Below are 53,446 nucleotides of genomic sequence, written 5' to 3' on the forward strand. Positions count from 1 at the left end.
CGACCAGGCGCTGGCCGAGGAGGTGTTCCTCCGGGCGCGCGGCCGCAGCCTGGGGAACGACCGGTACCGCTGAACCGCACGCCCCCGCACCGCCGCACCGCCCCGTCCCCCTGCTCCACCGTCTTTCGGAGGTACCGCCTTGTCCCGTACCGCATGGGCCGCCGGCCAGGATCGGCACGTCCCCCAGCACGACGAGGAGGAACGGCTGAGGGAACTCGGCTACCAGCCGGTCCTCGCCCGCCGGATGGGAGGCTTCGGGAATTTCGCGATCAGCTTCTCCGTCATATCCGTCCTCTCCGGCTGCATGACGCTGTACGGCTTCGGCCTGGGCACGGGAGGCCCGGCCGTGATGATGTGGGGGTGGGCGGGCGTCGGCCTGTTCGTCCTGTGCGTGGGCCTCGCGCTCGCCGAGGTGACCAGCGCCTATCCCACCTCCGGAGCGCTCTACTACATGGCCGACCGGCTCGGAGGGCGCCGCTGGGGCTGGTACACCGGATGGCTCAACCTGCTCGGCCTGCTCGGCGCGATCGCCGGAATCGACTACGGCGCGGCCCTCTTCACCGGCGCCTTCCTGAACCTCCAGTGGGGCTTCGAGCCCACGGCCGGTTCCACCTTCCTGATCTTCCTGTGCATCCTGCTGCTGCACGCGGTCCTCAACCTCTTCGGCGTCCGGCTCGTCAGCGTCCTCAACTCGATCAGCGTGTGGTGGCACCTGGCAGGTGTCGCCGTGATCGTCGGCGCGCTGGCGATCGTCCCGGACCACCACCAGACCCCGCGATTCGTCTTCACCGAGTTCGTCAACGACACCGGCTGGGCGAACCCGTTCTACGTGGCGGCCGTCGGCCTGCTGCTCGCGCAGTACACCTTCTCCGGCTACGACGCCTCCGCCCACCTCTCGGAGGAGACGTCCAACGCCTCCGTCACCGCCGCCAAGGGCATCGTCCGCGCCATCTGGGTCTCCTGGATCGCCGGCTTCGCCCTGCTCGTCGGACTGACCTTCGCGATCCAGGACTACGCGGCCACCCAGGGCAGCGCGACCGGCGTCCCGCCCGCCCAGATCTTCCTCGACGCGCTCGGCTCCGGCGGCGCCACCGCGCTGCTGCTCGTCGTGATCGTGGCGCAGCTCTTCTGCGGCAACGCCGAGGTCGCCGCCGCCAGCCGCATGGTCTTCGCCTTCAGCCGGGACAACGCGCTGCCCGGCTCCGCGCTGTGGCGGAAGGTCAGCAGCCGTACCCAGACACCCGTCCCGGCCGTCTGGCTGTCGGTCGTCGTGGCCGGTGTACTCGCCGTGCCGTCGCTGTACTCCGCCACCGCCTACGGCGCGGTGACCGCCATCAACGTCATCGGCATCACCCCCGCCTACGCCATCCCGATCTATCTGCGCCTGCGCGCCGGCGACCGCTTCCAGCCCGGTCCGTGGAGCCTGGGCCGCTGGAGCAAGCCCATCGGCTGGACGGCCGTGATCTGGGTGGCTCTCGTCACGGTCCTCTTCTGCCTGCCGCAGAAGTCACCGGTCACCATCGACTCCATGAACTACGCGGTGATCGCGCTGGCCGTGGTGCTGGTCCTCGCCAGTGTCTGGTGGTACGTCGCCCGTCGCTCGTACGGGACTCCTTCGGCGTACGGCAACGCCCGCGAGCAGGCGGAGATCGCCGAGGGCATCGTCTGACCCGCCGCCCGCACCGCGGGCGTGCTCAGCCGGAGAACTCGTAGGTCCAGTCGGCCGAGTGCCCGGCGAAATCGATGTCCGTGATCTCCAGCGCGTGCCCGTGCTGGTCGCTCACCACCCGGTGGACGGCCAGCCGGGCGGCGCCGTCCCGGTCGTAGGGCGCCGGCTGCTGGACCCCGATCGTCTCCCGCCGGGTCAGCCGCAGTCCGGCCTGATGCATCCAGTGGTAGAGCAGCCGCAGGTCGGGTTGCTGCCCGCAGTCGTTGCCCTGCCGGTAACGGCGCAGTTCGGGGATCTCCGCCAGCGCGTGGGCGGAGAACCGGGAGACGGACCGCTGCACCGGAGTCCCGTTCGGCGTCAGGACCCGGTGGTGGTGGACCAGGGTGGGCTCGCCGGGCGCGAGGGCGAGCCGGGCGGCGAGGTCGACGGCCGGCGCCTCCCAGGTGAGCCCCGCGCGGACCAGCGCGCCGCTCGCCTCCGTACCGCCCGGGAAGTACTGCTGACTCGGAGTCAGTACCGGTCCCTGCGGCTCGTGTTCGCCGGAGGCGGCGAAGGTCCCGCGCCGGTCGGTGACGACGAGCCGCTGGTCGCGCAGGAGTTGCAGCGCGCTGCGGACCGTCTGCCGGTTGACGCGGAAGCGGTGCGCCATGGACCGTTCCGACGGAAGCCGGCTGCCCGGGGCGATGCGCCGGTGGGTGAGGTCGTCCGTCAGTGCGGCGGCGACGCGGAGGTAGAGCGGAAGCTCGGTCAGGTCGCGATCGGGCTCAGCCATGATCAACCCTCTCTTCGGTCTCTTCGCTCAGTGTGACCGGATGGCCCGTGTGGGTGATCAATCTCTATCATTGGTCTAAACCTTTATGGAAGAGAGGTCCCGGAGTCTGGCCGAAACGGGGCAGCGCCGCCGCGGCGGGGAGGCGTCGCGGCCCATGAACTCCGGGACCGGCCCGGGCGCCCCGGGGCGGGGGCGCCCGGAGATGGCCGGATTACCGGGTCTCTTCCGCCGGCTCGGGCTTCAGCGGCGGCTCGTGCGGCGTCCTGGGGGCTGGTCCGAACAGCACCGCGCGGGCCACCCTCGGCGCGAAGAGCGAGGTCAGCGGAGCGCTCAGGGTCAGTACGGAACGGAACGCCGCTCCCACGACGGGGTCGCCGGAGTACCGCTCCTGGACGCGCTTGAGGTACCAGCCGGCCGGCTTGTCCGCCATCCTGACCCGCGCCGCGTCCCCCTGAGCCCCCGGCATGTTCTTGTCCGCCCCCGAGGAGATGTCCCACGCCTGCCGCGACGCGTCGAACAGGGCCCGCTGCACGCGGCGGGTGGTCGGGGTGCGCCGCGGGTCGGCCAGCGCCCGGCGCAGCGCGACGGCGCTGATCGCGGCGACCGCCATGCCCTGTCCGTAGATCGGGTTGAAGGCGCAGAGGGCGTCGCCCGTCGCCAGGAAGCCGGCCGGGCGGCGGCCCGGACGGTCGTAGCGGCGGCGGATGTTGGCCGTGTTGCGGAAACCGTGCACGGCCGAGTCGGGCTCGGCCCCGGCGATCCACTCCCGCAGGATGGGGTGCGGGAGCCGGCCGGCGAACTCCTCGAACCCGGCCGCGTCCGTGGGCGGTTCGCAGCCCCTGAGGCCCGACAGGGTCACGAGCACCCGGCCGTCCTCGATGGGCAGCGCCACACCGCCGTACACCTGGCGGGGGTTGGGGACGATGTAGTAGCCGCGCACGTCGGGACCCAGGGTGCCCTTCGTGTCCCTGTAGACCCGGGTGGCGTAGGCGAGGCCGGTGTCCAGGGTCTCCTCGTGCGGCGCCTCGGCGCCGATCGCGGCCAGCCAGTCGGGCGCGCGGGTGCCCCGGCCGGAGGCGTCCACCACCAGATCGGCCTCCAGTGGGCGGGGTTCCTTCGGGGCGTCCGCCCCCCGCTCGCGCAGCAGCACGCCCCGCACGCGGGACGAGTCGCCGAGCAGGCCCACGACCTCCGAGCCCTGGACCGTCCCGATCCGCGGGTCCGCGAGCACCCGCCGGCGCACCAGCGCCTCGAACTGGGGGCGCGAGCCGGTGAAGAAGTGCGAGGTCGCGGGCATCCGGCGGAACCAGCGGCCGTTCTGCCACTGGATGACGTCCCTGGGCACGCCGACCCTGGGCGCGCCCTGCTCGCGCAGTTCGTCGACAAGGCCCGGAAGCAGCTCGTCGAGCGCGCTCTGGCCGCCCTCCAGCAGGACATGGAGGTGGCGGCCCTGGGGGACGCCGGGCCGGGGGTCGGCGCCTTCGGGCAGGCGGTCCCGCTCGACGATCGTCACACGCTCCGCGTGCTCGGCGAGGACCCGGGCCGCGAGCAGCCCCGCGAGGCTTCCCCCGACGACCACCGCGTGCCGTGTCCGCGGCCCCACCCCGTGTCCCGTTCCCAACTGCTCGCCCATGCCCGCCCCTTCACGCTCTTGATCTAGGACTGACCAGTATCCACGGTCGGTGCGGGAACGTCGCGGGCGCCGAGCCGCCGCAAACGCTCCCCGCCGGGACTCGAGGCCGCCCGCCCGACCAGGCCCGGCCCCCGTCTACTCCCCCTGCCCCGGCTCGTCCAGTTCCTTCAGCGCATGGGTCAGCCACTCGATCCAGAAGCGTTCCATGTCGATCCCGCCCCGCAGGACCACGTGCCGCAGCCGGTCCTCCGTGGTGTTCCGCTCCGGGGGGAAGTGCCGTTCCTCGATCGCCAGGTACTCGTCCAGCTGGCGCCGGTGCAGCCCGAGGTGCCGGTTCAGTTCGTCCCGGAGGCCCTGCGTGCCGACCACCGCCGCCGCGCGCATCCGCAGCAACAGGGCGTCCCGCACCGGCTTGGGGTCCTCGCGGGCGGCCACCCACTCGGTCAGCTCGGCGCGCCCGGCCGGCAGGACCTCGTACTCCTTCTTCTGCCCACGGGCCGGCGCCCGGGCGGGCAGGGCACGGATGTGCCCCGCCTGCTCCAGCTTTCCCAGTTCGCGATAGATCTGCTGGTGCGTGGCCGACCAGAAGTAGCCGATCGACCGGTCGAAGCGACGCGTCAGTTCGAGACCCGACGAGGGCTTCTCGAGCAGGGCGGTCAGGATCGCGTGCGGGAGTGACATGACCGCATCCTAGGGACAGCGGGTCACAGCGCCGCCGCCAGCCGGGTGCCCTGGTCGATCGCGCGCTTGGCGTCCAGCTCCGCGGCCACGTCCGCCCCGCCGATGAGGTGGACGGAGAGCCCGGCCGCCGACAGCTCGTCGAACAGCTCGCGGCGGGGCTCCTGGCCGGTGCAGAGCACGACGGTGTCCACCGGCACGGTCTGCCGCTCGCCGTCGACGGTGATGTGCAGGCCCTGGTCGTCGATCCGCTCGTACGACGCGCCCGCGACCATCGTCACGCCCCGGTGCTTCAGCTCGGTGCGGTGGATCCAGCCGGTCGTCTTGCCAAGTCCGGCGCCGACCTTGGAGTTCTTGCGCTGGAGCAGGTGCACCGTGCGCGGCGGCTTCGGACGCTCGGGCGCGCGCAGTCCGCCGCGCGTCGCGTACTCCGTGTCGACGCCCCACAGCCGGAAGTACGTCTCGGGGTCCTGGCTCGCTTCCTCGCCACCGTCGGTGAGGAATTCGGCGACGTCGAAGCCGATGCCGCCGGCGCCGATGATGGCGACGCGCTCGCCGACCGGCGCCCCGTCACGCAGGACGTCCAGATAGCTGACGACGCTCGGGTGGTCGATGCCCTCGATGACGGGGGTGCGCGGGGTGACACCGGTGGCGACGACGACCTCGTCGAAGCCGGCGAGCAGCTCGGCGGTGGCCACCGTGTTCAGCCGGACCTCGACTCCGCGCAGGTCCAGCTGCGTACGGAAGTAGCGCAGGGTCTCGTCGAACTCCTCCTTGCCCGGGACCCGCTTGGCGATGTTCAGCTGCCCGCCGATCTCCGCGGCGGCGTCGAACAGCGTCACGTCGTGGCCGCGCTCGGCCGCCGAGACGGCGCAGGCGAGCCCCGCCGGCCCGGCGCCGACGACGGCGACCCGCTTGGCCAGCCGGGTGGGGGAGAGGACGAGCTCGGTCTCGTGGCAGGCGCGCGGGTTGACCAGGCAGGAGGTGATCTTGCCGCTGAAGGTGTGGTCCAGGCAGGCCTGGTTGCAGCCGATGCAGGTGTTGATGGTGTCGGCGCGGTCCTCCCGCGCCTTGGCGACGAAGTCGGGGTCGGCCAGGAACGGCCGGGCCATCGACACCATGTCCGCGCGGCCCTCGGCGAGCAGCCGCTCGGCGACCTCGGGAGTGTTGATGCGGTTGCTGGTGACCAGCGGCACGGACACGGCGCCCATCAGCTTCTTCGTCACCCAGGTGTACGCGCCGCGCGGCACCGACGTCGCGATGGTCGGGATGCGGGCCTCGTGCCAGCCGATGCCCGTGTTGATGATCGTCGCGCCGGCCGCCTCGATCTCCTTGGCGAGGGCGACGACCTCTTCGAGGGTCGAGCCGCCGGGTACCAGGTCCAGCATCGACAGCCGGTAGATGACGATGAAGTCCTCGCCGACCCGCTCACGGATGCGGCGGACGATCTCCAGCGGGAAGCGGACGCGGTTCTCGTACGAGCCGCCCCAGCGGTCCTCGCGCCGGTTGGTCGCGGCCGCGATGAACTCGTTGATGAGATAGCCCTCGGAGCCCATGACCTCGACGCCGTCGTAGCCGGCGGACTTGGCGAGCTCGGCGCACCGGGCGTAGTCCTCGACCGTCTGCTCGACCTCCTCGTCGGTGAGGGCGTGGGGGACGAAGGGGCTGATGGGCGCCTGGACGGCGCTGGGCGCGACCAGGGTCGGGTGGTACGCGTACCGGCCGAAGTGCAGGATCTGCATCGCGATCCGGCCGCCCTCGGCGTGGACGGCGTCGGTGACGACCCGGTGCTGGGTCGCCTCCTCCTCGGTGGTGAGCTTGGCACCGCCGTCGTAGGGCCGTCCGGCGTCGTTCGGGGCGATGCCACCGGTCACCATGAGACCGACGCCGCCCCGGGCGCGCGCCGCGTAGAAGGCGGCCATCCGCTCGAAGCCGTTCTCGGCCTCCTCGAGACCGATGTGCATGGAGCCCATGAGCACCCGGTTCGGCAGGGTGGTGAACCCGAGGTCGAGCGGGCTCAGCAGGTGCGGGTACGGGGTCATGGGGGCGCCTCCTCGCGCTGGTCGTCACCCTGTTCTAGACGACCGGGAAGCCCTTATGCAACTAGTTGCACAAAAGCGCGAGGCGCATCACACCGCGACGTCACCCCTCCCGCGCCGCCGCAGCCCACCGGCTCAGCTCCTCCGGCGTCCTCGGTCCCGCCTCGTCCGCGCCCAGCAGGCCCTGCGCCCGGAGCACCGCCGCCACCGCCATCCCCCAGGGCCGTCGCAGCCGCGCCGCGTCGAGCAGCGCGTCGTCCGTGAGCAGCTCCTCGACCGGACCGGTGCGCAGCCCGGCGGGGGAGAGCACCGCGGCCTCGTCCGCCCAGCGCAGCGCCAGATCGACGTCGTGCGTCGCCATCACCACGGTCGTCCCGGAGTCGCGCAGCCGCGCGAGCACATCGAGAAGCCGCTCCTGGCCATGCGGATCCAGACCCGCCGTCGGCTCGTCCATGATCAGCACTCGGGGCCGCATGGCGACGGCGCCCGCGATGGCCGCGCGCTTGCGCTGCCCGTACGACAGCAGATGCGTCGGCCGGTCCTCCAGCGCCACGATGTCCAGCGCCTCCAGGGCCTCCCGCACCCGGACCCGTACCTCCTCCTCCGCCAGCCCCAGATTCATCGGGCCGAAGGAGACGTCCTGCCCCACCGAGGCCGCGAACAGCTGGTCGTCGGGGTCCTGGACGACCAGCTGCACGTGCGTACGCAGCCGGGTCAGGCCCTTCCGGTCGTACGACACGTCCTCGCCGCGCAGCCGCAGCCGACCGCTGCCGCACTTCAGCCCTCCGCTCAGCAGCCGCAGCAGCGTGGTCTTGCCGCTGCCGTTGCGGCCGAGCAGCGCCATCGCCCGCCCCTCGGGGACGGCGAAGTCGATGGACGCGAGGACGGGCGGCCCGTCCTCGTAGGCGAAGCCCGCCCGGACCAGTTCCACGACGGGGGCCACGGCGGCCCGTGCGGCGGACTCCGCGCCTCCCGCCGTTGGGGCCGGGCTCATCGACGCGCTCATGGCAGGGACCTTTCGAGTACGAGAGTGAGGGTGACGAGGCCCGCGAGCAGCGCCCCCGTCGCGGCGAGGAAACGACGGGACACGACGGCCCGCGGCACCAGCACCCGCAGCGTCCCGTCGTAGCCGCGTCCGGCCAGACCCGTCTGCAGCCGCTGGGCACGGTCGAAGGCGCGGACGAACGCCGTCGCCCCCAGCCCGGCCAGCGAACGCCAGGTGGCCGACCGGGTGGTCAGGCCCAGCCGAGCCGCCTGCGCCTGCCGGATCCGGGACATCGCGTCCAGCAGGAGGAAACTGATCCGGTACATCACCAAGGCCACGTCCACGACCGGCGCGGGGACACCCGCCCGCACCAGCCGGGGCAGGACATCGGAGACCGGAGTCGTGAAGGCGAACAGCAGCACCCCGAGCGAGGCCGCCGACGTACGCAGCAGCAGTTCCGCCGCGTGCACCGGTCCGCCGGGCGCGACCGTGACGAACCCGCCTTCCCCGCCGACCTGGAACAGCAGCGGTACCGCTCCCGTAACGCAGAATCCCAGGGGGATGCGGAACGCCCGCCACAACTGGCGCGGCGCGACCCCGGCGGGCCCGAGAAGCACGGTGAGCGTGGCGGCGGCGACCAGCACCGCACCCGGCCAGGGCGGCAGGCACACCGCGCACAGCGTCAGCCCGAAGCCCAGAACGGCCTTCTCGCACGGATGACGGCGGCGCCAGCGGCTGCTGTGGGCCGCGGCGTCGATCGGCAGCACCGGCGGTCAGGCGAGCGGATCGCCGGCGGCGGACGCGTCCGCGCGGGCGCTGCCGCTGTCCTCGAGGGCGGGGACGTCGAGGGCCGGGCCGTCGTCTGCCGGTGTCTTCGCCTCGCCGGCCCTGTTGGCGGCCCGGTCGGCCGCGCGCTCCTCGCCCTGCCTGCGCCCCCTGCGGAGTCCGAAGTAGTACGCGAGGACTCCGGCGCCCAGGGCCGCCTGGAGCGAGAACAGTGCCGACTCGATCTCGCCCGACGGGGGCTCGTACAGCGGGCTGAACCAGGGTTCGTAGTCCGGCTCCATCTCGGTGATGGCCGCTTCGGCCTCACCGTCCGCCCCCGTGAACGGCTCCTCCTTGTGGTCGCCCAGGCCCAGGACCAGCGGCAGCACCGCGAGCGCCGCGACGACGACGAGGAGCAGGGCGTTGATCTTCGCGTTACGGGACATCAGAGCGCCGCCTCCGCCTTTTCCTCGTTCTCGCGCCGGGCGCGGCCGCCCTGGAGCAGCACACCGAGCCGGGTCAGTTCACCCTTGCTCGACTGGATGAGCAGCCGCATCACCAGCACGGTGAGCAGCCCCTCGCTGACGGCCAGCGGGATCTGGGTGACGGCGAAGATGCCCCCGAACTTCCCCAGTGCGCCGACGAATCCGCTGCTCGGGTCGGGGAACGCCAGCGCGAGCTGGACACTGGTGACGCAGTACGTCGACAGGTCGGCGACGAACGCGCCGAAGAACACGCTGACCATCAGGGGCACGTCGAACCGCCGCAGGAGCCAGTACACGCCGTACCCCGCCCACGGCCCGACGATCGCCATGGAGAAGGCGTTGGCGCCCAGAGTGGTCAGTCCGCCGTGCGCGAGCAACAGCGCCTGGAAGAGCAGGGTGATCGTGCCCAGGACCGCCACGATCGGGGGCCGGAAAAGCATCGCCCCCAGCCCCGTCCCGGTCGGGTGGGAGCAACTCCCCGTCACCGAGGGAAGCTTGAGCGCGGACAGGACGAACGTGAACGCGCCGGACGCGCCGAGCAGCAGAGTGGACTCCGGATTGGCCTTGACCTCCTTGGTCAGGGCCCGTACGCCGTGAACGACGAAGGGGGCGGAAGCGACGCCCCAGGCGGCCGCGTGCAACGGGGGCAGATACCCCTCGGCTATATGCATGGTTGGGAAGACCCTCTCCAGCACCTCGTGGATGGACAGCGCACCTCGGCCGGTCTCCTGGCTTACGGGTGATGCCGTCCGGGCGCTCCGCCTTCCCGGAGACCGCGGTGTTCCGCGGCGTTCCAGTGGCTTCCCCCGGGGGCGTTCCCCGAGTGGATGGAGCCGGACTTCCCGATCACAGTGGCGAGGGCCGCACCGGTACCGCACCGGTTTCCCGTACACCAAGGCGGTGTGACATTAGTGCTTTGACCAGGTACATCACAACCCGCGCACGGTCGCACCATCCGGCGCGACCCTTCACCGGTGTCACTGTTTGCGGTAGCCGTACGCCTCCGACGCCGCCGCCTCGACCGCGTCCAGGTCCCCGCCCGCCGACGCCGTCACCAGGGCCGCCACCGCGCCTTCGAGGAACGGCGCGTCGACGAGCCGGGTCTGCCCGGGGAGTTCGTCGCCCTCGGCCAGCAGCGCCTTCACGGTCAGGACGGCGCTGCCCAGATCGACCAGGACCGCCACGCCCGCGCCCCGGTCGACCGAGGCGGCGGCGGCCGCGATGAGTTCGGAGCTGGTGCCCAGGCCGCCGTCGGGCGTGCCGCCGGCCGGCGCGATCGGGGCCGTTGCCCCGCCCGCGAGCCCCTGGGCCAGCGAGGCGACCGAGGTGGCGACGGCGGCGCTGTGCGAGACGAGGACGATGCCCACCTGGTCGCTCACGCGGACACCCCCTGGTCCTGCGCGGTGTCGGCGAGCGCCGCGATCAGCAGCGCGGAGGAGGTGGCTCCCGGATCCTGGTGGCCGATGCTGCGCGGACCGAGGTAACTGGCCCTGCCCTTGCGGGCCTGGAGGGGTACGGTCGCCACCGCGCCTTCCCGGGCGGCTTCCCTCGCCGCGGCGAACGACTCGGCGAGCCTCTCCGCGGCCGGTTCCAGGGCGTCCAGCATGGTCTTGTCCCCGACCGCCGCCCCGCCGAGCTGCGCCACGGCAGCGACCCCGGCCCGCAGCGCGTCGGCCAGTTGAGCGCGGGTCACCTCGGGGGCGTCGCCGAGCGCCTTGCCCATGCGTCGCAGCAGCGTCCCGTACAGCGGACCGGACGCGCCGCCGACGGTCGAGATCAGCTGTCGTCCCGCCGCCGTCAGCACGGCTCCGGGCGTGTCGGGGCTCTCCTTCTCCAAGGCGGCGACGACGGCGGTGAATCCGCGCCGGAGGTTGGTCCCGTGGTCGGCGTCGCCGATGGCCGAGTCCAGCTCGGTGAGGCGGTCGGCCTCGCGGTCCACGGCGGCCGCGGCGGTGGAGAGCCAGTGGCGGAAGAAGTCGGCGTCGAGCACGGTCGCCGCGGTCATGTCCCTTCTCACCGGCCCCAGCGCAGGGCGGGGGTCTCCACCGGAGCATCCCAGAGCCGCAGCAGTTGGTCGTCCACCTGGCACAGGGTGACCGAACAGCCGGCCATGTCGAGCGAGGTCACGTAGTTGCCGACGAGGGTGCGGGCCACCGGGACGCCCCGCTCGCGCAGGACGCGCTGCACCTCCGCGTTGAAGCCGTACAGCTCCAGCAGCGGTGTGGCGCCCATGCCGTTGACCAGGGCCAGGACGGGTCCGTCGGGGCGCAGGTCCTCCAGTACGGCGTGGACGGCGAAGTCAGCGATCTCCCGCGAGGTCATCATGGCGCGCCGCTCACGCCCGGGCTCGCCGTGGATGCCGATGCCCAACTCCAGTTCGCCGGGCGGAAGCTCGAAGGTGGGGCCGCCCTTCGCGGGTGTGGTGCAGGCGCTCAGCGCCACTCCGAAGCTCCGCGCACTCTCGTTCACCTGACGGGCGACGCTCTCCACCCGCTCCAGCGGCTGCCCCTCCTCGGCCGCCGCTCCCGCGATCTTCTCCACGAAGAGCGTGGCGCCCGTGCCGCGACGGCCTGCCGTGTAGAGGCTGTCCGTCACCGCGACGTCGTCGTTCACGAGCACCTTGGCGACCTGGACGCCCTCGTCCTCGGCGAGCTCGGCGGCCATCTCGAAGTTGAGGACGTCACCGGTGTAGTTCTTGATGACGAAGAGCACTCCGGCCCCGCTGTCGACGGCCGCGGCCGCGCGCACCATCTGGTCCGGCACGGGGGAGGTGAACACCTCTCCTGGGCAGGCGGCGGCAAGCATGCCGGGCCCGACGAAGCCGCCGTGCAGGGGCTCGTGCCCGGACCCGCCCCCGGACACAAGACCCACCTTTCCGGCGACCGGGGCGTCCCGGCGCAGCACGACCCGGTTCTCCACGTCGACGACGAGCTCGGGATGGGCGGCCGCCATTCCGCGCAGGGCGTCGGCGACGACGGTCTCCGGGACGTTGATCAGCATCCTCACTGGCATCTCCTCGGCCGGCTGGCGTGGTCACGGTTCACGATACGGATCGTGACGGAGGAATGTGAGGATGCCGGCGCCGACGGGGCGGAGGCCGCGCCCGCCGGCAGCCGGCTGGGGGCGGGGCGGCGGGCGGCCGCCGGCGGCGCGGCGCGGCGCGGGGTTGTGCCGATCCTGTTCGGTCCGCCCGCGCGGTGGCGTCGACCCTGCTCGGTCCGCACGCACGGGTGGGTCGGATCCCGCTCCGTCCCGACGTGCGGGTGGCCGGTAGCCGAACGAGAATGGGCCAGATCCCCCGTAGCCCGCCCGGCAGGAGACTTCCATGCTCGAACGCAAGCAGTGCCAGGACCGAGCCGAGATCACCTTCGTCCTCCCCGCCGACACCCCACCCGGGCCCGTCAGCGTGGTGGGCGATTTCAACGACTGGCAGCCTGGCGCCCACCCCTTGCGGACGAACGGCGACGGCACCCGCTCCGTCACCGTCGCACTGCCCGGAAAGGCCACGCACACGTTCCGCTATCTGGCCGCCGGGGACTACTGGTTCAACGACGAGAGCGCGGACGGCCACGACGGCCCCAACAGCCGCCTCGAGACCTGAGACGCCCGCAGGCGACGGCCACGGACGACAGCGCCGGAGGGCCGGGGGCACGTTCCCCGGTCATCCGGCGCGCACGAACGGGCGCACCAGTGGGCGTGGGGGCGGACGAGGGGATGGGGCGGAGCGACGCATGAGCCGGCGGTGGCGGGGGACCCGCACGCCGAGGGAGCGGGACGCATCGCCCACGCCGACCCGAGGAGGCCCCCATGCGCGCTCTGACCTGGCACGGCAAGCGGGACGTACGGGTGGACACGGTGCCCGACCCCGCGTTGCGGGAGCCGGCGGACGTGATCGTCGAGATCACGTCCACCGGGATCTGCGGCTCGGACCTCCATTTGTACGAGGTGCTCGGCCCCTTCATGGACCCGGGGGACATCCTGGGGCACGAGCCCATGGGCGTCGTGGCCGAGACGGGCCCGGCGGTCAGCTCGCTCAAGGCCGGGGACCGTGTCGTCGTGCCGTTCAACATCTCCTGCGGGACCTGCTTCATGTGCGCCCAGGGGCTGCAGTCGCAGTGCGAGACGACGCAGGTCTCCGAGCAGGGTATGGGTGCCTCGCTCTTCGGATACACCAAGCTGTACGGCCAAGTGCCCGGCGGCCAGGCGGAGTATCTGCGGGTTCCCTTCGGTAACACGCTCCCCATCAAGGTGCCGCACGGCCCGTCCGACGACCGGTTCGTCTACCTCTCCGACGTACTCCCCACCGCCTGGCAGGCCGTCGAGTACGCGGCGATTCCGCCCGGCGGCAGCGTGACCGTGCTGGGCCTCGGCCCCATCGGTGAGATGGCGGCCCGGGTGGCCCTGCACCGCGGGGCCTCCCTGGTGGTGGGCGTCGACCTGGTCCCCGCCCGGCTGGCGCGGCCCCGGGAGCGGGGCGTCACCGTGCTGGACCTCGGCGAGTACGGCGACGAACTGGGCGACGCCATCCGTGACATGACCGACGGCCGGGGCACCGACGCCGTCATCGACGCCGTGGGCATGGAGGCGCACGGCGCGCCCCTGGCCAAGGCGGCCCAGTGGGCCACCGGTCTGCTGCCGGACGGCGTCGCCCAGTCCCTGATGGAACGGGCCGGCATCGACCGCCTCCAGGCCCTTTACACCGCGATCGACGTGGTGCGCCGGGGTGGCACGATCTCGCTGGCGGGCGTCTATGGCGGGATGACGGACCCGATGCCCATGCTGACCATGTTCGACAAGCAGATCCAGATGAGGATGGGCCAGGCGAACGTCCGGCGGTGGGTGGACGACATCCTGCCGCTCCTCGTGGACGAGGACCCCCTGGGCGTGGAGGGGTTCGCCACGCACCACATGCCGCTGGAGCAGGGGCCGGAGGCGTACGCGATGTTCCAGTCCAAGGCGGACGGAATGATCAAGACTCTCCTGAAGCCCTGAAGCCCTGAAGCCCTGAAGGCCGGCGCGGGTCTGCGGTCAGACCGTCCCGTCGGCGCCGGTGGGGATCAGCGTGGTGACCAGCCGCTCCATCTGTCCGGAGGGGTCCGGCGTCCCGGTCCAGCGGGTCATCAGGAGGTGATGCGCCGTGCCGACGAGGGCCAGGGCGATGGAGGCGGTGTCCGTGCCCTGAGGCAGGCGTCCGAGGCGCTGTTCGGCGTCCAGATAGGTGGTGATGCCGTTCTGGATGGCGGTGAAGCCCGGAGCGCCCGCCTCCAGGGCCTCGCGGATCCGCCGGGAGGTGTCGGGGCGGGTCAGGGCCAGCCCGGTGACCGTGGGGTCGAGGGAGTTCAGCAGCGAGAGCGCGATCGTCACCAGGTTGGCCGTCACGGTGGATTCCCCGGCCTGAGCGGGAAGCTGGTCGGCCTGCCGGGCGGCGCGGGTGAACCGGTTCAGGACGAGCTCGGCGACGAACTCGTCCAGGCCGTCGAAGTGGGCGTGCAACAGCCCTTTGGCGCAGCCCGCCTCGCCGGTGATCGCCCGGCTGGTCAGGGCCGAGGGCCCTTCCCGGGCGAGGACCCGCTCCGCGGCGTCGAACAGCCGCTCGTGGACGTCCGGGATGGCTACTCCGCGCGGTGACATGGGCCTCTCCTGTACGGAATCGCGGCGCTCCCCACGGGCGGGGATTGCAAGTATGGGCGCGTGCCCATAATGTTTGGGCAGGCGCCCATACTATCGGCCGGGCGCCGCACCGCGTCCAGTTGGGGGTACCGCATGCAACACGTCGTGAACACCGAACAAGCCCAGGCGTGGAACGGCTACGAAGGCACGCACTGGGCGGAGAACCAGGGGCGCTGGGACGCGGTGAACGCGGGTTTCAACGAGCCCCTCCTCGCCGCGGCGGCGATCCGGGAGCGCGACCGGGTCCTGGACATCGGCTGCGGCGCGGGGCGCACGACCCGCCTCGCCGCCGGGGTGGCCGTCCGTGGCCACGCCGTGGGGCTGGACCTCTCGGCGCCGATGCTGGCCCGTGCGCGTGAATCCGCCGCGCGCGAGGGTGTCGGCAACGCGACCTTCGCACAGGGAGACGCCCAGATCCACGCCTTCGAGCCGGACTCCTTCGACGTCGCGATCAGCCGCTTCGGAGTCATGTTCTTCGCGGATCCGATCGCCGCCTTCACCCACGTCGCGCGGGCCCTGCGGCCCGGTGGGCGGGTGGCGTTCGTCGTCGCCGCCGAGGCGGGGGCGAACGAGTGGCTTCAGGCCCTGGCGTCCCTCGGCGACATCCTGCCCATCGGCGACTTCGGTGCTCCGGGAAGCCCCGGCATGTTCTCCCTGGCCGATCCGGACACGGCCCTCGCCGTGCTCTCGGCCGCCGGCCTCGAACACGCCACCGCCGAGCGCGTGGAGGCCGAAGGGATCTGGGGACGGGACGCGGCGGACGCCGCGGACTTCCTCCTGGGTTCCGGCCCGGGGCGCCACCTGGCCGGCCAGGTCGACGAGGAGGCCCGGCGACGGGCACGCCTCACTCTCGTCGACGCCCTGCGCGGCCACGAGGCGGGCGGCGCGCTGCGCCTGCGCAGCGCCGCCTGGCTGCTCAGCGCTCGGCGGCCGGAGTAGCGTTCCCCCGCGCGCGGGGGCCCGAGGGCCTGTCCGGGCGCGCCGTCATGAACGAGAAGGAGTGCCCGGCGGGGTCGGTGAAGACGCGGACGTCCCGCCGCCCGCCGGGGTCCTCGATGTGCACCGGCCGCGCTCCCAGGCTCACGGCCTCACGCTCCGCCTCGTCCAGGTCGCCCGGTTCGACGACGATGCACAGATGCGCCTGCTGGGAGTCCTCGGGCCGCGGCCAACTGGCGGGCGCGTAGCCGTTGTCCCGGCGGATCGCGACATGGACACCGCTCTGGCCGACCACTTCCACCAGATCGGGATCGCTCAACTCCTGGATCTCCGCGCCGAGCAGATCGGCGTAGAACTCGGCCAGAGCCAGCGGTTCGGAGCAGTCCAGGACGAGCACGGCCGTCTTCGTCACAGTCATGCGATGCGGTTACCCGGCCGTGCCCGACTCATACGGCGAGCAGCGCACTTGGCCGCGTCGAAGGCGGCGCGAGGCCTCAGGGCAAGGGCGTGCCGCCGGTGGCGTTGACGATCTCGCCGGTGATGTAACTCGCCTGGGGCGACGCGAGGAAGACATAGGCGGGCGCCATCTCGGCCGGCTGCGCGGGGCGCCCCATCGGCGACTGCTTCCCGAACTCGGCCGTGTCCGGCATCGTCGCCGGGATGAGGGGAGTCCAGACCGGACCGGGCGCGACCGCGTTGACCCGGATGCCGTCGGACGCGACCATCTGGGCCAGCCCCTGGGTGAAGTTGACGATCGCGGCCTTCGTCATGGCGTAGTCGAGCAGATGAGGGCTCGGCTTGTAGGCCTGTACGGAAGCGGAGTTGACGATCGACCCGCCCGCCGGAATGTGCGGCAGGGCCATCTTGGAGAGCCAGAACATGCCGTAGAGGTTCGTGCGCATCACGCGGTCGAACTGGTCGGTGGTGATGTCCGAGATGCCCTCGGGCTGGGCCATCTGGTACGCGGCGTTGTTGACCAGGATGTCGATCTTCCCGAACTCCGCGACCACGCGCTCGATCAGCATCCGGCACTGCTCCTCCTCCCGGATGTCACAGACCACCGCGAGGGCCCTGCGACCCGCCTCCTGGACGAGCCGCGCGGTCTCCAGCGCCTCGCCCTCCTCCGACGGCAGATGGGTGAACACGATGTCCGCCCCCTCCCGCGCGTACGCGAGGGCGACCGCGCGCCCGATACCGGAATCGCCGCCCGTCACCACCGCCTTGAGGCCTCGCAGCTGCCCGCTGCCCCGGTAGGACTCCTCGCCGTGGTCCGGCGGAGGGTCCATGGGGCCCGTCCAGCCCGGGTGCGGCTGTTCCTGCGAAGGGAAATCGGGCTGCGGATACTTGGTCACGGGGTTCTCCGACCCGCGCTCCTCTTGTGCCATGACTCGCTCTCCCGGTCGGTCGGCCCCTGACCGTCGCGCCGGCTCAGCGGCCGAGCGACTTCTTCAGCTCGTCCTTGTTCATCGAGGACCGGCCGTGGATGTTGCGCCGCTGCGCCTCCGCGTAAAGCTGGTCGTACGTAGGCCCCTTGGCGCCGCTGTGCGAGCGCCGGCCACCCCGCTCGGACGACGACATGTCGTCCAGGGAGCTCTTGCTCGCCGTGCGCGACTCACCCGCCCGGGCCCGCTCCTTGTTCACCGTCCGGGCCGCGATCTCCTCCGCCCGCTCCTTGGGCTCGCCCCTGTCCATCGCGCTGTCCTTGATGTGCTCGTACTGCCGTTCCCGCTTGGGACTCGAACCGCGAGGCATGACCGCTCCTTGTCCAAGTGATGTGTGAGGCATGTGGTGTGAGGTCAGTCGGTGGCGCCGGGTTGGGGGAGAGGCGGGAGCGCGCCCCGGCGACCGCACGGCACCATGTGCCCGCTGCGGCCACCGGGACGCGCCTCCCTGGGCCTCGGCCCTACCGGGTGGAGCGCTTGATCTGCTCCGTCGTCTTCTCTCCGACTTCCCGGGTCTTGCCCGAGATCTGCTCACTGCGGCCCTCGGCCTGCGTGCGCTCGTCGTTCATCGCCTTGCCGGCGGTTTCCTTCAGCTTGCCCTTGACCTGCTTGGCCTTCGCCTTCGCCTTGCTCATGCTCGTGTTCTCCTTCGGAAACGGTGGAGCGGACTGACGTCTCCACGGTGCGTCGCTCACTCAGCGCTCGCAACCGGTGACGGAGAGCGGTACCCGTCAGCCCCCGGGATCCGGCCGCGCCGGTCGCCCCGCGCGTGTCTGAAGCGGCCCCGAGGGGGTAACCGCTCTGCACAGGCGCGAGTGGGAGGTGTCGGCAGTGGACGAGGGCCGGCTTTCGCCACGCGAGCGGCAGATACTCGCCGCCATCGAGAACGGCCTGCGCGAGGACGAGGCACTGGACCGCAAACTCCGGTCCATGCGCCGCGTTCCGCACCGCCCCGTCGACCTGGTCCGGGGCGTCCGCCGCCACGCCCTCGCGTTGTGCGTGGCGCTGCTGGCCGTCCTGACGACGATCCTGCTCGTGTCCGCCGTGGCCACGAACTCCCCGGGCTTCATATGGGCGTTCGCGGCCGTCTGGGTGCTGACCCTGACCGGGCTGCTCCGGCTCGTCATCCGCTGGACGCAGCGCTGGTGCCAGGACGCGCGGCGTCCCGAAGGCGACTGACCCCGAGCGCGCGGCCGCGTCGCCCCCTGGGGCGGCGGCCTCTCACCGGTCGCTCCGCGACCCCGGCAGGAACTCCTGCACCTTGGCCTTGATTCCCTGCTTGAGCACATGGGCCCGCTTCCCGCCGTCCTTGCCCAGAGCCGCCACGGTCGCCTCGATCTGCTCCCAGGTCGAGTGCGGCGGAATCGGCGGGACCTCCGGGTCGGTACGGAAGTCCAGTACGGCGGGCTCCTCCGCCGCCAGCGCCGCCCGCCAGGCGTCGGTCACGTCGGCCGGGTCCTCGACCCGGATGCCGGTCAGCCCGAGCGAACGGGCGAAGCCCGCGTACGACAGATCGGGCAGGGACTGCGAGGCCTCGAACGGCGGGGCACCGCCCAGCGCGCGCATCTCCCAGCTCACCTGGTTGAGGTCGTGGTTGTTCCACACCGCGACCACCAGCCGCGGATCACGCCACTCGCCCCAGTACTTCGCCGCCGTGACCAGCTCCGCCAGGCCGTTCATCTGCATCGCGCCGTCGCCCACGAGCGCGATGGCGGGCCGGTCGGGATGGGCGAACTTGGCGCCGATCGCGTACGGGACGGCGCAGCCCATGGTGGCGAGCGTCCCCGAAAGGGACCCCCGCATCGATCCGCGCATGGTCAGGTGCCGCGCGTACCAGTTGGTGACCGAGCCGGAGTCCGCGGTGATCACCGCGTCGTCGGGAAGGAGCCCGTCCAGGGCGTGGGCGACGTACTCGGGGTTCACGGGATCGGCGCTCAGCAGCGCCCGCCGCCTCATCACCGTCCGCCAGCGCTCGACACCCGAGATGATCCTGCGCTGCCAGGACCGGTCGTCCTCGCGCCGCAGCAGGGGCAGTAGCCGGCGCAGGGTCGCGGCCGCGTCACCGACGAGATTCACCTCGTACGGATAGCGCATACCGACCAGTTGGGGGTCGATGTCGATCTGGACCGCCCGCGCCTGGTCGAATTCCGGCAGGAACTGGCTGTAGGGGAAGTTCGAGCCGACCGTCAGCAGCGTGTCGCAGTCACGCATCATCTCGTACGAGGGGCGCGTCCCGAGCAGGCCGATCGAGCCGGTCACATAAGGGAGTTCATCGCTGAGCGCGTCCTTGCCGAGCAGGGCCTTGGCGACACCGGCGCCGAGGACGTCGGCCACCTGCTCCACCTCGGCGCGGGCGCCCGCCGCGCCCTGGCCGATGAGGATCGCCGGCCGCCGTCCCGCGTTGAGCACCTCCGCGGCCCGCTCGATCGCGCTGTCGTCCGGGACCGGAGCCCAGTCGCTGCGGTCGAGGCTGGACGGCACCATCTTGAACGCGTGGCCGGGCGGTTCGTAGTCCAGCTCCTGCACGTCCGCCGGGATGATGACGGCCGTCGGGGCGCGGCGCGCGTAAGCCGTGCGGATGGCCCGGTCCAGCACATTGGGCAGCTGCTCCGGCACGGTGACGGTCTCCAGGAACGCGGACGCCACGTCCTTGAACAGGCTGTGCAGATCGACTTCCTGCTGGTAGGAACCGCCCATCGCGGTGCGGTGGGTCTGGCCCACCAGAGCCACCACCGGGACGTGGTCGAGCTTGGCGTCGTACAGGCCGTTGAGGAGATGGACGGCCCCGGGACCGGATGTCGCGACACAGACCCCGACCCGGCCGGAGAACTTGGCGTATCCGACCGCCTCGAAGGCGGCCATCTCCTCGTGCCGGGCCTGGATGAAACGCGGCTCGTTCCCGGCGCGGCCCCACGCCGACAGCAGACCGTTGACGCCGTCGCCCGGGTAGCCGAAGACATGGCTCACCTCCCAGGCCCGCAAGCGCGCGAGCACATGGTCCGCGACCTTGATCGTCATAGGTTCCGCCTCCGTTTCGGCCGGGTCGTACGCCTCAGTGGCTCGTGGGGCGCCTGCCCGGAGGGAGTCGGATCATGTCGGTTCGTCTGCCGCCCGCCTTCTGCGAGCGGGATGCGGAGGGCCGGTGCTCAACCGGCCGGCCAGGCGCCCCCACCGGCCAGAGCGAGGATGAGGGCGGCGATGTTCCACGCGTCGTCCTCGCCCCGGTGGTGGCGGCCCTCGAGCGGCAGGCCCGCGAGGCGCAGCGCCTGCGCCATCCCGGGGCGCTTGCGCAGCCCGTGGGCTTCGGTGAAGGCGGCCTTGGCGTTGGTGTGCCGTGCGCCGAAGGGGTACGGGGTACCCGTCGCGCGGCACTGGCGGGTGAACTGATGCCGGTCGTAGTCGCCCCAACTGGCCCACGGTCGCGCACCCGCCCGATGGTCGGCGGCCAGGAGCCGGCACGCCTCGGCGAACCCCACCCCGGTGTCCACCTCCGCCTGCGTGAGTCCGGTGAGCTCGGTGCAGAACGCGCTGACCTCCGACCGTGCCGGCCGTACGAGAACACGGTGACGGGCGAGCCGCTCGCCCGCTTCGAGGTCGACGACGGTCAGGCCGATCTCGATGATCTCGCTGACGGCCCCGGCGGGAGGCGCCTTCTCCCAGCAGGTCGCTTCGACGTCGACGACATTGAGCAGACGCTCCCCGGCGCCCCCCGTGTGTCCCGTGTCCCCATGGCTCATGGCGCCGAGAGTAGGGAGCCGGCCCCCGCCGGTCATCCGGTTTTCGGCGGGGTGCTGCGGTCGTCGGGGGAACGCTCCGTCGTCAGGTGAGGTCCAGGACGTCCCTGAGTGCGCTGACCGCGTGCGCGCGATGCTCGTCGAGCCACCGCACCACGGCGTCCGCGTCGCCGTTCCTCAGCGCGTCGATGACCGCACGGTGCTCGGCCACCACGCGGGCACGGTTGGGCTGTTCGGCGTAGTAGAGCGACCGGTAGGCGTCGGTGGAGTCCCACAGCGTGCCGATCAGCCGGACCAGACGGGGCATCCCCGACGCCTCGATCAGCGCGAAGTGGAAGCGCCGGTTGGCTGCCGCCATGTCCCCGACGTCCCCGGCCGCGCCCGCGCGTTCGACCTCCGCCTGCGCCTCCTCCAGGACGGTGATCAGCTCGGGACCTGTCCGGGCAACGGCCTGGCGGACGGCCTCCGTCTCCAGGAGCTCCCGGATGCGGTAGATCTCCTCCAGGTCCGCCAGGGACAGTTCGGTCACGAAGTAGCCCCGGTGGGCCAGGTGGACGACCAGGCCCTCGCCCTCCAGCATCTTGAGGGCCTCGCGCAGCGGCACCCGGCTGACGTCGAGCCGCGCGGCCAGGGCGTCCTGCCTGATCGGCTCGCCCGGACGGAGCTCCCCGCTGGTGATGGCGCGCCGCAGCTCCTCCAGGACGAACTGCTGGGCGGTCGGCGGGCGCCGCTTCTGCTGCACAGCGCTGCTCATCGCGTCATCGCCTCATCGCCCCTGACCTCTCCGTCTCCGTCGGTGGGGTCCATCTTCCTACGGGGCCGACCCGGGGGGTGCCGCCGGGAGGCCGAGTTCGGCCAGGAGGTCCCCGGTGTGTTCGCCGAGCCGTGGGGGAGCGGTGCGGTAGGTGGCCGGAGTGGCGGCGAGGGTGATGGGGTTGGCGACCTGGTCGACGGGCGTGTCGCGGGCCGGGTCGGTGATCCGCACCCGGGAGCCGAGCCCGAGACGCTCGGCGAGACCGAAGGCGGCGGCCAGGTCGTTGATCGGACCGCAGGGCACCCCCGCCGCGGTGAGGTCGTCGAACCAGTGGTCGGCGGTCCGCCCCGCCAGCGGGCCGGCCAGCTCGTCGATCAGCGGGTCCCGGTTGGCGACCCGGGCCGAATTGGTCGCGAAGCGCTCGTCGAGAGCCAGCTCCGGCCGCCCGATCCGCTCGCACAGGACCGCGAACTGCCGGTCGTTGCCCACGGCCAGTACCAGGGGCCGGTCCTCGGCGTCGAAGACCTCGTACGGCGCGATGCTCGGATGCCGGTTGCCCATCGCCCGTGGGACGACCCCGGCGCCCACGTACGCCGACGCCTGGTTGGTGAGCGCCGACAGGAGTGAGGTGAGCAGCGACACCTCGATCCGCTGACCCTCGCCCGTACGGTCGCGGTGGCGCAGCGCGGCGAGCACGCCTAGGCCCGCGTGCAGACCGGTGATGACGTCGACGAGGGCCACCCCCGCCTTGGTCCCCGCGCCGCCGGGCTCCCCGGTCACGCTCATCAGCCCGCCCATCGCCTGGACCAGCAGGTCGTACCCGGGGAGCGCGGCCCCCTCGGCGGCACCGAAACCGGTCACCGAGCAGTAGACGAGCCCGGGGTTGAGCGCCCGCGCCTCCTCGTAGCCGAGGCCGAGCCGGTCCATGGTCCCGGGCCGGAAGTTCTCCACCAGGACGTCGGCCCGGGCCACGATCGCCCGGGCGGCCTCCAGCCCCCCGTCGTCGGTCAGGTCGAGGGCGATGGAGCGCTTGTTGCGGTTGACGCCCAGGAAGTACGTGGACTCGCCGTCGGCGTAGGGCGGACCCCAGGCGCGGGTGTCGTCGCCCGCCCCCGGCCGCTCGATCTTGATGACGTCGGCGCCGAGGTCGGCCAGCAGCATCGTCATGTACGGCCCGGCGAGCACCCGCCCGAAGTCGGCGACGACGATCCCGGAGAGCGCCCCGGCTCCCTGCCGAGCTCCCTGCTGGTCTGGCATCCCGATGTCCTTTCGCGCTCCGGTCCCGGTCCGGGTCCGCTCCGGATCCATGGAACCTACGCACCACGTCGACCGAATTCAATACTGGATCCAAAATCCGATCCAGGGCTAGGGTGCGTGGTCGTGCCGGGTCGTCGTGGAACCCGCACCGCCCAAGCCTGGAGGCAGCCATGAAGTCGTCGCCCGTCCACCCCTTCGACCTGCTCGCGATCGACGGGCTGCTGACCGACGAGGAGCGGGAGATCCGCCGGACCGTGCGGGCCGTGGCGGAGCGCGAACTGCGCCCGCACGTCGCCGGCTGGTTCGAGCGCGGCGCCGTCCCCGCACGCGAACTGGCCCTGCGCCTCGGCGGCATCGGCGTCCTCGGCATGCACCTGGAGGGTTACGGCTGCGCCGGCACCAACGCCGTCTCGTACGGCCTGGCCTGCCTGGAGCTGGAGGCGGTCGACTCCGGACTGCGCAGCCTGGTGTCCGTGCAGGGCTCCCTCGCGATGTACGCCATCCGGGCGTACGGCTCCGAGGACCAGAAGCGGGAGTGGCTGCCCGGCATGGCGGCGGGCGAGAAGATCGGCTGCTTCGGACTCACCGAGCCGGACGCCGGTTCCGACCCCGGCGCGATGCGCACCCGTGCCCGGCGGGAGGGCTCCGACTGGGTGCTGGACGGCACCAAGATGTGGATCACCAACGGCTCGGTGGCGGATGTCGCGGTCGTCTGGGCCCGTACCGACGAGGGAGTGCGCGGCTTCCTGGTTCCGGCCGGAACCCCCGGCTTCAGCGCTCCGGAGATCAAGCAGAAGCTCTCCCTGCGGGCCAGCGTGACCAGTGAACTCGTCCTGGAGGACGTGCGGTTGCCCGCCGACGCGATGCTGCCGGGCGCGCGCGGTCTCTCGGGGCCGCTCGGCTGTCTGAACGAGGCCCGGTTCGGCATCGTCTTCGGCGCCCTGGGAGCCGCCCGCGACTGCCTGGAGACGGCGATCTCGTACGCGGGGGACCGGGTCGTCTTCGCCCGGTCCCTCGCCTCGTACCAACTCACCCAGCAGAAGCTCGCCGACATGTCGCTGGAGCTCGGCAAGGGCATGCTGCTCGCCCTGCACCTCGGGCGCCTCAAGGACGCGGGCCGGCTCACCCCCGAACAGGTCAGCGTCGGCAAGCTCAACAACGTGCGCGAGGCGATCGGGATCGCCCGCCAGTGCCGCACGATCCTCGGCGCCAACGGCGTCACGCTGGAGTACCCGGTGATGCGCCACGCCAACAACCTGGAGTCCGTCCTGACCTACGAGGGCACCAGCGAGGTCCACAGCCTCGTCGTCGGCAAGGCCCTCACGGGCGAGGCCGCGTTCCGCTGAGGGAACCCGCGGCTGGGCGCGACTCACCCGGGGGAGTGAACCGCCACGAGCCTCCGTCGCCGCTCCGGGCGCGGCGCCGCGTCAAGGGAGTCATGGGGAGTCACGGGCCCGCAGGACGTGCCCGCGCCCCGGGGTTAGCGTCGTCATCGAGCTCCGGTGTGCTTCCCCGCACCCCGGGGCCGCCCCCGTCCGAGGCGCCCCAAGGAGTCGCGATGGCCGAGTTCACCGGCGACGACCATCCGCACCCCGACCCTCCGCCCCCCGACGCCGCGCATCCCGACGTCCTGCCCGTCGACGTCCCCCTGCCCGACGCTTCGCAGCCCTGTCGCCCGGCCCCCGCAGGGCCGCTGTACGTACCGGTCCGCGTGGGGCCCGCGGGCTGCGCCGTCCGGCTGTTCCGCACCCCCCTGGGCGAGCGGACGGTCGTCGGCTTCACCACCGAGCGGCTCTTGCTCGCGGTGCTCGGCGAGGAGCAGGCATGGATCCGGCTCTCGGAGCCCGCGCTGCGTTCCCTCGGCCGGCCCCTCGGTATCGACCGGGTGATGGTCGACGCCCACCCCGTCCTGGACGTACCTCCTTCCGGGTGACGCGTACCCCGGCGGCGCGCTGCCTCATGGACCCGGAGGCCAAGAGCCCCCCTCGCCGCCGGAGATACGCCTCCACTTCCGCGGCGGCGATTCCTCACTGCGGCCGCAGCCCCTGTCGCCGGGCCAGCAGGTCAAGTCGGTACCGCACGTTGTGCTTGTAGCTCGGGCAGGGGACCATCCCCTCCGCCCACAGCTTGGGGCAGGAGCCCCCGCACACCGGGAGCATCGGGCAGTCGGCGCACGGGACTTCGCGCTGTTGGATGCGGTCGTGCCAGCCGTCGTAGGGACCCGGGGGCCGTGTGCCGGCAAGGGACGGATCGGTGATGCGGGCCAGTGCCTGTTCCGCTTCGGCCACGGGGACCAACGGCTGCTCGCTGCACGAGAAGATGGCTCCGGTGCTGCTGATGATTTCCGATCTCGCGGAGACCGCGGCGCAGACGACGGGTTTGGAGGCGGCGGGCAGCGTCATGAAGCGCAGCCCCAAGTCCGACATCCTGGTCAGCCAGGCCTCCTCACGCTTGGCGTAGGTCGGTCCGTCCAGCTCGATGGACGAGACGTCGTTGGACCAGGAATGGACCTTCTCCAGAGTGAAGGAGACGCGCGGGTGCGCGAACCCGTGACCGGCCATCCGGTCGAGGTACGCGTCCACGTGGTCCGCGTTGCCGGTGCTGACGTTGGTGCGCAGTTCGAAGGAGAGCCCGTGCAGGTCCTCCGCGGCCAGGGCCCGCGTCACGACATCGGTGATGCGGTGGAAGGAACCGCCGCCGGACTTGAGCGGCCGGGACGCGTCGTGGATCTCGGGCGGACCGTCGAGAGTGATCACGATCTTTCCGATGCGGGCCTCGTGGTGCAGCCTGCGCAGCTTGGCCAGGGTGAGCAGGGATCCATTGGTGATGATCGTCGCGCTGTAGGCCACCCCCGCGCGCTGAGCGGCGTCGACGAACCCGTGGCTGAGGGAGAGGATGACGGCGTATCCCATCAGGGGCTCGCCTCCGAACCACCGCACCGCGACCGCGTCCGTCGCTTCCGCGTCGATGGCTCCTTCCACGCGGGCGGCGATCGCTTGCCGATGTGTCAGGGGCAGGGCCCCCTTGGTGTGGGCCTGACCGCAGTAGCCGCATCCCATGTTGCAGTAGGACGTCGGCATGAGGGTGAAGGACCGGTGGGAATGGTCCGCCGCGGCTCGTCTGGAGCGGTCGAGCAATGTGTCGAGTTCTTCCACGGCGGCGGGGACGACGAGTTCCAGATCGACCAGGCGCTGGAAGAGGCCGGGGTCGCCGTACGGGACGACGCCTGCCCGCAGGCCCTCGGCGACGTCTTCGGGGAGGGCGACGGCACGGGCGCGGCGTGTTCCGTACACCACGCGCAGACGCTCACCCCGCGCGTTGACGTACGACGTGTCGCTGTGGACGCGGTAGCGGCTGGCCCGCCACTCAGTTGTAGGGGATTCGGGAGCCGCAGCAGTCACCGTCGATGTCCTCATCGTTCACGTGGGTGGGGTGGGGCAGGCTGCTCGGGACGAGCAGACGGGAGTCGACGGGCACCGGGTCACCGTCGATGTGGACGACGGCGTCCGAGGTGATCAGGTCGATGTGTACGTCCGCCAGGTAGTCCACCGCCTCGAGCAGTTGTCCGTGCTGGCCGAAGCCGACGTGGACGCCGGGATGCCGTTCGTTGATGTGCGAGTTCATGGAGATGAAGTCGTCGATGCCCGTGTTGGTGCCGAAGCCCAGTTCGCCCACGTGATCGCCGTGCTCCATGCGGACGCAACGGGCGAACAGTTCGGTGACCCTTTCGTCGGCGCACCGATGGGAGACCGCCTTGCTGTCCTTGATCTCCACGGTCAACGGGTGCTCGGCCAGCCGGGCGTCCAGATCGACCGCCTTGTTGACGTTGAAGGCGCCGTCCGCGACCAGTCGGCCGGTGACCGAGGCGGGGTAGGTCGCGACCTCACCGGCGGGCAGCACCACGAAGGACCCCGGCCGCCACACGCCGCGATTGCTGAGCCATCTGTAGCGGTCGTTGTCCAGACGTATCTCCAGTTCCGTGCCCGAGCTGGTGGTGACGGCGAGATGCCGGGCCTCGAGGAACCGGTGCAGGAGTCCGGAGTTGATGGCGCTGAGTTCGGCCGGTGAGGGCCCGAGGGCGAAACGGAAGAAGTCCCAGCTGCCGTTGATGATGCGAATCGGCAGGACGCGGTCTCCGTAGCAGGAGATCTCCCTCCGGATGACGGCGGCGTGCGACATCGTGTCCCGTTCGATCGTGATCAGGACGAGCCGGCGAGGGAGCGCACTCGGCGCGGGCAGTGCGGCTTTGATGCGCCGGTGGAGGTCACCGTCGGAAATGGCAGCCATAGGGACCACGAGGGGATCGAACCCCCGGTCCCGGGCCACCAGGAGGAGCAGTGACGCCTGCTCTCTGCAGTCCGGGGTGTAGAACACGGCGAGCGTGTCGTCGGGATGGAGGGAGGCGTAGTCGTCGAGAAGGGTGTCGACGCCCCGCATGACGCGGTCGTCGATCCGGGATCCGGAAGAGGTCATGGGGATCTCCTGGTACGCACGGACGGAAGGGCGAGGAGGGGTGCCGGAGCAGGCAGCGCTCCGGCACCCGGTGAGTCGGCTACGCGGCCGGAGTCGAGGATGTGGGTCGCGGCGGAGAACCGCCGCGACCCGATCGGGACCTCCGCCCCCCCGTCGGGCCGCACGCGGCACCGAAGACGGAGGTCCCGATCTGCTTACATGCAGCCGGCGTTGAGGATGTTCCAGAGGCCGGGAAGGTCGCCGTCGGCGGACAGCAGGTCGCCTGCGGTGACGATCTCGCTGTCACGGATCATCACGGGCTCCCCCTGGAGAAGCTCCTCCTGGACGGACTGCAGGCGGGCGGACATGGCATTCGACATGGTTGTTCTTCCTTTCGTGGAGGTGGTGAATGCGGTGGAGCTGCTTACGGGGCCGTGCCCGTAAGCGGTGATCCGGCGTCCGTGGACAACGGATCAGATCGTGGGTGCGGACGATCCCGCCCCTGACGAGGGGCGCGGGGAGTCGCACATCGTGGTGGCCGATCGGCGAGGCCACCACCGGGTGGAGATCGGGAGCGCGGCCAGGACGACCAGCGCACCGGCGGCCGCGAAGAGGGCCTGCGGCGGGGCGGCGGTGCCGACGACGCCCGCGGTGCCGAGGGCGGCCACCGTGGCCGTGTTGGCCAGCGCGTTCCAGGCGGCGACCGCGCTGCCCCGACTGCCGCGGGGCACGGAGAGCGCCAGGGCGGTCTGCCGGCCCACGCCGAAGCTGCCGTTGGCGATGCCGTAGAGCGCGGTCAGGGCGAAGAGGAACAGCACGTGGTGGAGGAGCGCGATGCTGACCAGCGCGGACCCGATGACGACAGCGCTCAGAGTGCCGACGGGACCGACCGGGTGCCGCGCCAGGAGGTTCCCCGCCAGCCATGCGCCGATCAGCTGGCCCGCGGCCACCACCACCGTCAGCATGCCGAAGACCGTCCCGCTGGCTCCGTACACATCACGGACGAGGTAGATCTCGGCGACATTGGTGAACTGCAGAGCGAAGGTGATCGCCGAGCCGAGCAGGACCGTGCGCGCGGTGAGGGGCCGCGCCATCAGGGCCCGGAGCCCCGATGCGAGGCCCGGCCCGCTGGAGCGCCGAGGTGAGCCCGCGTCCCCCGTTGACGCCTGCGCCACCGCCGTCGCCGCGCGAGGGAACCGTGCCAGGGCCGCGACCGCGGGCAGCGCGAGATAAGTGGCCGCGTTGACGAGGAGAACTCCGCGCAGTCCCACGCCGTCCAGCAGTGGTCCAGCGGCTGCCGGCCCGATGAGGTATCCGGCGCTGGATCCCATGGAGACCCGTGCCGCGGCCCGGTTGACCTGGCCGGATGCGGTGGCGTCCAGTACCGATCTGGTCAGGGCCGGCCCGGTCAGCGCCATCAGACACGACAGAAGTGCCAGCAGACCGACGAGAACCGGGACGGACTCGGTGCAGGCCATGATCGCGGAGACCATGACCATGGCGGAGCCCGTCAGGGCGACCACGGGCCGGAAGGAGAGCCGGTCCGCAACGCGTCCCGCGGCGCCCGCACAGACGATTCCCGGCACCGCGAGTGCGGCGAACAGGGCGGCCATCCCCGAGCTGCCGACGCCACGTTGATGAAAGTGCAGCATCAGGGCCGTGATGGCCACACCGTCCCCGAGGCAGGAAATCATGAGAGCGGCGGCTGTCGCACTGACCTCACGAGGTACGGGCGGTGGCCCTGCGGGGCGATGGGCCGCCGTCGTCACCTTGATCACTGGAGTGACGGGTGGGACCGGATGAAGCCGGGCTCCGGCGGGGGATCGCCCGGCAGGAGCGCCTGATCGCCCGGCCCGGGCTGCGCTCCGCTGCCGGTTTCCAGCGTCCTCTTGAAGGCGATCAACGCCGCTTCCATGCGGGACGCGAAGGGCACCGCGAGTTCGTCGGGCAGGATGTCGTGGATCCACACGAACCGGCTTCGGCCGTGATCCAGTGGCACGACCTGCATCGACGAGTTGTCGTGCAGTGGCGTCACGGTCCCCCCGACGACCGAGAAGACGAGGCGGCGACCGACGTGGTCGACACCGACGAGTCTCTCGACCGCCTCAGCGCCGTCCTCGAACGTGACGACCCTGGTGTCCGCGGCCTCACACCGGCTCCGCCGGACGAGGCCGGGCGCGAGTCGCTGAGGTCCTGTGGCGAAGTCCTGGACCACGTCCCACACCTCAGCGGCATCGGCTTCCATCATGATTTGTCTGCGTACAGTCGCCATTGGATGTTCCTCCCTTTCACCACGTGCTTCCGGTCCGGGCATGTGAGATCCGGCCTGGCAGGCCGGGACCAGTGGGCCCGAGAGCCGCTCGCTGCGCCTGCGGCGTCGACCGGTGGCAAGAAGGTCGCACGACAGCGGGTGGGGCTGACACCATTTCGCTGTGGCTTAATCGGCACTAGCCTGGCGACGTGATCGAGATTCTGCTGGGCCCGGCGGACCTGGCCGCCACACGCTTCGCCTACTCGCCGATGGAAGAGCTCGTCCACAGCGTGCGAGTCGTCGCCGGACGGCAGGAACAGGCCCTGAACCGGCCGTGGTTGACGCAGATGAAGCCGCGGCTGGCCGGAATGGATCTCGGTCTGCTGATCGCTCTGATGGCCGACGCCCGCTGCATCCCCGACTTCCTCGCGCCTCCCATGGAGCGGATGCGCGGAAACTTCGAGGAGGAACTGCAGGCCATCCGCGGCTCTTCGGACGACGCCGTCCGTGACGCCCTGGACGACCTGCGCGGCGACCGGCCCCTCCCGCGCGAGCTCGTGTCCCTCTACGAGCGTCCCCAGCAGGAACTCGGCACACTGGCCGCCCGTGTCTCGGCCTACTGGAAGGCCGTCATCGAGCCGGTGTGGCCGCGACTCCGTGCGGTGCTCGACGCCGACATCAGCCATCGCATGGACCAGCTCGCCACAGGCGGTTTCGCGAAGGTCTTCGGCGATCTGCACCAGGACGTCGAGTACGCGGGCGATCGCCTGCGCATCGACAAGCCCCACCGCAGCGCGGTCCGCGACGGGGACGGGGGAGGCCTGCTGCTGGTCCCCTGTGTCTTCGCATGGCCCGGCATGGTGGTGCTGTACAACGAGCCGTATCAGCCGGCTCTGACCTATCCCCCGCGCGGCACCGGCCAGGTCTGGGCGAATTCCGAGGACGCCGGCGGTGCGCCCATCGCGGAGCTCGTCGGCCGCAATCGGGCGCTCGTGCTCGCCCATCTCGACATGCCGTTGTCCACGAGCCAGCTCGCCGCCTACCTCGGAATGACGCCGCCGGCGGTGAGCCAGCACCTGGCGATTCTGCGACGGTGCCGTCTGGTGTCCTCGCGAAGGGCCGGAAGGTGGGTGCTGTACCAGCGGACGCCACTCGGAACACATCTGTTGGAGGCAGCGCACGCCGCGTGACGCGGACGAGCTCCGTGGCCGGACAGGCGCCGCGCCGCTCTTCCGGGAGGCGTCCTCCAGCGGGTACGGCGCCCCGGCCGCCCCCTCGGTCGCGGGCGCGCGAGGAGGTGGAGTCCACGGTGACGACCCGGCCCCGCGGACTGCTAGCGGGGAGCGGCGAACTCCGAGCCCCGGACCAGTAGGTGGACGACATCGGCGGCCGCGATCGCCATCGTGGCCAGGAACGGGATCCGCCCTCCGGCGAAAGAGCCCGGCAGTGGGGCGGTCGCGAGGAGCGCGAGCAGGGCCGTCGCCGTCAGAACCGCCCCTCCCTCTACGCCGACCGGGCCCGGCGGGCCGACGGCCAGGGCGATCGAGGAACCGACGACCAGAAGCGCCGCCAGGGCGGCCGAGCGCCGTCGGCCCAGCCGCTGCGGCAGCCCGAGCACGCCCGTCGCGACATCGTCCTCGATGTCGGGAAGGACGTTGGCGAAGTGCGCCCCGGCGCCGAGGAGCGCCGCGGCGGCCGTCAGCCACGGTGGCGCCCACGGCGCGCCCGGCAGGCCGAGGGTGAGGGCCGAGGGAAGCAGTCCGAAGGCCAGGGCGTACGGCAGCCAGGAAGCAGCCGTGCTCTTCAGGCGGAGGTTGTACGACCAGGCAGCCGCCACCCCCAACAGATGTGCGGTGCCCGGGAGCAGTCCATAGGCCAACGACAGCGGCACACAGGCCGCGAGGGCCGCGACGGCGGCGCGGGTCACCGTGCGGGGCTGTACCTCGCCGGTCACCAGCGGCTTGTCGCGGCGCCCGGACGCCAGGTCCCGCCGCAGGTCGACCCGGTCGTTGCACCAGCCGACCGACAACTGCCCGGCGGCCACCGCGCCGGCCGCGAGGGACACCGACGCCAGGTCGAGCCCCATGGCAGCGGCGAGGGCGGTGGTGAGGACGGTGACGGCCGCGGCCGGAAGGGGGTGACAGGCCTTCAGCAGCCCCACCACGCCCCTCGACAGCCTGGCCGGCGCGGCAGGTGCGGCGGGGGTGGCGTTCCGACGGCCGTCGGTCGTGGTGCTCGGCACGGCGCCACGCTATGCCACGCCGCGCCCGGTATGCCCAATTTCATGGGCTTGTGTCAAATATTTTCTATGTTGGGCCCATGACGCGTGTCCTGGCAGTGAGCACGGTGTTCCCACCCCACCGCTACCGGCAACGGGACATCACGGAAGCGCTCGTCCGCTGCCTGCCTCCGGGCACCGACCCGGGCCTGCTGCGCCGGGTCCACGAGTCCGTACGGGTCGACACGCGCCATCTCGCCCAGCCACTCGAGCGCTACGGCGAACCGGGCGGCTTCGGCCGGTCCAACACCACCTTCATCGAGACCGCGCTCGGGCTGGGGGAGCGGGCTGTCGCCCTCGCCGTCGGGGCCTCGGGCCTCGCCGCCGAAGGGATCGACCTCGTCATCTCGACGACGGTGACCGGTCTCGCGACGCCGTCCCTCGAAGCCCGCCTCGCCGACCGGGCCGGACTGCGTCCCGACGTCAAGCGGGTCCCCCTCTTCGGTCTCGGATGCGCGGGCGGCGCGGCCGGGGTGGCCCGCCTCCACGACTACCTCACCGGCCGGCCCGGCCACGCCGCACTCCTCCTGTCCACCGAACTGTGCTCGCTCACCCTGCAGCACGCCGACGTGTCAATGGCGAACCTCGTCGCAGGCGCCCTGTTCGGCGACGGCGCGGCGGCCCTGCTGGCCGTCGGCGATGACCACCCGCTGCACGCCGGCGCGAGCGGCCCCACGGTGGCGGCGGCCCGCAGCCGTCTCTACCCGGGCACCGGGCATCTCCTCGGCTGGGACATCGGCGACTGGGGATTCCGTATGGTCATGGGCCGCGAACTTCCCGAACTGGTCCGGCTCCATGTCGCCGAGGAGATCGAGTCGTTCCTCTCCGACCACGACCTCAAACCGGCCGACGTGACGACCTGGGTCTGCCACCCCGGCGGGCCGAAGATCCTCGACGTACTGGCCGACGCACTGGCCCTGCCCACCGGCGCGTTCCAGGCCAGCCGGCGTTCGCTCGCCGCCGTGGGGAACCTCTCCTCGGCGTCCGTACTGCATATCCTGAGCGACCTCCACACCGCGGGCCCGCCTCCGCCCGGCTCGGTCGGCGTGATGCTCGCCCTGGGCCCGGGCTTCTCCTCCGAACTCGTCCTCCTGCGCTGGTGAGCCACGCTGTGATCACCTACCTGGTCCTGATCCTCCTGGTCGCCCTCGAACGGCTCGCGGAACTGGTCACCGCGCGGCGCAACACGGCCTGGAGCCTGGCGCGCGGCGGCCGGGAGTACGGCCGCGGCCACTACCCGGCGATGGTCGTCCTCCACACCGCGCTGCTGGCCGGCTGCGCGCTCGAACCCTGGGCGGCGGGCCGCCCGTTCATCCCCTGGCTCGGCTGGACCGCGCTCGCCCTGGCCCTGGCCGCCCAAGGGCTGCGCTGGTGGTGCATCGCGACGCTCGGCCCGCGCTGGAACACCCGGGTCGTCGTCGTCCCCGGCCTGCCGCTGGTCACCGCCGGGCCCTACCGGCTGATGCGTCACCCCAACTACGTGGCGGTCGTCGTCGAGGGATTCGCCCTGCCGCTCGTCCACACGGCCTGGCTCACCGCCCTCACCTTCACCGCCCTGAACGCCGCGCTGCTGACCGTGCGCGTCCGCTGCGAGGAGGCCGCCCTCGGCGAGCCCGGCCCGGCCGCCGCCCGTCTCCCCACCGCACCGGGGGTCACGCCGTGATCGACGTGCTCGTCGCCGGCGGCGGTCCCGCCGGTCTCGCCACCGCCATCCACGGCGCCCTCGCCGGACTCGATGTCGTGGTCCTCGAACCGCGCCCCACCCCGATCGACAAGGCGTGCGGCGAGGGCCTGATGCCGGCCGGTGTGCGAGAACTGCGGGAGCTGGGCGTAGCCGTCGACGGGCGGCCGTTCCACGGCATCCGCTATCTCGACGACGCCGGTGGCCACCGCGCCGAAGCGCTCTTCCGCACCGGCTCCGGCCTCGGCGTCCGCCGCACCGCCCTCCACGCGGCGCTGGCCGCGCGCGCCGCCGAACTGGGCGTACGGGTCCTGCCGCGCCGCATCGACCACCTGCGCCAGGACGTCACCCGGGTCACCGCCGCCGGCCTGACCGCCCGGTACCTCGTCGCCGCCGACGGCCTGCACTCACCCGTGCGGCGCCTGCTCGGCCTGTGCGCGCCGCCGAAGCGCCGCACCGCCCGCTACGGCCTGCGGTGCCACTACGACATCGAGCCCTGGAGCGAGCTCGTCGAGGTGTACTGGTCGGCCCGCTCGGAGGCGTACATCACCCCGCTCGCCCCCCGTCGGGTCGGGGTCGCCGTCCTGACCAGCGAACAAGCCCCCTTCGACGAACAGCTGGCCCGCTTTCCCCGCCTGATCGACCGGCTGCCGGCCAGCGCCCGGCGCACACCGGTCCGCGGCGCCGGGCCCCTGCGGCAGCAGGCCCGCACGCGGGTCGTCGGGCGGGTGCTGTTCGTGGGTGACGCGGCCGGATACGTCGACGCCCTGACCGGCGAGGGACTCACGCTCGCCCTGAACGGGGCCAGGGAACTGGTCCGTTGCGTGGGGGCGGGCAGGCCCGACACCTACGAGCAGGCCTGGCGCAAGGTCTCGCGCAGCTACCGTCTGCTGACCGGATCCCTGCTGTGGGCCCGCCACCAGCCGCGCCTCGCGCCGCGCATCGTCCCCCTCGCGGCGCGGCTGCCCGGCACCTTCACCCGGGCGGTGAACCTCCTGGCCTGACGGCACGGCCCGGCGCCCGTACACGCGGGACTCGGCCGGCACGCCGTACACGTGCGCCCCGGCCCGCAGCCGTACACGCGCGGCTCGGCCCGCACGCCGTACACGCCGCGGCCCGGCCTCCGGCGCATCGAACGGCGATTTCTGGAAACCCGCCGTGTATGACGCCCCTTCCCGGCACGTACGCCTCGCACTGGATGGAAACCGCCCGGTCCGCGCCGTGGCCGCCACTCGCCGACGACATCGAGGCCGATGTCGTCGTCATCGGCGCCGGCATCGCCGGGCTGAGTACCGCCTGGGAGCTGTCCCGCAAGGGACACACCGTCGTCGTGCTCGAAGCCGGCCGGGTCGCGGCGGGCGTCTCCGGGTACACCACGGCGAAGGTCAGCGCCTTGCACACCCTCGTCTACGCCCGGCTGCGGCGGACCAGGGGCGCCGAAGGGGCCACCCTGTACGCACGGTCACAGAGCGACGCCGTCGCCCACGTCTCCGACGTCACCCGGGAGCTGGGCATCGACTGCGAACTGGAGCGCCGGCCGGCCTTCACCTACTGCGAGGACCCCGGCGCGGCCGACGGTCTGCGCGCCGAGGCGGACGCCGCCGCGGAGGCCGGGCTCGCCGCCTCCTACGTCACCGAAACGGGCCTGCCCTTCCCGGTCGCCGGGGCGGTGAGGGTGGAGGACCAGGCGCAGTTCCACCCCCGCAAGCACCTGCTCGCCCTCGCCCACGACATCGAGGCGCGGGGCGGCCGGATCCACGAGCAGACGCGCGTCGTCGAACTCGATCACGGTGAGCCCTGCCGGATCGCCACGGCCGCGGGATTCACGGTCACTGCCCGGGACGTCGTCGTGGCCACGCACTACCCCATCTTCGACCGGGCGATGCTCTTCACCAGGCTGTCGCCGAGCCGGGAACTCGTCGTGGCCGGTCCGCTCCCGGCCGAACGCGATCCCGCCGGCATGTACATCACCACGGAGGGCAACAAGCGCTCGGTGCGTACCGCGCCGGACGCGGACGGCGGGCGCCTGCTGATCGTCACGGGTGAGTCGTTCACCCCCGGCACCGGCGACACCGCCGAACGCTACGAGCGGCTCGCGTCCTGGGCCCGGGAACGCTTCCCCGGCGTCGAGCTCACGCGTCGATGGGCGGCCCAGGACAACGGACCCACCGACACCGTGCCGCTGGTGGGCCGGATGCACCCGGGCGCCGACCACCTCTTCGTCGCCACCGGCTTCGGCGGATGGGGCATGAGCGGCGGAGTGATGTCGGGCCGGCTGCTCGCCACGCTCATCGACGGCGGCACCTCCCCCTGGGCGGAGCTCTACGACCCGCGCAGGCTGCGCAGCACCGTCCGCGAGGCGACCGGGTTCCTCAAGCACCAGGCCGTGGTCGGCAAGCACTTCGTGGGCGACCGGCTGCGCACCCCCGGCCCCTCGTCGGCCGAGGAACTGGCACCGGGCGAGGGCGCCGTCGTACAGGTCCGCGGGGAGCGCTGCGCGGTCTACCGCGACGACGACGGCACCCCGCACGCCCTCTCGGCGCGCTGCACCCATCTCGGCTGTCTCGTCGCCTTCAACAACGCGGAGAGGACCTGGGAGTGCCCCTGCCACGGCTCGCGCTTCTCCGTGGACGGCGACGTCCTCCAGGGACCGGCGGTCCGCCCCCTGGACAAGAAGGACCTCTGAGCGCCGCCGTCGGGCCGAAGGGAGCGGATGCCCACGCGGCAGGCATCACATCGGGGGCCGGCGCCGGGCCCCGGCTGTTCTCGTACGGGGAGGCGAAGGCCTGGCACGACCTGACCAGCCAGGACCTGAACGAGGCGCTCCGGGCGTCTCTCGGGCGTGGACATCACGGCCAAGGACTTCCGCACCCGCACACGACCGTGCTCGCCGCGCTCGCGGGCGCCAATCCCACCGACGCGCCACGCGGCGGCGCATCGAGCCCCCGGACGGTGCAGGTCAGCCGCTGTTTCGGCAACACGCCGACGATATGCCGTGCCCCCTCCATGGACCGCGCGTGTTCGAGCTCCTCGAGGAAGGCGTCACGATCGCGCCCGCGCTCGGCCGCCTCGCCGAACACGGGACGTTCGGCCGCCCGGCGACCCAGGGACCCGTGGAAACGGCGGTCCTGGACCCGCTGGACCGCTGCGCGGACCCGTGCCACCCGCCGGCCTCAAAGATCCTCGGGTCCGGATTGCCCGGGACGAGCCGGGGAACCCGCCGGGTGCGGAACCGAGCCTTCGGCCCCCACGGGGCGCGGCTTCTACGAAAGGAGCGGATCATGTCCGAAGCACGCGGCGACGACGTCTACCAGCCCGAGAACTCCGACGTGGACAACCGGCCCACCGACGACCTCGACCTGGAGAACGCCATCGGCGATGCCGAACTGGACGACATGCTGGACCAGGGCTACTCCCCGCCGGAACGGCCCCTCGGCGTCACCAAGTACGGCACCACCGGCCGGGAACAGCGCGAGGGCGAATCCCTCGACCAGAGGCTGGCCCAGGAGACACCCGACACCGGCGCGCCGGAGGGCGACGGCATCGGCGACCTCCCCGACGGCGAGGGAGAGCCCGTGGACGAACAGGCGGGAGCCACCCGTGCGGGCCGACTGACCTCGGTGGACGAGCCGTCCCCGCCCCGGAACATCGACGTGCTGGCCCGCGACGTGGGCATCGACGGAGGGGCGGCGTCCGCCGAGGAGGCCGCGATGCATGTCGACTCCGCCGCCGACCTGCCCGACGAGTCCGACATGGAGCCCGATGTCGAGCCCGACATCGACATGGACGACCTCGGCGGCGGTCCGGCACGCCGCTGACGGATCCGCGACACCGGACGGGGCGCACCCACGGGGGCATGTGTGGGGGCGGACGCCATCGCGCCCGCCCCCACACATGCCCCCGGTCGTCACCGAGCCCGGAAGGGGCCGGTCATCCGGCGCCCGCTCCCTGCTCCGCGTGCACCCGCACACTGCCCAGGCCTGGATCGGCGGCGTCCGGCACGAGCATCCCGGCGGCGACACCACTGCGCAGGTATGCGAGGACCGGCCCGGTCAACCGCTCGCCCGGCAGTACGGCGGGGATGCCGGGCGGGTACGGGGTGAGCATCTCGGCGGCGACGCGGCCGGCCGCCTTGTGCAGCGGCACCTGCTCGGTCGCGCCGAAGTACGCGTCCCGGGGCAGCATCGCCTGTTCCAGCCGGAGTTCCTGGGGCGAGGGCACATGGACCGTGGGCGCCGGACGCAGCTCGGGCGCATGACGGACCAGGGACCCGAGGGCGGTCAGCAGCCGCTCGGCGGTGTCCTCCCCGTCGGCGTACGTGATCTGGGTACTGATCCTGCGGTGGTCGGCGAGGTGCGCGTTGACGCGGTGGTGTTCCCGCAGCCAGTCGGCGGCCGTGTAGCCGCCCACGCCGAGCCCGCGCAGATCGATGACGACGGGCAGGGGGTCCAGGCCGGCCGCGCGGCCGGGGACCAGATACTCGGGGCCGTCCACATGGAGCCCGTCGACGGCGTCGATCCGCTCGCGCACGTGCCGGGCCAGGCCGAGCGCGTTTCCCAGCAGGACTTCGCCGTGCTCGGCCATCTGCCGGCGCCATGCGTCGAGCCCGGCGTAGATGAGGACGGACGGGCTGGTGGTACCGAGCAGGTCCTCACGGGACTTGAGGACGGCGGGGTCGACGAGATCGCCCTGCAGGTGGAAGACCGACCCCTGTTCGAGCCCTCCGCCCATCTTGTGGACCGAGGTGACACAGAGGTCCGCGCCCGCGTCCATGGCCCAGGTGGGCAGGTCCGGGTGGAAGGGCAGATGCGCCCCCCACGCCTCGTCGACGATGAGCGGACGGCCCCTGCGGTGGCAGACCTCGGCCAGACCGGCGATGTCCGCGCAGCTGCCGTACGGCGTCGGGCTGGTGACGAGTGCGCCCTTCGCGTCGGGATGGGCCTCGAACGCCTCCTCGAAGGCCGCCACCGAGGGCGGGTGGGCGAGGTGTCGGTCGGGGTCCCACTGCGGGTCGACCCATACCGGACTCATGCCGGACAGGATCAGCCCGGCGACCACCGACTTGTGGGCGTCCCGCCCGACGAGGAGCTTCTCACCGGGACCGGCGACCGCCAGCATGGAGCTCTTGACGGACAGTGAGCTGCCGCAGGTCGAGAAGAAGGTGTGGTCGGCGCCGACCGCGTCGGCCATGAGTTCCTGGGCGCGTTCCAGGACGCGGCGGGAGGTCCTGCGGTCGTCCAGACCGGCGTTCGCGAGGACGTCGGAGCCGTAGACGCCCGGCCCCAGGACGGCCTCGGCGCGGGGGTCCGCTCCTCTGCCCTGTTTGTGGCCCGGCGGGGTGAACGGGGTCTGGCCCCGCCGGTGATAGGCGTCGAGTGCTTCAAGGACAGGTGCGCGGGAGTGGTCCCTCCCCGTGCCCATGCGGTACCTCCCGGTGGCCGGATGCGCGGGCCGTGTGCGGCATTGCTGGTGGGCCCCGGGATCATCCCGGGGCCCACTGGTGCCTCTGCCCGCCGCCGTCCGGATCATGCGCTCCGCCCGGCCCCGCCCGCCGCGCCGTCACTCCCTGGCGCTCGCCACTCCGAGGGGATGATCTGGCCGCTGGGACTTGGCGGCTTCCATCTGTTCCCCCAGCTCCTTGAGCCGGTTACGGCCCATCGCCTTGCGCACGTCGGGAAACCATTCCTGCTCCTCCTCCTCGACGTGGTGGCGCACGTTCTCGATGAGGACGGTCATCTTGGCGTCGAAGCGTTCGTCGGAGGCGTCCATGTTCGCGAGTTCGGCGCACATCCACACCACGACGTGGTGCTCCTCCACGCTCTCGAGCACATGGTCCTTCATGTCGGAGTCCGCTTCCCGCGCCGCGGGATAGAAGATCTCCTCCTCGATGTACGTGTGGGTGGTGAGCTCTTCGATGATCTTGTCGGCGAGTTTCCGCTTCTCCGCGACCGCGTCGTCGCCTGCCTTCTCGAACTGCTTGAACAGCTTCTCGACCGTCTTGTGATCTTCCTTCAACAGCACGATGCCATCCATACGTCCTCTTTCTCGTGACCCCGGCAACAGTCTTGCGTCGTGCGCCCGCGGACGCACCAAGTGCGCGTCCATCCCGGCCGGTCGGGGCCGGGACGGACGCGGGCTCCTCGTGGCGGCGACTCAGCCGACCCGCCGGCCGGCGAGCGGCGCCGTCCGCTCGCCGCTGCCCTCGCGGACCCCGGTCAGGAACGCGGAGAGCGCCTCGCGGGACGTCCTCTCCGGCTGCCAGCCGAGTTCGCGGTGCGCACGGCCGGCGTCGAGGACCGGCAGTCGCAGCACCGCGTCGAACAGATCCGGCGAGGCCGGCGCCAGCCGCAGGTGCCAGGCCGCCGCCAGCGCGCCGTGCACGGCGCTCCGAGGCACGCGTACGACCCGGGCGTCGAGGAGGTCGGCGAGCTGCTCCGCGTCGATCACCGGGCCGGCGGCGAGGTTGAACGCGCCGCGCACGTCGCCCAGTACGGCCAGCACATAGGCCCGGGCCGCGTCGTCGGTGTGGAGCGCCTGGAAGCGCAGCCCTTCGAGATCGGGTACGACCGGCAGCAGACCCGGCCGCAGCAGGGCGCCGGGGAAGAACCGTCCGGCGAAGATCCGGCGCTGCTCGCTCGCGGACTCCTCCTTGAAGAGGAAGCCGGGCCGCATCCGCACCACCCGGATCCCGGGATGGTCGCGCTCATAGGTGTCCAGCACCCGTTCCAGATAGGCCTTCTCGCGGCAGTACGCCGCAGCCGGCCAGCCGTTGGTCGGCCACGACTCGTCCACGCCCGGCTCCGTCTTGGGCCCGGGGGAGTACGCGCCGACGGACGAGGCGTGCACCAGGGCGGGCACCCCCGCCGTGGCGGCCGCCTCGAAGACCCGCAGCGACCCGAGCACGTTCGTCTCCCAGGTGACGGCGGGGTCGTGGGTCGGCTGGAACCGCCACGCGAGATGCACGACGGCGTCCGCCCCGCTGAAGCACTCCAGCAGGCGGTCCCTTCCGGACTCCGCCGCGAGATCGACCTCCTGCCAGCTCGTCCGGGGCAGCTCGAGATCGGGACGCCTGCGGGCGATGCCCACGATCGAGCCGATCCCCGGTTCCTCGCCGAGCGCCCTGACGACACTCGTGCCGACGTTTCCGGTGGCGCCGGTGACGACCACCCGAAGTTCCTGGTCCGCGGCCATGACGTGCTCCCTGTGGGTGCCGGGCTCGGTCGGGCTGGATTCAGAGTTCGCGCAGGGCGGGCAGCAGGCTCTTCTCGGCCCAGTCGATGAAGGGCTGCTGCTGGTCGCCGCCGATCTGGACGAGGGCGACCTCCGTGAAGCCCGCGTCCACGAAGGGCCGCACGGCGTCGACGAAGGCGTCCACGTCGGAGCCGCAGGGGATGGCCCGCGCCACGTCCTCGGGCCGTACGAACTGCGTGGCTCCGGCGAATCCAGCCGGTCCCGGCAGCTCGGCGTTCACCTTCCAGCCGCCCCCGAACCAGCGGAACTGGTCGTGTGCGCGCGCGACGGCCGCGTCCTTGTCGGTGTCGTAGCAGACGGGCAGCTGCCCCACGCGGGGCTTGCCCGCCCCGCCGTGCCGGTCGAAGGCGTCCAGCAGCTCGCTCTTCGGTTCGGTGGCGATGACCAGGTCGGCCAGCTTGCCGGCGAGCTCGCAGGACCGGTCCCCGGACACCGCGACACCGATCGGCGGCGGCGCGTCGGGGAGGTCCCAGAGTTTCGCGTTCTCGACGTCGAAATAGGTGCCGTGATGGCTCACGTCGCCGCCGTCGAAGAGCGCCCGGATGATCTCGACCGCCTCTTCCAGCATGCCCAGCCGGACATGGGCGGCGGGCCAGCCCGCCCCCACGACGTGCTCGTTGAGGTTCTCGCCGGAGCCGAGGCCGAGTCGGAAGCGTCCCTCGGAGAGGAGCTGCATCGTCGCGGCCTTCTGGGCGACGACCGCGGGGTGGTAGCGCACCGTCGGACAGGTCACGTAGGTCATCAGCGGGATCCGCGAGGTGGCCTGCGCCGCGGCGCCGAGAACGCTCCAGGCGTACGGCGCGTGCCCCTGCGACTCCAGCCACGGAAAGTAGTGGTCGGACGTCACCGAGAAGTCGAAGCCGGCGTCCTCCGCCCGGACCACGTGCTCCACGAGCTCACGGGGGGCTGCCTGCTCGGTCATCATTGTGTATCCGATGTGCGCCATGACCCGCGCGTTGCCGCTGCGGGGGCCGCGAAACATGAGCCATGATCGCCTGCCGCGTTTCCACCCGTTCGGCCGGGGCAGCCGCACCAGTGGCCGGGGCGCTCCGTCGCGCGACGACGTGCGGGGAGCAGGCCCCCGGGGACGACGGGAGGCCACGGTGAGCGACCAGTACAGCGCACGCGACGGCGATCGCGCGCGGGCGGAGCACCAGCGGGAGAAGTCCGAGCATCTGCTGCACCGGGCCCGGCTCTCCACGGATCCGGCGGAGTCAGAACGGCTCCGCGCCCAGGGTGAGAAGCTCAAGGAGCAGAGCGAACGGGACCTGCGGGAGGAACCCGAGACGGAGCGCGGAGACCAGCACGAGGACTACCCCGGGTAGCCGCGTCAGGACGGCACGGTCCACGGTCGGAAGCCGGTTCGTACGATGAACGCGATCAAGGCAACGCCCCTCACGGATCCGGGTGACGCCACCCTCGGCTTCACGCTCATCAGCGTGATCCTGCACGCCGAGGGCCATGCCGACGTCCCCGTCCCGCTGCCCGCCCCCCATACGGCGCCCTTCGACATGAAGGAAGGCGCGGAGATCCGCATCGAACTCAGCTTCCGCCTGCGCAGGGCCGTCGAGGGGCTCAGGTTCGTCGATGTGAGAAAGCGACAGGGTGTGGTGGTCGGGACCTCGGAGACCGTACTGGGGAGCTATCGCCCCGGCGGCCCTTACAGCGTCGTCCTGCCGCCCGAACGGCTGCCGACCGGCCATCTGGCCCGGGACACGTACACCGTGACCGGGACGTTCTTCGACGCGCACGGCACGATCCTGGGCGACGAGACCCACTACTTCAGGATCACCAAGGACTGGTGACGACGATGACCCGCACAGCCGAACGGACGGACAGCCCGCACGGCGGGGAGACCGAGCACGGCGAGGCGTACGACGCCCGACCGTACCTGCCCCCGCGCGGCGGGCTTCCCGCGTACCGCCGCGCGGCCGCCGACTGCCGGGGATGCCCGCTCTTCGAGGAGGCCACCCGGACCGTCTTCGGCGAGGGCGACCCCCGGGCCCGGATCGTCCTGGTCGGCGAGCAGCCGGGCGATCAGGAGGACGTCCAGGGCGAGCCGTTCGTCGGGCCCGCCGGACGGCTGCTGCGCAAGGCGCTGCGCGAGGCGGGCATCGACGAGGAGACGGCGTATCTGACGAACGCGGTGAAGCATTTCAAGTTCACCGTCGCGGAACGGGGCAAGCGCCGCATTCACAAGGCCCCGAGCCTGCGGGAGATGACGGCCTGTCACCCCTGGCTGGAGGCGGAGCTGCGGCTGATCGGCCCCGAACTGGTGGTGGCTCTCGGCGCGACCGCGGGCAAGGCCCTGCTGGGGCCGTCGTTCCAGGTGAGCAAGGAGCGCGGCGCGCTGCTCCCGTCGCCCGACGGGGAGCCGTACCAGCAGGTGCTGGCCACCCTCCACCCCTCCGCGGTCCTGCGCTCCAAGGACCGCGAAGCGGCGTACGCGGGGCTCGTGGCCGATCTCAAGGTGGCCGCCCGGGCCCTGGACGGGGACCGTGGGCAAAGGGCCGCCGACTGATGACCGAACCGAACGGGACCCCGAGGGAGAGCGAGGTGGAGCCATGAGCCGGGCAGCTCTGTTCGATGTCGACGGAACGCTCGCCGACACCAACCATCTGCATGTGATGTGCTGGTGGGAGGCGTTCCGGCAGGCGGGACACCGGGTCGCGACTCATGCCATCCACCGCGCCGTGGGGCGTCCCAGTGAGGATCTGATCGCGCATCTTCTCGGCGACGACCGGGACAAGGACCAGGACGCCGCCCTCAGCGCCGCGCACAAGACCCTCTACGCCCAGTACTTCGAGCGGCTCTGTGCCCTGGACTCCGCCGGAAAGCTGCTGGAGACCCTGGCGGGCAGCGGATGGAAGGTCGTGCTGGTCACCTCGGCCGGCGGCGCCGAACTCGCCGCTCTGCGCAAGGCCATCGACGCGGACGACGCCATCACCGCCACCGGGAGCGCCGACGACGTGGACGAGGGCAAGCCCGCCCCCGAGCCCGTGGAACGGGCCCTCGAACAGGTGGGGGTGGCCGCGGCGGACGCCGTGTTCGTCGGCGACACCGTGTGGGACATGAAAGCGGCGAGCAGGGCCGGAGTCCGCTGCATCGGGCTGCTCTGCGGCGGCATTCCCCGCGCCGACCTGGAGGAGGCCGGCGCGTCGGCCGTGTTCGACGATCCCGCCGATCTGCTGGAGAACCTCGGCAGGAGCGCCTTCGGCGGCGGGTAGGGAAACGGGCCCTGCCCGCCGCCGGGCCATTGGGCCATCCGCCGGTCCTGTCGTGGCAGCCGGGGGAACCCGGGTGTGTCCAGGAATGAAAGGGGTATCGGGGGCGTATGCCCTCATATGTACGCGACAGTACCGCGTCTCTGCTGATCAACGGCTATGCCTGGCTTCCGGACCTGCGCCGCCGCAGCGAAGGCGCCCCCGTACGGACCCGGCTGCTGGGAAAGCCCGTGATCGCGCTCCACGGGCCGGAGGCAGTCGGGTTCTTCTACGACGAACAGCATGTGCGGCGCGCCGGAGCCCTTCCCGGCCCTGTGCTGGACACCCTCTTCGGCAGGGGAGCGGTGCACACCCTCGACGGTGAGGCCCACCGCGTGCGCAAAGCGATGTTCATGTCGCGACTCACCGACGCCGACGGCGTCGCCGCCCTGGTGGAGCGCGTACGGGCTGAATGGAAGCACCACCTGACGGGACGGCAGGGCAGGGAGGTCGTCCTCTTCGACGAGGCGGCGCTCGTCCTGTCCCGGGCGGTCTGCGCCTGGGCGGGCATTCCGCTCTCCGACGCGCGGACGCGGCGCATGGCCGAGGACGCGGTGGCCATGGTCGACGGATTCGCCACCCCCGGTCCCCGCCACCTGCGGGCCCGGCGGGCGCGGACCCGTCAGGAGGAGGCGCTGCGCCGCCTGGTCGAGGACGAGCGCGCGGCCCATGGGGCGACCGGGCCCTCCGGCCCGACGGGTCTGGCCGGCGCGGCGACGGGACACGGTCTGCCGGACGACGAGACCGCTTCGGGGCCGGTGATGGAGGCGGTGACCTGGCACCGCGAGGCGGACGGCGCGCTGCTGGACGGTCATACGGCCGCCGTGGAGCTGCTCAACGTCGTCCGGCCCACCGTCGCCATCGCCTGGTTCGTGGCCTTCGCCGCCCACGCCATGCACCGCTGGCCCGAACACCGCGAACGGCTCCGCGAGGGCGACTCCTCCTACGCGGAGGCGTTCGCGCACGAGGTGCGCCGGTTCTATCCGTTCACCCCGTTCGTCGGCGGCCTCGCCGCCGGTGAACTCGAGTGGGACGGCGAGACCATCCCCGCCGGCGCCGTGGTGCTGCTGGACGTCTACGGCCAGAACCACGACCCGGACCTGTGGCCGGCCCCCTACCGTTTCGATCCGGGGCGCTTCGTCGGCAGCGCGCCTTCCCGCGACGAGCTCATCCCGCAGGGCGGCGGTGACGCCCATACCGGCCACCGCTGCCCCGGGGAGGACATCACCGTGGCCGTGCTCGCCGCGCTGGCGGCGGAACTGGCCCAGCTGGACTTCACCGTTCCGGAGCAGGACCTCCGGATCTCCCTGCGGCGGATTCCGGCCCGCCCGCGCAGCGGCTTCCGGCTGGTGCTCTGACGGTCCCCTCGGCCGCCGCGGCAGGACGGCGGCGACCGGCCGGGGGCTCACTCGCCCCCGGCCGGCCCCTGTCCGTCCATGGGAACCCGGTACACCGCGAAGGCGCGGTCGATCACGGGCTGGGCGACATTGCGGACGCGTACCCCGCCGACGGTCATGCCGTGCTCGGCCCCCATATGGGCATGGCCGTGCACGATCAGATCGGCTCCCGCCGTGTCCACCGCCTCCGCGAGCAGGTAACTGCCGAGGAAGGGATAGATCTCCAGCGGCTCACCGGCGAGCGTGTCCGGCACCGGCGCGAAATGGGTGAGCGCGATCCGCACCGTGCAGCCGTCATCGGCCAGGCCCTCCAGGGCCTTGCGCAGCCCTTCGGCGCAGCGCCGCGAGTAGCGGACGAACGACTTCATCTCCTCTTCGCCGAACTCACCCCCGGAACGCCCGACGAACCCGCCGCCGAACCCCTTGGTGCCGGCGATGCCGACCCGGGCGCCGCCGATGTCGAGCCGTACGCCCTCGCCCTCCAGTACCGTCGTTCCGGCATCGGACAGTACGGCCGTGATAGAGGCCTCCTGGCCGCTGTGGTAGTCGTGGTTGCCCAGCACGGCGACCACCGGCACGGGCAGGTCGGCCACCTCGGCGGCGACGACCCGGGCCTCCTCGACCGTTCCGTGGCGGGTGAGGTCACCGGCGAGCAGCAGGACGTCGGCGCACTCCGCCAGGGTGTCGAACGCGGGCCTGAGCAGGCCTCCGTCGTTCTCACCGAGATGGATGTCCCCGACCGCGGCGACGCGGATCATGCCGCTCCCTCCGGCTGCTCGTGCCCCGGAGGGCTGTAGTGGACCACCAGCAGGTCGGACAGGACGCGCAGGCCGTCGAGCTCGGCCCTCGCGAGCGCCAGGATCTCGTCCCGGCGCTGCGCCGTGGACACCGTGCCGGAGAGCAGCACCGCGTCGCCGTGCACCTCGATCCGGATCCCCATCTCGGCGATGTCGCCACGGGCGAGCTTGTCCTCCAGGTGGGCGATGCGGTACTCCGGGCTTTCCGCTCCGGTCACGGCTTCTCCTCACGGCGTTCGATGACTCCGAGGCGTTCGAGCAGATAGATGAACGCGTCGGGCATGGGCTTGTTCTCGTACGTGTGCCTGAGCGCGTCCCAGTTGATCCGCTCCCGCAGGGTGCGCGCCACCGGGAGCAGGGCGCCGAAGTCGCAGTGGTGTTCGGAGAGGGAGGAGAGCAACCCGCACATGAGGTCGTCGGGTGCCAGAACGGGCATGTGGACCGAGTCGACGGGCAGGGTGTGCGCCCGCCCGAGCATGTCCGAGGTGACGGGCCCCTGCGCGGGCTCGAAGATCAGGTCGATCTCCTCGCCGCCGCACCGGGCCTTGAAGAGCCAGTCCTCAGGCGGCTGGCGGATGTCCAGCCCGGCCTGCTTGAGGACGCCGGCGACCGCCTCGGCGTCCTCACGTCTGATGTAGAAGTCGGTGTCGTGCTGGAGGTGCGCCGGCACTCCGTACGCGTGGGCGGCGACGCTTCCCGCCAGCGCGAACGGGCACTCGGCCTCCTTCAGGAGAGCCGCCACATGCTTCGTCGTCTCGAGGATGGCCTGGGTGTGGTCCACCGGCAGTGGATCGTCCGGCAACGCCACACCGCGCCCGCGATCCCGGGCCACCTCGTCGGTCCGGTTATTCACAGAGCTTCTGGTACCCATTTCACCTGAAATGATCCCAATCTTGCCTGGACGGCCGTCGTCCTGGCTGTGCGTCTTGCCCGTCGCGGCCCTGTCATGCGTGGGTGTGTCGCGTGGTGGGAAGCGGTGGCGGTCCCGGGCGCACGGCCCGGGGAGGGGCCCCATCGGACCGCTCCCCGGCGCACGGTCAGGCCAGCTTCTTCAGGAGCTCCTGGGCGAGCGGCGCCGCGGAGGCGGGGTTCTGGCCGGTGATCAGGTTGCGGTCGACGACCACCTTCGGGGCCCACGGCTCGCCCTCCTGGTAGTCGGCGCCCACCTCCATCAGGCGGTCCTGGAGCAGCCACTTCGCCTTCTCGGCGAGGCCGGCCTGGGTCTCCTCCGCGTTGCTGAAGCCGGTGAGCCGGTACCCCGCGAACGGCGACGTTCCGTCCTCCTCCCGCGCGGCCAGCAGGGCGGCGGGCGCGTGGCAGACCACGCCGAGCGGCTTGCCGGACCGCAGGGCACCGGCGAGCAGGCGCCCCGACTCGGCGTGCACGGCCAGATCCTCCATCGGGCCGTGGCCACCCGGGTAGAAGACGGCGTCGTAGGAGTCGAGGTGGACGTTCTCCAGGACGATCGGCTTGCGGAGCTCGTCGATCGCGGCGAGAGCGGCCCCGATCCGGTCGGCGGTCTCCTGCCCGCCATTGGCCTCGGGCGCCAGGCTCGCCCTGTCCACGGTCGGCACGACACCGCCGGGCGTCGCCACGACGACCTCGTGGCCCGCCGCCTTGAAGACCTCGTACGGCGCGACGACCTCCTCGGCCCAGAAACCGGTGGGGTGCTTCGTACCGTCGGCCAGCGTCCAGTGGTCGGCGCCGGTCACAACGAAAAGGATCCTTGCCATGTCACATCTCTCCGGGGGTGTGGGCGATCGTCAGCTTGGCGATGTCCTCGACCGTAGGCCGGATCAACCAGGAGAATCCAATAGGATCGCCACTATGACCGATAGAGATCCCAATGGGTCGACGGGAATAGGCCGACCGGGTCAGGGCGCCGCGGCCGGCCTGGCGGATCTCCAGCTGCTACGCACCTTCCTCGCCGTCCACCGGTCCGGGTCCTTCACCGCCGGGGCGCGGCTGCTGGGGCTGTCGCAGCCCACCGTCACCACCCAGATCCGCTCCTTGGAGCGGCAGCTCGGGCGCGAGCTGTTCGAACGCCTGCCGCGCGGCGTCGCCCCCTCGCCGTACGCGGACGAACTCGCCTCCAGGGTCGCCGCGCCCCTCGACGCCCTGGCCGCCGTCGTGGGCCCGTCCGGGCCGGGCGAGGACCGTCCGGCCGACCCCGTGCACCTGGCCGGCCCCGCCGAGCTGCTCTGCGTGCGCGCGGTGCCGGCCCTCGCCCCCCTGGTCGCCTCGGGCGTGCGCCTGCGCGTCATCACCGGCCTCACCGATCCGCTCCTCGACGAGCTCCGCGCGGGCCGGCACGACCTGGTCATCGCCACGAACCGGCCGCGCGGCCGGGCCCTGGCCGCCGTCCCGCTGACCGACGAGGAGTTCGTCCTGGTCGCGTCCCCCGCCGTCGCCGAACGGATCGGCGGCCCGGAGCGGGTCGCCGCCGACGGCCCCTCGGCCCTGCACGGCGTCCCTCTCGTCAGTTATGCCGAGGACCTGCCCATCGCCCGGCGCTACTGGCGGCACGTCTTCGGCCGCCGCCTCGGCGGCGAGGCCGCGGTCACCGTCCCGGACCTGCGGGGAGTGCTGTCCCTGGTCGCGGCGGGCAGTGGCTTCACGGTCCTGCCCCGCTATCTGTGCCTCGACGACCTCGCGTCGGGGGCGCTGGTGCTCCTCCACGACCCCGAGGACCCGCCGATCAACACCGGCTACCTCGTCCAGCGCCCCGGGGCGTCGGCCAACCCTCACATCGCTGTCGTACGGGACCGGCTCCTGCGGGCATCACGCAGCTGGTGAACCGCCCCCGCGCACGGGGTGAAGGCTGGGGAGAAGAGGCGTGAATCGGTGCCCTCCGGGCAGACGCCGCACACAGTCAGGAAGACGGAGCGCCCACGAAAGGAGGCGGAGGCGATGACCACGGAGCCGACACCCGAAGGCCCCGGGCCCGTGCCCACCCGGCCGGACCCCGTCCCGCACGAACCGCAGCCCCCGGAGCCCGCCACGGACCCGGCGCCGGCGCCGGACCCCGAGCCCGGGGACAGTCCCGAGCCCGAACCCCCGGACTGACCCGCAATCCGGTCGTCCCCGCACCGCGTCGCGACCGCTTCCCCGTGCGACGCGACCTGCGGTGACGGCTTGACGCCGGCCCCGGCCGGGGCGCGAAAGCGGCCTCGGACCGGGTCCGCTCAGCGAGAGGAAGCCGTCAGCGCCGCGCGGTCGAAGCCCAGCTCCCGCGCGAGTGCGTCGTCCGTCCACTCGAGCATCCTCGCCCGGGCGAGACCGCCGGCGTACGAGGTCATCTGCACGGCCAGTCCGTCGAGCAGGGCGGTGAGCCGCCAGGCCGCCGCGGCCGGATCCTCGCACCGGAACTCACCGGTCGCCGAGCCCTCCGCGATGACATCGGTCAGCGCCGCCTTCCACTGCTGGTCCAGCTCGCGGGTCACCTCCCGCAGCCCCGGCTCCCGCAGCGCCGCCGCCCAGCCCTCGATCCACAGCCGCCAGCCCTTGGCCTGACCGGTGGGGGCGTACCAGCGCACGGCGGCGTGCAGCCGTCGCACCGCGGTGGTGCGGCGGCCGAGCAGTTTCCGCAGATGGGCCAGGTCGCTCTCGGCGGCATGGGCGAAGGCCGCCGCGACGAGCTTCTCCTTGGAGGAGAAGTGGTAGAGCACCAGCGCGTTGCTCACCCCGAGGGCGGCCGCGACATCGGCGATACGTACGGCCGTCACCCCGCGCGCCTCGATCTGTTCGACTGCGGCGCGCAGCATGTCCTCGCGCCGTTCCTCCACGCTCAACCGGACTCTTGCCACGCCGTCACCCTACACAGGGCTTCCAACGGGCGGCCGCCGAACTCTTGACACCGTCTTGTGGCCCGGGCCACAGTCGCACTACTGACTGGCCATTCAGTCAGTTCCAGCGCTGCGTCCGTACGTCCCCGTGTCGTCTCCCCGTGCCGCCGTAGGAGTCCGCCGTGACCCAAGCACCGCCCGATCAGGCCGCCCAGACCGTCCCACGGACCCCCGATCTGTCCGACGGGTGGGGCGAACAGCGCACCCGGCTCCGCAAGGACCTGCGCCGCCTCGATGTGCTGTTCTTCCTCATCTGCACCCTCGTCGGACTCGACACCATCGGCTCGGTCGCCGCGCACGGCCCCCAGGGCCTCACCTGGATGGCGCTCCTCGCCCTCGCCTTCTTCCTGCCGTACGGGCTGCTCGTCGCCGAGCTGGGCTCCGCCTTTCCCGTGCAGGGCGGGCCCTACGCCTGGACCAGGCTGGCCTTCGGCCGGCTCACGGCCGGAATCAACCAGATCCTCTACTGGATATCCAACCCCGTCTGGGTCGGCGGCAGTCTGTGCATCATCGCCCTCACGACCTGGGAGCAGTTCTTCACGCCGCTGCCGGGACTGTGGAAGTACGCCGCCGGTCTCGTCTTCATCTGGGGCGGCGCGCTCGCCGTCGTCCAGTCCGTCAGGGTCGGCAAGTGGGTCCCGACAGCGGGTGCCGTCGCCAGGGTCGTGCTGCTCGGCTTCTTCCTCGTCTCCGTCGTCCTCTTCGCCGTCCGGCACGGGGTCCACGCCCTCCCGGCCGGCGAGTTCGCCCCCACCTACGCCGGGTTCATCGCCCTCGTACCCGTGCTGATCTTCAACTACGTCGGCTTCGAACTGCCCAGCTCGGCCGCTGAGGAGATGACCAACCCGCGCCGCGACATCCCCCTCGCCATCCTCCGCTCGGGCCTCGCCTCGCTCGTTCTGTACGGCGGCCCCATCCTCGGAATCCTCTTCGTCCTCCCCGCCGACAGGATAGGCAGCCTCGGCGGCTTCATCGACGCCTGCAAGGCCGTGTTCACCGTCTACGGAGGCCATATCGCCGCAGACGGCACCGTCACCCTCAGCGGCGCGGGCGCCGTCTTCGGTGGTGTCGCCGCGGCCGGCCTGATCGTCGGGCTGCTGACGTCGGGGGTCACCTGGGCCATGGGAGCCCACCGCGCCCAGGCGGTGGCCTGCGCGGACGGCGCGGGACCCGCCTGGCTCGGCGCCATCTCGGAGAAGCACGGCACGCCGGTCCGCGTCAACGTGCTCTCGGCGGTGCTCGCGTCCCTCCTCTTCGTCGTCGCGCTCAACCTGACCGAAGGCGACGGGGAGAAGTACTTCGCGGCGGGGCTCGGCCTGACGATCTGCACGACCTTCATCTCGTACGTGATCACCTTCCCGAGCCTGGTGGTCCTGCGCCGCAAGTACCCCGACGCGCCGCGCCCGTACTCCGTCCCCGGCGGCCGCGCGGGCGCCTGGACGGTCACCGTCCTCGCCACCGGGCTGGTCGCGTTCACCGTGGTCGTCCTCATCTGGCCCGGCTTCGGCGTCGGCTGGTTCGGCACCGGGGGATCGGCCGCCGACTCCCTTCCCGAGTCCTTCGCCGGCCAGCGCCTCGCGTACACACTGAGCCAGGTCGTACCGCTGGCGCTGTTCCTCGTCATCGGGCTGGTCTTCTACGCCCTCGGGGCCAGGACCCGCCGCGCCAAGGGATAGGCGCGCGGGGGAAGGGGGGAGCCGGCCTCGGCCGCCTCCCCCTACTCCTGCGAGCACCTGCCCCGACAGCTCCTTCGTGCTTCACGCGGACATGGTCGGCCTCTCTCGGCCGGCCGTGTCGAGCAGCAGTCTCGCGGCCACCGCCGTCCCGTCGGTGCGGACCGTGCCGGCCACGGCCTGCGCCCGGATGCGGATCTCGGGGGTCAGGGCCGTCTTGAGCGCGACCGACAGCGACTCGGTGGTCGCGGTCGGACCGTCGTGTTCCACACCGATGCCCAGGTCGGTCACCCGGCCGGCCCAGTACGGCTGGTCCGCCCCCTGGGGGAGCACCACCTGGGGCACGCCGGCCCGGGCGGCCGTCGTCGTGGTGCCCGCGCTGCCGTGGTGCACGACGGCAGCCACCCGGGCGAAGAGCGCCCGGTGGTTGGCCTCGCCGACAGCGAAGCAGTCGTCCCGGTCGTCGATCAGGTCGAAGTCGGCCCAGCCGCGTGAGAGGAGAACGCGGTGGCCCTGCGCGCGGACCGCCTCGATGGCCACCCGGGCGACGTCCTTCGATGCGCTCATGGGCATGCTGCCGAAGCCCACGTACACCGGCGGTGTGCCGGCGTCCAGGAACGCCACCAGCTCGGGCGGGAGCGGGCGTTCGTCCGGCCGGAACCACGCGCCGGTCTGCACGACGTCGAGGTCCGTCGGCTGCCACGGGCTCAGGACCGGGTCCGTCGCCAGCCACGGCTGGTCGGTGAAGGCATAGTCGCGGACGTTGTCCACCGGCGGCAGGCCGATCGACGCCCGCTGGGTGTTGAGCATCTCGCCGAACATCTCGTTCGCGTTCCGGGCGTCCACCTCCCACAGCTCCCGGTTGTCGCTCACCCCCGGCGGCAGCGGCCGGCCCCGCCGCGCGGGCGGCGGCTGGTGCGGCGACGGCAGGCTGATCGGCTGGTGGCTCACGTGCACGAAGCGGATACCGAGCTTCTCGGCGACCGACCGCGCGCCGGCCGTGACCGGCAACGGGCCGGTCGCCACCAGCGCCTCACATCCCTCGGCCGCCGCGGCGACCGTGCCGAACTGCGCGGCGATCAAATCGGCGGCGCGCTGAGCCAGACCCACCGCCGAACCCGGCGTCACCGATTTCACCAGTGGTCGCACCGGCTCGCCGACCGGCACCAGCGACACGCCGACACCGGCCAGCAGCTCCGCGAAATCCTCGTCCGGCGGCGCGCATACGCGTACCTCCGCGCCGACTTCGCGCAGCCGCACCGCGAGTCCGACCATCGGTTCGACGCTCCCGCGCGCCCCATAGGTCGACAACAACACACGCATTCCGCGGCTCCCGTTTTTCCAGGTTCTGGCTCAGGTCGGCGATTCTGCGGCACGACCCGGGCCTTGCCGCAAGCCCCCCGGTGGGCTATAAGTTGATCATGGATAGGGTTGAGGTGCCTTCCGCGCCCTCATCGCCGTCGCGCCCCCCGCAGTGGATCCGTACGCGGGGAACCAGTGCGGATGGGGCGAACCCCCGCTTCGCGACCGCGAGTTGAGCTCCCAGGTCCGGAGCCGTGTTCGCCACTCCGGCGGGCGATCACCAGCTTTCACGCCGTCGTGCGGCCGTACACCTGCTTCCCCAGCCACTGGCCACCGTCGACCGTCAGGCATTCACCTGTCAGGTACGAGGCCCGCTCGCCCAGCAGGAACAGCGACGCGTCGGCGATTTCCGCCGGGTCGGCGAACCGGCCCGCCGG

The 53,446-nt window shown here is 72.0% G+C and carries 59 protein-coding genes and 1 riboswitch (2 of these 60 cut by a window edge); of the genes, 22 read left to right on the forward strand and 37 right to left on the reverse strand.

Annotation, left to right across the window (positions count from 1 at the left end):
* A protein-coding gene (locus ACZ7J0_RS10090) for a hypothetical protein (RefSeq protein ID WP_470885780.1) crosses the window boundary here: on the forward strand, positions 1–73 show its 3' end. 914 nt of this gene lie to the left of the window's left edge; 73 of the gene's 987 nt are visible here — the last part of the coding sequence; its start codon lies off the left edge, out of view; the stop codon is at positions 71–73.
* Positions 74–244: 171 nt separating this feature from the next.
* On the forward strand, positions 245–1,669 hold the full coding sequence (locus ACZ7J0_RS10095; protein ID WP_470886051.1) for an amino acid permease: 1,425 nt from the start codon (positions 245–247) through the stop codon (positions 1,667–1,669).
* Between the two features lie 25 nt (positions 1,670–1,694).
* On the opposite strand, the gene ACZ7J0_RS10100 is transcribed toward ACZ7J0_RS10095, so the two are convergent.
* The 11 genes from ACZ7J0_RS10100 to dhaK form a co-directional block, all read right to left on the reverse strand.
* A complete protein-coding gene (locus ACZ7J0_RS10100; protein WP_470885782.1) occupies positions 1,695–2,441 on the reverse strand; it encodes a GntR family transcriptional regulator in 747 nt (248 codons plus the stop codon).
* Between the two features lie 211 nt (positions 2,442–2,652).
* Positions 2,653–4,074, reverse strand: coding sequence for an NAD(P)/FAD-dependent oxidoreductase (locus ACZ7J0_RS10105; protein ID WP_470885784.1), 1,422 nt, complete (start codon positions 4,072–4,074; stop codon positions 2,653–2,655).
* Positions 4,075–4,209: 135 nt separating this feature from the next.
* Positions 4,210–4,755 (reverse strand): PadR family transcriptional regulator, encoded by a 546-nt coding sequence (locus ACZ7J0_RS10110; protein WP_470885786.1) that lies wholly within the window; start codon positions 4,753–4,755, stop codon positions 4,210–4,212.
* 23 nt (positions 4,756–4,778) lie between these two features.
* On the reverse strand, positions 4,779–6,794 hold the full coding sequence (locus tag ACZ7J0_RS10115; RefSeq protein WP_470885788.1) for an NADPH-dependent 2,4-dienoyl-CoA reductase: 2,016 nt from the start codon (positions 6,792–6,794) through the stop codon (positions 4,779–4,781).
* A 100-nt stretch (positions 6,795–6,894) separates the two neighbouring features.
* Positions 6,895–7,785, reverse strand: coding sequence for an energy-coupling factor ABC transporter ATP-binding protein (locus tag ACZ7J0_RS10120; RefSeq protein WP_470886053.1), 891 nt, complete (start codon positions 7,783–7,785; stop codon positions 6,895–6,897).
* Positions 7,786–7,793: 8 nt separating this feature from the next.
* Positions 7,794–8,543 (reverse strand): cobalt ECF transporter T component CbiQ, encoded by a 750-nt coding sequence (cbiQ, locus tag ACZ7J0_RS10125; RefSeq protein ID WP_470885790.1) that lies wholly within the window; start codon positions 8,541–8,543, stop codon positions 7,794–7,796.
* 6 nt (positions 8,544–8,549) lie between these two features.
* Positions 8,550–8,987 carry an energy-coupling factor ABC transporter substrate-binding protein gene (locus tag ACZ7J0_RS10130; protein ID WP_470885792.1) on the reverse strand — a complete coding sequence of 146 codons (438 nt, stop codon included), beginning with the start codon at positions 8,985–8,987 and terminating at the stop codon, positions 8,550–8,552.
* A complete protein-coding gene (locus ACZ7J0_RS10135; protein WP_470885794.1) occupies positions 8,987–9,697 on the reverse strand; it encodes an energy-coupling factor ABC transporter permease in 711 nt (236 codons plus the stop codon). The genes ACZ7J0_RS10130 and ACZ7J0_RS10135 overlap by 1 nt, the downstream gene beginning before the upstream one ends.
* 30 nt (positions 9,698–9,727) lie before the next feature.
* A riboswitch (cobalamin riboswitch) is annotated at positions 9,728–9,938 on the reverse strand.
* 65 nt (positions 9,939–10,003) lie between these two features.
* The gene (locus ACZ7J0_RS10140) at positions 10,004–10,405 is read right to left on the reverse strand and encodes a PTS-dependent dihydroxyacetone kinase phosphotransferase subunit DhaM (RefSeq protein ID WP_470885796.1); all 402 of its coding nucleotides are present in this window, start codon (positions 10,403–10,405) and stop codon (positions 10,004–10,006) included.
* Entirely contained in the window at positions 10,402–11,016 is a 615-nt protein-coding gene (gene dhaL / locus ACZ7J0_RS10145) for a dihydroxyacetone kinase subunit DhaL (RefSeq protein WP_470886055.1), read from the reverse strand. The genes ACZ7J0_RS10140 and dhaL overlap by 4 nt, the downstream gene beginning before the upstream one ends.
* A 23-nt stretch (positions 11,017–11,039) precedes the next feature.
* Positions 11,040–12,032, reverse strand: a complete 993-nt coding sequence (dhaK, locus tag ACZ7J0_RS10150) for a dihydroxyacetone kinase subunit DhaK (RefSeq protein ID WP_470885798.1) — start codon at positions 12,030–12,032, stop codon at positions 11,040–11,042.
* A 319-nt stretch (positions 12,033–12,351) separates the two neighbouring features.
* Between dhaK and ACZ7J0_RS10155 the strand changes: the two genes are divergently transcribed.
* Complete coding sequence (locus tag ACZ7J0_RS10155; protein ID WP_470885800.1) at positions 12,352–12,627, forward strand: isoamylase early set domain-containing protein; 276 nt, start codon at positions 12,352–12,354, stop codon at positions 12,625–12,627.
* Positions 12,628–12,833: 206 nt separating this feature from the next.
* A complete protein-coding gene (locus ACZ7J0_RS10160) occupies positions 12,834–14,018 on the forward strand; it encodes a zinc-dependent alcohol dehydrogenase (RefSeq protein WP_470885802.1) in 1,185 nt (394 codons plus the stop codon).
* Between the two features lie 36 nt (positions 14,019–14,054).
* Here the strand turns inward: ACZ7J0_RS10160 and ACZ7J0_RS10165 are convergent, their stop codons facing one another.
* Positions 14,055–14,657, reverse strand: a complete 603-nt coding sequence (locus ACZ7J0_RS10165; RefSeq protein WP_470885804.1) for a TetR/AcrR family transcriptional regulator — start codon at positions 14,655–14,657, stop codon at positions 14,055–14,057.
* Positions 14,658–14,789: 132 nt separating this feature from the next.
* On the opposite strand from ACZ7J0_RS10165, the gene ACZ7J0_RS10170 reads away from it, so the two are divergent.
* The gene (locus tag ACZ7J0_RS10170; RefSeq protein ID WP_470885806.1) at positions 14,790–15,635 is read left to right on the forward strand and encodes a class I SAM-dependent methyltransferase; all 846 of its coding nucleotides are present in this window, start codon (positions 14,790–14,792) and stop codon (positions 15,633–15,635) included.
* Here the strand turns inward: ACZ7J0_RS10170 and ACZ7J0_RS10175 are convergent.
* The 4 genes from ACZ7J0_RS10175 to ACZ7J0_RS10190 form a co-directional block, all read right to left on the reverse strand.
* On the reverse strand, positions 15,613–16,050 hold the full coding sequence (locus ACZ7J0_RS10175; RefSeq protein ID WP_470885808.1) for a VOC family protein: 438 nt from the start codon (positions 16,048–16,050) through the stop codon (positions 15,613–15,615). The two genes, ACZ7J0_RS10170 and ACZ7J0_RS10175, sit on opposite strands and share 23 nt — an antisense overlap.
* Before the next feature lie 76 nt (positions 16,051–16,126).
* Entirely contained in the window at positions 16,127–17,017 is an 891-nt protein-coding gene (locus tag ACZ7J0_RS10180; protein WP_470885810.1) for an SDR family oxidoreductase, read from the reverse strand.
* 43 nt (positions 17,018–17,060) lie between these two features.
* On the reverse strand, positions 17,061–17,384 hold the full coding sequence (locus ACZ7J0_RS10185) for a plasmid stabilization protein (RefSeq protein WP_470885812.1): 324 nt from the start codon (positions 17,382–17,384) through the stop codon (positions 17,061–17,063).
* A 151-nt stretch (positions 17,385–17,535) separates the two neighbouring features.
* Complete coding sequence (locus ACZ7J0_RS10190; protein ID WP_470885814.1) at positions 17,536–17,709, reverse strand: CsbD family protein; 174 nt, start codon at positions 17,707–17,709, stop codon at positions 17,536–17,538.
* A gap of 196 nt (positions 17,710–17,905) precedes the next feature.
* On the opposite strand from ACZ7J0_RS10190, the gene ACZ7J0_RS10195 reads away from it, so the two are divergent.
* Positions 17,906–18,253, forward strand: a complete 348-nt coding sequence (locus tag ACZ7J0_RS10195) for a DUF3040 domain-containing protein (RefSeq protein ID WP_470885816.1) — start codon at positions 17,906–17,908, stop codon at positions 18,251–18,253.
* Positions 18,254–18,295: 42 nt separating this feature from the next.
* On the opposite strand, the gene ACZ7J0_RS10200 is transcribed toward ACZ7J0_RS10195, so the two are convergent.
* From ACZ7J0_RS10200 to ACZ7J0_RS10215, 4 genes are all read right to left on the reverse strand, one after another.
* The gene (locus ACZ7J0_RS10200; RefSeq protein WP_470885818.1) at positions 18,296–20,092 is read right to left on the reverse strand and encodes a thiamine pyrophosphate-requiring protein; all 1,797 of its coding nucleotides are present in this window, start codon (positions 20,090–20,092) and stop codon (positions 18,296–18,298) included.
* Between the two features lie 128 nt (positions 20,093–20,220).
* Positions 20,221–20,811, reverse strand: a complete 591-nt coding sequence (locus ACZ7J0_RS10205) for a 3'-5' exonuclease (protein WP_470885820.1) — start codon at positions 20,809–20,811, stop codon at positions 20,221–20,223.
* Between the two features lie 82 nt (positions 20,812–20,893).
* Positions 20,894–21,562: a GntR family transcriptional regulator gene (locus ACZ7J0_RS10210; RefSeq protein ID WP_470885822.1), complete on the reverse strand. Its 669-nt coding sequence runs from the start codon at positions 21,560–21,562 to the stop codon at positions 20,894–20,896.
* 57 nt (positions 21,563–21,619) lie between these two features.
* On the reverse strand, positions 21,620–22,819 hold the full coding sequence (locus ACZ7J0_RS10215; protein WP_470885824.1) for a CaiB/BaiF CoA transferase family protein: 1,200 nt from the start codon (positions 22,817–22,819) through the stop codon (positions 21,620–21,622).
* A 170-nt stretch (positions 22,820–22,989) separates the two neighbouring features.
* Here ACZ7J0_RS10215 and ACZ7J0_RS10220 point away from each other — a divergent pair, with 170 nt between their 5' ends.
* Both ACZ7J0_RS10220 and ACZ7J0_RS10225 read left to right on the forward strand, forming a co-directional pair.
* Positions 22,990–24,165, forward strand: a complete 1,176-nt coding sequence (locus ACZ7J0_RS10220; protein WP_470885825.1) for an acyl-CoA dehydrogenase family protein — start codon at positions 22,990–22,992, stop codon at positions 24,163–24,165.
* A 212-nt stretch (positions 24,166–24,377) separates the two neighbouring features.
* A complete protein-coding gene (locus ACZ7J0_RS10225; protein WP_470885827.1) occupies positions 24,378–24,752 on the forward strand; it encodes an SAV_915 family protein in 375 nt (124 codons plus the stop codon).
* A gap of 94 nt (positions 24,753–24,846) precedes the next feature.
* Here ACZ7J0_RS10225 and ACZ7J0_RS10230 read toward each other — a convergent pair whose 3' ends face one another.
* From ACZ7J0_RS10230 to ACZ7J0_RS10250, 5 genes are all read right to left on the reverse strand, one after another.
* Positions 24,847–26,220: a radical SAM protein gene (locus tag ACZ7J0_RS10230; protein ID WP_470885829.1), complete on the reverse strand. Its 1,374-nt coding sequence runs from the start codon at positions 26,218–26,220 to the stop codon at positions 24,847–24,849.
* A complete protein-coding gene (locus ACZ7J0_RS10235) occupies positions 26,186–27,292 on the reverse strand; it encodes a M29 family metallopeptidase (RefSeq protein ID WP_470885831.1) in 1,107 nt (368 codons plus the stop codon). Before ACZ7J0_RS10235 ends, ACZ7J0_RS10230 begins: the two co-directional genes overlap by 35 nt.
* 194 nt (positions 27,293–27,486) lie before the next feature.
* Positions 27,487–27,651 carry a hypothetical protein gene (locus ACZ7J0_RS10240; protein ID WP_470885833.1) on the reverse strand — a complete coding sequence of 55 codons (165 nt, stop codon included), beginning with the start codon at positions 27,649–27,651 and terminating at the stop codon, positions 27,487–27,489.
* Positions 27,652–27,744: 93 nt separating this feature from the next.
* Positions 27,745–28,965, reverse strand: a complete 1,221-nt coding sequence (locus ACZ7J0_RS10245; RefSeq protein ID WP_470885835.1) for an MFS transporter — start codon at positions 28,963–28,965, stop codon at positions 27,745–27,747.
* 80 nt (positions 28,966–29,045) lie between these two features.
* The gene (locus ACZ7J0_RS10250) at positions 29,046–29,585 is read right to left on the reverse strand and encodes an SRPBCC family protein (RefSeq protein WP_470885837.1); all 540 of its coding nucleotides are present in this window, start codon (positions 29,583–29,585) and stop codon (positions 29,046–29,048) included.
* A gap of 146 nt (positions 29,586–29,731) precedes the next feature.
* Here ACZ7J0_RS10250 and ACZ7J0_RS10255 point away from each other — a divergent pair, with 146 nt between their 5' ends.
* Positions 29,732–30,712: an ArsR/SmtB family transcription factor gene (locus ACZ7J0_RS10255; protein WP_470885839.1), complete on the forward strand. Its 981-nt coding sequence runs from the start codon at positions 29,732–29,734 to the stop codon at positions 30,710–30,712.
* Between the two features lie 143 nt (positions 30,713–30,855).
* On the opposite strand, the gene ACZ7J0_RS10260 is transcribed toward ACZ7J0_RS10255, so the two are convergent.
* Positions 30,856–31,764: a UbiA family prenyltransferase gene (locus ACZ7J0_RS10260; protein WP_470885841.1), complete on the reverse strand. Its 909-nt coding sequence runs from the start codon at positions 31,762–31,764 to the stop codon at positions 30,856–30,858.
* Positions 31,765–31,841: 77 nt separating this feature from the next.
* On the opposite strand from ACZ7J0_RS10260, the gene ACZ7J0_RS10265 reads away from it, so the two are divergent.
* The 5 genes from ACZ7J0_RS10265 (at position 31,842) to ACZ7J0_RS10285 (ending at position 37,299) form a co-directional block, all read left to right on the forward strand.
* Positions 31,842–32,903, forward strand: coding sequence for a type III polyketide synthase (locus ACZ7J0_RS10265; RefSeq protein ID WP_470885843.1), 1,062 nt, complete (start codon positions 31,842–31,844; stop codon positions 32,901–32,903).
* A gap of 8 nt (positions 32,904–32,911) precedes the next feature.
* Positions 32,912–33,463 carry an isoprenylcysteine carboxyl methyltransferase family protein gene (locus tag ACZ7J0_RS10270; protein WP_470886057.1) on the forward strand — a complete coding sequence of 184 codons (552 nt, stop codon included), beginning with the start codon at positions 32,912–32,914 and terminating at the stop codon, positions 33,461–33,463.
* The gene (locus tag ACZ7J0_RS10275; RefSeq protein WP_470885845.1) at positions 33,460–34,485 is read left to right on the forward strand and encodes an NAD(P)/FAD-dependent oxidoreductase; all 1,026 of its coding nucleotides are present in this window, start codon (positions 33,460–33,462) and stop codon (positions 34,483–34,485) included. Before ACZ7J0_RS10270 ends, ACZ7J0_RS10275 begins: the two co-directional genes overlap by 4 nt.
* A 158-nt stretch (positions 34,486–34,643) precedes the next feature.
* Positions 34,644–36,167 (forward strand): FAD-dependent oxidoreductase, encoded by a 1,524-nt coding sequence (locus ACZ7J0_RS10280; protein ID WP_470885847.1) that lies wholly within the window; start codon positions 34,644–34,646, stop codon positions 36,165–36,167.
* Between the two features lie 592 nt (positions 36,168–36,759).
* Positions 36,760–37,299, forward strand: a complete 540-nt coding sequence (locus ACZ7J0_RS10285; RefSeq protein WP_470886059.1) for a DUF5709 domain-containing protein — start codon at positions 36,760–36,762, stop codon at positions 37,297–37,299.
* Positions 37,300–37,411: 112 nt separating this feature from the next.
* Here ACZ7J0_RS10285 and ACZ7J0_RS10290 read toward each other — a convergent pair whose 3' ends face one another.
* The 4 genes from ACZ7J0_RS10290 to ACZ7J0_RS10305 all read right to left on the reverse strand — a co-directional run bounded on the left by ACZ7J0_RS10290 (position 37,412) and on the right by ACZ7J0_RS10305 (position 41,678).
* On the reverse strand, positions 37,412–38,902 hold the full coding sequence (locus ACZ7J0_RS10290; protein ID WP_470885849.1) for an aminotransferase class I/II-fold pyridoxal phosphate-dependent enzyme: 1,491 nt from the start codon (positions 38,900–38,902) through the stop codon (positions 37,412–37,414).
* A 138-nt stretch (positions 38,903–39,040) separates the two neighbouring features.
* Positions 39,041–39,514, reverse strand: coding sequence for a hemerythrin domain-containing protein (locus ACZ7J0_RS10295; RefSeq protein ID WP_470885851.1), 474 nt, complete (start codon positions 39,512–39,514; stop codon positions 39,041–39,043).
* 120 nt (positions 39,515–39,634) lie between these two features.
* Positions 39,635–40,672, reverse strand: coding sequence for an NAD-dependent epimerase/dehydratase family protein (locus ACZ7J0_RS10300; RefSeq protein ID WP_470885853.1), 1,038 nt, complete (start codon positions 40,670–40,672; stop codon positions 39,635–39,637).
* Positions 40,673–40,712: 40 nt separating this feature from the next.
* Complete coding sequence (locus tag ACZ7J0_RS10305; RefSeq protein WP_470885855.1) at positions 40,713–41,678, reverse strand: LLM class F420-dependent oxidoreductase; 966 nt, start codon at positions 41,676–41,678, stop codon at positions 40,713–40,715.
* A 157-nt stretch (positions 41,679–41,835) separates the two neighbouring features.
* Between ACZ7J0_RS10305 and ACZ7J0_RS10310 the strand changes: the two genes are divergently transcribed.
* From ACZ7J0_RS10310 to ACZ7J0_RS10330, 5 genes are all read left to right on the forward strand, one after another.
* Positions 41,836–42,057, forward strand: coding sequence for a DUF6381 family protein (locus ACZ7J0_RS10310; RefSeq protein ID WP_470885857.1), 222 nt, complete (start codon positions 41,836–41,838; stop codon positions 42,055–42,057).
* 45 nt (positions 42,058–42,102) lie between these two features.
* Positions 42,103–42,537: a rho GDP-dissociation inhibitor gene (locus ACZ7J0_RS10315; RefSeq protein WP_469119942.1), complete on the forward strand. Its 435-nt coding sequence runs from the start codon at positions 42,103–42,105 to the stop codon at positions 42,535–42,537.
* A 5-nt stretch (positions 42,538–42,542) separates the two neighbouring features.
* On the forward strand, positions 42,543–43,253 hold the full coding sequence (locus ACZ7J0_RS10320; RefSeq protein ID WP_470885859.1) for a UdgX family uracil-DNA binding protein: 711 nt from the start codon (positions 42,543–42,545) through the stop codon (positions 43,251–43,253).
* A gap of 43 nt (positions 43,254–43,296) precedes the next feature.
* The gene (locus tag ACZ7J0_RS10325) at positions 43,297–43,959 is read left to right on the forward strand and encodes an HAD family hydrolase (RefSeq protein WP_470885861.1); all 663 of its coding nucleotides are present in this window, start codon (positions 43,297–43,299) and stop codon (positions 43,957–43,959) included.
* Between the two features lie 107 nt (positions 43,960–44,066).
* Positions 44,067–45,353 (forward strand): cytochrome P450, encoded by a 1,287-nt coding sequence (locus tag ACZ7J0_RS10330; RefSeq protein ID WP_470885863.1) that lies wholly within the window; start codon positions 44,067–44,069, stop codon positions 45,351–45,353.
* Between the two features lie 47 nt (positions 45,354–45,400).
* Here ACZ7J0_RS10330 and ACZ7J0_RS10335 read toward each other — a convergent pair whose 3' ends face one another.
* The 4 genes from ACZ7J0_RS10335 to ACZ7J0_RS10350 form a co-directional block, all read right to left on the reverse strand.
* Positions 45,401–46,150: a metallophosphoesterase family protein gene (locus ACZ7J0_RS10335; RefSeq protein ID WP_470885865.1), complete on the reverse strand. Its 750-nt coding sequence runs from the start codon at positions 46,148–46,150 to the stop codon at positions 45,401–45,403.
* The gene (locus ACZ7J0_RS10340) at positions 46,147–46,407 is read right to left on the reverse strand and encodes a BON domain-containing protein (RefSeq protein WP_468707819.1); all 261 of its coding nucleotides are present in this window, start codon (positions 46,405–46,407) and stop codon (positions 46,147–46,149) included. Before ACZ7J0_RS10340 ends, ACZ7J0_RS10335 begins: the two co-directional genes overlap by 4 nt.
* A complete protein-coding gene (locus ACZ7J0_RS10345; RefSeq protein ID WP_470885867.1) occupies positions 46,404–47,042 on the reverse strand; it encodes a nucleotidyltransferase family protein in 639 nt (212 codons plus the stop codon). Before ACZ7J0_RS10345 ends, ACZ7J0_RS10340 begins: the two co-directional genes overlap by 4 nt.
* A 184-nt stretch (positions 47,043–47,226) precedes the next feature.
* Positions 47,227–47,922 carry a type 1 glutamine amidotransferase domain-containing protein gene (locus tag ACZ7J0_RS10350; RefSeq protein ID WP_470885869.1) on the reverse strand — a complete coding sequence of 232 codons (696 nt, stop codon included), beginning with the start codon at positions 47,920–47,922 and terminating at the stop codon, positions 47,227–47,229.
* Positions 47,923–48,016: 94 nt separating this feature from the next.
* On the opposite strand from ACZ7J0_RS10350, the gene ACZ7J0_RS10355 reads away from it, so the two are divergent.
* Entirely contained in the window at positions 48,017–48,985 is a 969-nt protein-coding gene (locus ACZ7J0_RS10355) for a LysR family transcriptional regulator (protein ID WP_470885871.1), read from the forward strand.
* A gap of 114 nt (positions 48,986–49,099) precedes the next feature.
* Complete coding sequence (locus ACZ7J0_RS10360; protein WP_470885873.1) at positions 49,100–49,255, forward strand: hypothetical protein; 156 nt, start codon at positions 49,100–49,102, stop codon at positions 49,253–49,255.
* A gap of 119 nt (positions 49,256–49,374) precedes the next feature.
* On the opposite strand, the gene ACZ7J0_RS10365 is transcribed toward ACZ7J0_RS10360, so the two are convergent.
* Positions 49,375–49,995: a TetR/AcrR family transcriptional regulator gene (locus ACZ7J0_RS10365; RefSeq protein ID WP_470885875.1), complete on the reverse strand. Its 621-nt coding sequence runs from the start codon at positions 49,993–49,995 to the stop codon at positions 49,375–49,377.
* A 161-nt stretch (positions 49,996–50,156) separates the two neighbouring features.
* On the opposite strand from ACZ7J0_RS10365, the gene ACZ7J0_RS10370 reads away from it, so the two are divergent.
* The gene (locus ACZ7J0_RS10370; protein ID WP_470885877.1) at positions 50,157–51,710 is read left to right on the forward strand and encodes an APC family permease; all 1,554 of its coding nucleotides are present in this window, start codon (positions 50,157–50,159) and stop codon (positions 51,708–51,710) included.
* 81 nt (positions 51,711–51,791) lie between these two features.
* Here ACZ7J0_RS10370 and ACZ7J0_RS10375 read toward each other — a convergent pair whose 3' ends face one another.
* Both ACZ7J0_RS10375 and ACZ7J0_RS10380 read right to left on the reverse strand, forming a co-directional pair.
* Positions 51,792–53,030: a glycosyltransferase gene (locus ACZ7J0_RS10375; RefSeq protein ID WP_470885879.1), complete on the reverse strand. Its 1,239-nt coding sequence runs from the start codon at positions 53,028–53,030 to the stop codon at positions 51,792–51,794.
* Between the two features lie 266 nt (positions 53,031–53,296).
* Positions 53,297–53,446: the end of a glucose 1-dehydrogenase gene (locus tag ACZ7J0_RS10380; RefSeq protein ID WP_470885881.1), read on the reverse strand. The gene runs 639 nt beyond the window's last position; 150 of the gene's 789 nt are visible here — the last part of the coding sequence; its start codon lies off the right edge, out of view; the stop codon is at positions 53,297–53,299.

This window comes from Streptomyces sp. NPDC038280 (assembly GCF_055600045.1).

Bases quoted from the DNA above. Each gene is read 5' to 3' on its own strand.
- ACZ7J0_RS10095 (WP_470886051.1), top strand. From the start codon at position 245: ATGGGAGGCTTCGGGAATTTCGCGATCAGCTTCTCCGTCATATCCGTC.
- ACZ7J0_RS10100 (WP_470885782.1), bottom strand. From the start codon at position 2,441: ATGGCTGAGCCCGATCGCGACCTGACCGAGCTTCCGCTCTACCTCCGC.
- ACZ7J0_RS10105 (WP_470885784.1), bottom strand. From the start codon at position 4,074: ATGGGCGAGCAGTTGGGAACGGGACACGGGGTGGGGCCGCGGACACGG.
- ACZ7J0_RS10110 (WP_470885786.1), bottom strand. From the start codon at position 4,755: ATGTCACTCCCGCACGCGATCCTGACCGCCCTGCTCGAGAAGCCCTCG.
- ACZ7J0_RS10115 (WP_470885788.1), bottom strand. From the start codon at position 6,794: ATGACCCCGTACCCGCACCTGCTGAGCCCGCTCGACCTCGGGTTCACC.
- ACZ7J0_RS10120 (WP_470886053.1), bottom strand. From the start codon at position 7,785: ATGAGCCCGGCCCCAACGGCGGGAGGCGCGGAGTCCGCCGCACGGGCC.
- ACZ7J0_RS10130 (WP_470885792.1), bottom strand. From the start codon at position 8,987: ATGTCCCGTAACGCGAAGATCAACGCCCTGCTCCTCGTCGTCGTCGCG.
- ACZ7J0_RS10135 (WP_470885794.1), bottom strand. From the start codon at position 9,697: ATGCATATAGCCGAGGGGTATCTGCCCCCGTTGCACGCGGCCGCCTGG.
- ACZ7J0_RS10155 (WP_470885800.1), top strand. From the start codon at position 12,352: ATGCTCGAACGCAAGCAGTGCCAGGACCGAGCCGAGATCACCTTCGTC.
- ACZ7J0_RS10160 (WP_470885802.1), top strand. From the start codon at position 12,834: ATGCGCGCTCTGACCTGGCACGGCAAGCGGGACGTACGGGTGGACACG.
- ACZ7J0_RS10165 (WP_470885804.1), bottom strand. From the start codon at position 14,657: ATGTCACCGCGCGGAGTAGCCATCCCGGACGTCCACGAGCGGCTGTTC.
- ACZ7J0_RS10170 (WP_470885806.1), top strand. From the start codon at position 14,790: ATGCAACACGTCGTGAACACCGAACAAGCCCAGGCGTGGAACGGCTAC.
- ACZ7J0_RS10175 (WP_470885808.1), bottom strand. From the start codon at position 16,050: ATGACTGTGACGAAGACGGCCGTGCTCGTCCTGGACTGCTCCGAACCG.
- ACZ7J0_RS10180 (WP_470885810.1), bottom strand. From the start codon at position 17,017: ATGGCACAAGAGGAGCGCGGGTCGGAGAACCCCGTGACCAAGTATCCG.
- ACZ7J0_RS10185 (WP_470885812.1), bottom strand. From the start codon at position 17,384: ATGCCTCGCGGTTCGAGTCCCAAGCGGGAACGGCAGTACGAGCACATC.
- ACZ7J0_RS10190 (WP_470885814.1), bottom strand. From the start codon at position 17,709: ATGAGCAAGGCGAAGGCGAAGGCCAAGCAGGTCAAGGGCAAGCTGAAG.
- ACZ7J0_RS10200 (WP_470885818.1), bottom strand. From the start codon at position 20,092: ATGACGATCAAGGTCGCGGACCATGTGCTCGCGCGCTTGCGGGCCTGG.
- ACZ7J0_RS10205 (WP_470885820.1), bottom strand. From the start codon at position 20,811: ATGAGCCATGGGGACACGGGACACACGGGGGGCGCCGGGGAGCGTCTG.
- ACZ7J0_RS10210 (WP_470885822.1), bottom strand. From the start codon at position 21,562: ATGAGCAGCGCTGTGCAGCAGAAGCGGCGCCCGCCGACCGCCCAGCAG.
- ACZ7J0_RS10215 (WP_470885824.1), bottom strand. From the start codon at position 22,819: ATGCCAGACCAGCAGGGAGCTCGGCAGGGAGCCGGGGCGCTCTCCGGG.
- ACZ7J0_RS10220 (WP_470885825.1), top strand. From the start codon at position 22,990: ATGAAGTCGTCGCCCGTCCACCCCTTCGACCTGCTCGCGATCGACGGG.
- ACZ7J0_RS10225 (WP_470885827.1), top strand. From the start codon at position 24,378: ATGGCCGAGTTCACCGGCGACGACCATCCGCACCCCGACCCTCCGCCC.
- ACZ7J0_RS10235 (WP_470885831.1), bottom strand. From the start codon at position 27,292: ATGACCTCTTCCGGATCCCGGATCGACGACCGCGTCATGCGGGGCGTC.
- ACZ7J0_RS10240 (WP_470885833.1), bottom strand. From the start codon at position 27,651: ATGTCGAATGCCATGTCCGCCCGCCTGCAGTCCGTCCAGGAGGAGCTT.
- ACZ7J0_RS10245 (WP_470885835.1), bottom strand. From the start codon at position 28,965: ATGATTTCCTGCCTCGGGGACGGTGTGGCCATCACGGCCCTGATGCTG.
- ACZ7J0_RS10250 (WP_470885837.1), bottom strand. From the start codon at position 29,585: ATGCCCGGACCGGAAGCACGTGGTGAAAGGGAGGAACATCCAATGGCG.
- ACZ7J0_RS10265 (WP_470885843.1), top strand. From the start codon at position 31,842: ATGACGCGTGTCCTGGCAGTGAGCACGGTGTTCCCACCCCACCGCTAC.
- ACZ7J0_RS10280 (WP_470885847.1), top strand. From the start codon at position 34,644: ATGACGCCCCTTCCCGGCACGTACGCCTCGCACTGGATGGAAACCGCC.
- ACZ7J0_RS10290 (WP_470885849.1), bottom strand. From the start codon at position 38,902: ATGGGCACGGGGAGGGACCACTCCCGCGCACCTGTCCTTGAAGCACTC.
- ACZ7J0_RS10295 (WP_470885851.1), bottom strand. From the start codon at position 39,514: ATGGATGGCATCGTGCTGTTGAAGGAAGATCACAAGACGGTCGAGAAG.
- ACZ7J0_RS10300 (WP_470885853.1), bottom strand. From the start codon at position 40,672: ATGGCCGCGGACCAGGAACTTCGGGTGGTCGTCACCGGCGCCACCGGA.
- ACZ7J0_RS10305 (WP_470885855.1), bottom strand. From the start codon at position 41,678: ATGGCGCACATCGGATACACAATGATGACCGAGCAGGCAGCCCCCCGT.
- ACZ7J0_RS10315 (WP_469119942.1), top strand. From the start codon at position 42,103: ATGAACGCGATCAAGGCAACGCCCCTCACGGATCCGGGTGACGCCACC.
- ACZ7J0_RS10320 (WP_470885859.1), top strand. From the start codon at position 42,543: ATGACCCGCACAGCCGAACGGACGGACAGCCCGCACGGCGGGGAGACC.
- ACZ7J0_RS10325 (WP_470885861.1), top strand. From the start codon at position 43,297: ATGAGCCGGGCAGCTCTGTTCGATGTCGACGGAACGCTCGCCGACACC.
- ACZ7J0_RS10330 (WP_470885863.1), top strand. From the start codon at position 44,067: ATGCCCTCATATGTACGCGACAGTACCGCGTCTCTGCTGATCAACGGC.
- ACZ7J0_RS10335 (WP_470885865.1), bottom strand. From the start codon at position 46,150: ATGATCCGCGTCGCCGCGGTCGGGGACATCCATCTCGGTGAGAACGAC.
- ACZ7J0_RS10350 (WP_470885869.1), bottom strand. From the start codon at position 47,922: ATGGCAAGGATCCTTTTCGTTGTGACCGGCGCCGACCACTGGACGCTG.
- ACZ7J0_RS10355 (WP_470885871.1), top strand. From the start codon at position 48,017: ATGACCGATAGAGATCCCAATGGGTCGACGGGAATAGGCCGACCGGGT.
- ACZ7J0_RS10360 (WP_470885873.1), top strand. From the start codon at position 49,100: ATGACCACGGAGCCGACACCCGAAGGCCCCGGGCCCGTGCCCACCCGG.
- ACZ7J0_RS10375 (WP_470885879.1), bottom strand. From the start codon at position 53,030: ATGCGTGTGTTGTTGTCGACCTATGGGGCGCGCGGGAGCGTCGAACCG.